General features: G+C 59.8%; 48 protein-coding genes. 32 read left to right on the forward strand and 16 right to left on the reverse strand.

Features of this window, described 5'->3' with window-relative positions:
* From GGQ90_RS23935 to GGQ90_RS24045, 23 genes are all read left to right on the forward strand, one after another.
* Positions 1–708 (forward strand): serine/threonine protein phosphatase (locus GGQ90_RS23935; protein WP_188084189.1); only part of this gene is annotated, 708 nt, incomplete at its 5' end.
* A 34-nt stretch (positions 709–742) separates the two neighbouring features.
* Positions 743–1051, forward strand: a complete 309-nt coding sequence (locus tag GGQ90_RS23940) for a hypothetical protein (RefSeq protein WP_236711414.1) — start codon at positions 743–745, stop codon at positions 1049–1051.
* A 576-nt stretch (positions 1052–1627) separates the two neighbouring features.
* Positions 1628–1945 (forward strand): hypothetical protein, encoded by a 318-nt coding sequence (locus tag GGQ90_RS23945; RefSeq protein ID WP_059153587.1) that lies wholly within the window; start codon positions 1628–1630, stop codon positions 1943–1945.
* Between the two features lie 66 nt (positions 1946–2011).
* Positions 2012–3835: a glutamine--fructose-6-phosphate transaminase (isomerizing) gene (glmS, locus tag GGQ90_RS23950; RefSeq protein ID WP_188084190.1), complete on the forward strand. Its 1824-nt coding sequence runs from the start codon at positions 2012–2014 to the stop codon at positions 3833–3835.
* 68 nt (positions 3836–3903) lie between these two features.
* The gene (locus tag GGQ90_RS23955; protein WP_246428414.1) at positions 3904–5826 is read left to right on the forward strand and encodes a polysaccharide biosynthesis protein; all 1923 of its coding nucleotides are present in this window, start codon (positions 3904–3906) and stop codon (positions 5824–5826) included.
* 71 nt (positions 5827–5897) lie between these two features.
* Positions 5898–7061, forward strand: coding sequence for a non-hydrolyzing UDP-N-acetylglucosamine 2-epimerase (gene wecB, locus GGQ90_RS23960; protein WP_188084192.1), 1164 nt, complete (start codon positions 5898–5900; stop codon positions 7059–7061).
* On the forward strand, positions 7058–8359 hold the full coding sequence (gene wecC / locus GGQ90_RS23965) for a UDP-N-acetyl-D-mannosamine dehydrogenase (protein WP_188084193.1): 1302 nt from the start codon (positions 7058–7060) through the stop codon (positions 8357–8359). The genes wecB and wecC overlap by 4 nt, the downstream gene beginning before the upstream one ends.
* Before the next feature lie 11 nt (positions 8360–8370).
* Positions 8371–9621: a hypothetical protein gene (locus tag GGQ90_RS23970; RefSeq protein WP_188084194.1), complete on the forward strand. Its 1251-nt coding sequence runs from the start codon at positions 8371–8373 to the stop codon at positions 9619–9621.
* Between the two features lie 2 nt (positions 9622–9623).
* Positions 9624–10712 (forward strand): glycosyltransferase, encoded by a 1089-nt coding sequence (locus GGQ90_RS23975; protein WP_188084195.1) that lies wholly within the window; start codon positions 9624–9626, stop codon positions 10710–10712.
* The gene (locus GGQ90_RS23980) at positions 10709–12025 is read left to right on the forward strand and encodes a hypothetical protein (RefSeq protein WP_188084196.1); all 1317 of its coding nucleotides are present in this window, start codon (positions 10709–10711) and stop codon (positions 12023–12025) included. Before GGQ90_RS23975 ends, GGQ90_RS23980 begins: the two co-directional genes overlap by 4 nt.
* Before the next feature lie 65 nt (positions 12026–12090).
* Complete coding sequence (locus tag GGQ90_RS23985) at positions 12091–12387, forward strand: hypothetical protein (protein ID WP_188084197.1); 297 nt, start codon at positions 12091–12093, stop codon at positions 12385–12387.
* On the forward strand, positions 12384–12581 hold the full coding sequence (locus tag GGQ90_RS29450; RefSeq protein WP_281391459.1) for a DapH/DapD/GlmU-related protein: 198 nt from the start codon (positions 12384–12386) through the stop codon (positions 12579–12581). Before GGQ90_RS23985 ends, GGQ90_RS29450 begins: the two co-directional genes overlap by 4 nt.
* Before the next feature lie 483 nt (positions 12582–13064).
* Positions 13065–14714, forward strand: coding sequence for a bi-domain-containing oxidoreductase (locus GGQ90_RS23995; protein ID WP_223178423.1), 1650 nt, complete (start codon positions 13065–13067; stop codon positions 14712–14714).
* A 1-nt stretch (position 14715) separates the two neighbouring features.
* A complete protein-coding gene (locus GGQ90_RS24000; protein WP_188084200.1) occupies positions 14716–16530 on the forward strand; it encodes a heparinase II/III family protein in 1815 nt (604 codons plus the stop codon).
* A 1-nt stretch (position 16531) separates the two neighbouring features.
* On the forward strand, positions 16532–17818 hold the full coding sequence (locus GGQ90_RS29890; RefSeq protein ID WP_188084201.1) for a glycosyltransferase: 1287 nt from the start codon (positions 16532–16534) through the stop codon (positions 17816–17818).
* Between the two features lie 2 nt (positions 17819–17820).
* Positions 17821–18420 carry a sugar transferase gene (locus tag GGQ90_RS24010; protein ID WP_188084202.1) on the forward strand — a complete coding sequence of 200 codons (600 nt, stop codon included), beginning with the start codon at positions 17821–17823 and terminating at the stop codon, positions 18418–18420.
* Positions 18417–19049 carry a NeuD/PglB/VioB family sugar acetyltransferase gene (locus GGQ90_RS24015; protein WP_188084203.1) on the forward strand — a complete coding sequence of 211 codons (633 nt, stop codon included), beginning with the start codon at positions 18417–18419 and terminating at the stop codon, positions 19047–19049. Before GGQ90_RS24010 ends, GGQ90_RS24015 begins: the two co-directional genes overlap by 4 nt.
* 1 nt (position 19050) lies before the next feature.
* Complete coding sequence (locus GGQ90_RS24020) at positions 19051–20295, forward strand: DegT/DnrJ/EryC1/StrS family aminotransferase (RefSeq protein ID WP_188084204.1); 1245 nt, start codon at positions 19051–19053, stop codon at positions 20293–20295.
* 2 nt (positions 20296–20297) lie between these two features.
* Positions 20298–21638 (forward strand): O-antigen ligase family protein, encoded by a 1341-nt coding sequence (locus tag GGQ90_RS24025; protein WP_188084205.1) that lies wholly within the window; start codon positions 20298–20300, stop codon positions 21636–21638.
* A 69-nt stretch (positions 21639–21707) separates the two neighbouring features.
* The gene (locus tag GGQ90_RS24030; RefSeq protein ID WP_188084206.1) at positions 21708–22418 is read left to right on the forward strand and encodes a polysaccharide biosynthesis/export family protein; all 711 of its coding nucleotides are present in this window, start codon (positions 21708–21710) and stop codon (positions 22416–22418) included.
* A gap of 46 nt (positions 22419–22464) precedes the next feature.
* A complete protein-coding gene (locus GGQ90_RS24035; RefSeq protein WP_188084215.1) occupies positions 22465–24636 on the forward strand; it encodes a GumC family protein in 2172 nt (723 codons plus the stop codon).
* Complete coding sequence (locus tag GGQ90_RS24040; protein ID WP_188084207.1) at positions 24636–25892, forward strand: tetratricopeptide repeat protein; 1257 nt, start codon at positions 24636–24638, stop codon at positions 25890–25892. The genes GGQ90_RS24035 and GGQ90_RS24040 overlap by 1 nt, the downstream gene beginning before the upstream one ends.
* Entirely contained in the window at positions 25889–26200 is a 312-nt protein-coding gene (locus GGQ90_RS24045) for a hypothetical protein (protein WP_188084208.1), read from the forward strand. The genes GGQ90_RS24040 and GGQ90_RS24045 overlap by 4 nt, the downstream gene beginning before the upstream one ends.
* Before the next feature lie 21 nt (positions 26201–26221).
* On the opposite strand, the gene glmM is transcribed toward GGQ90_RS24045, so the two are convergent.
* A complete protein-coding gene (gene glmM, locus GGQ90_RS24050; protein ID WP_188084209.1) occupies positions 26222–27562 on the reverse strand; it encodes a phosphoglucosamine mutase in 1341 nt (446 codons plus the stop codon).
* Between the two features lie 93 nt (positions 27563–27655).
* Here glmM and GGQ90_RS29895 point away from each other — a divergent pair, with 93 nt between their 5' ends.
* The 3 genes from GGQ90_RS29895 (at position 27656) to GGQ90_RS29465 (ending at position 28476) form a co-directional block, all read left to right on the forward strand.
* On the forward strand, positions 27656–27943 hold the full coding sequence (locus tag GGQ90_RS29895) for a transposase (RefSeq protein ID WP_343054061.1): 288 nt from the start codon (positions 27656–27658) through the stop codon (positions 27941–27943).
* On the forward strand, positions 27880–28131 hold the full coding sequence (locus GGQ90_RS29460) for a hypothetical protein (RefSeq protein WP_246428422.1): 252 nt from the start codon (positions 27880–27882) through the stop codon (positions 28129–28131). Before GGQ90_RS29895 ends, GGQ90_RS29460 begins: the two co-directional genes overlap by 64 nt.
* Before the next feature lie 69 nt (positions 28132–28200).
* Complete coding sequence (locus GGQ90_RS29465; RefSeq protein WP_246428416.1) at positions 28201–28476, forward strand: transposase; 276 nt, start codon at positions 28201–28203, stop codon at positions 28474–28476.
* Positions 28477–28520: 44 nt separating this feature from the next.
* Here GGQ90_RS29465 and GGQ90_RS24060 read toward each other — a convergent pair whose 3' ends face one another.
* From GGQ90_RS24060 to GGQ90_RS24075, 4 genes are all read right to left on the reverse strand, one after another.
* Entirely contained in the window at positions 28521–29093 is a 573-nt protein-coding gene (locus GGQ90_RS24060) for a recombinase family protein (RefSeq protein WP_188084210.1), read from the reverse strand.
* A 445-nt stretch (positions 29094–29538) separates the two neighbouring features.
* Complete coding sequence (locus GGQ90_RS24065) at positions 29539–29850, reverse strand: WGR domain-containing protein (protein ID WP_343054062.1); 312 nt, start codon at positions 29848–29850, stop codon at positions 29539–29541.
* Between the two features lie 217 nt (positions 29851–30067).
* Positions 30068–30550 (reverse strand): Ros/MucR family transcriptional regulator, encoded by a 483-nt coding sequence (locus GGQ90_RS24070; protein WP_184205128.1) that lies wholly within the window; start codon positions 30548–30550, stop codon positions 30068–30070.
* A 90-nt stretch (positions 30551–30640) separates the two neighbouring features.
* A protein-coding gene (locus tag GGQ90_RS24075; RefSeq protein ID WP_184205126.1) for an IS3 family transposase occupies positions 30641–31812 on the reverse strand; the annotation gives its coding sequence in 2 pieces (ribosomal slippage) (positions 30641–31560 and positions 31560–31812; 1173 coding nt in all).
* A 92-nt stretch (positions 31813–31904) separates the two neighbouring features.
* On the opposite strand from GGQ90_RS24075, the gene GGQ90_RS24080 reads away from it, so the two are divergent.
* Complete coding sequence (locus GGQ90_RS24080) at positions 31905–32132, forward strand: hypothetical protein (RefSeq protein ID WP_184205123.1); 228 nt, start codon at positions 31905–31907, stop codon at positions 32130–32132.
* Positions 32133–32197: 65 nt separating this feature from the next.
* Here GGQ90_RS24080 and GGQ90_RS24085 read toward each other — a convergent pair whose 3' ends face one another.
* From GGQ90_RS24085 to GGQ90_RS24100, 4 genes are all read right to left on the reverse strand, one after another.
* Positions 32198–32914 (reverse strand): DUF6118 family protein, encoded by a 717-nt coding sequence (locus tag GGQ90_RS24085; RefSeq protein ID WP_184205132.1) that lies wholly within the window; start codon positions 32912–32914, stop codon positions 32198–32200.
* Positions 32915–32924: 10 nt separating this feature from the next.
* Positions 32925–35780: a Ti-type conjugative transfer relaxase TraA gene (gene traA / locus GGQ90_RS24090; RefSeq protein ID WP_246428417.1), complete on the reverse strand. Its 2856-nt coding sequence runs from the start codon at positions 35778–35780 to the stop codon at positions 32925–32927.
* Between the two features lie 357 nt (positions 35781–36137).
* Positions 36138–37253 (reverse strand): IS110 family RNA-guided transposase, encoded by a 1116-nt coding sequence (locus GGQ90_RS24095; protein ID WP_122049992.1) that lies wholly within the window; start codon positions 37251–37253, stop codon positions 36138–36140.
* 76 nt (positions 37254–37329) lie between these two features.
* Positions 37330–40299: a Tn3 family transposase gene (locus GGQ90_RS24100; protein ID WP_188084211.1), complete on the reverse strand. Its 2970-nt coding sequence runs from the start codon at positions 40297–40299 to the stop codon at positions 37330–37332.
* 69 nt (positions 40300–40368) lie between these two features.
* Here GGQ90_RS24100 and GGQ90_RS24105 point away from each other — a divergent pair, with 69 nt between their 5' ends.
* The 3 genes from GGQ90_RS24105 (at position 40369) to GGQ90_RS24115 (ending at position 43388) form a co-directional block, all read left to right on the forward strand.
* Positions 40369–41070, forward strand: a complete 702-nt coding sequence (locus GGQ90_RS24105) for a recombinase family protein (RefSeq protein ID WP_372587600.1) — start codon at positions 40369–40371, stop codon at positions 41068–41070.
* Complete coding sequence (locus tag GGQ90_RS24110) at positions 41067–42188, forward strand: hypothetical protein (protein WP_188084212.1); 1122 nt, start codon at positions 41067–41069, stop codon at positions 42186–42188. The genes GGQ90_RS24105 and GGQ90_RS24110 overlap by 4 nt, the downstream gene beginning before the upstream one ends.
* An 84-nt stretch (positions 42189–42272) precedes the next feature.
* The gene (locus GGQ90_RS24115; protein ID WP_188084213.1) at positions 42273–43388 is read left to right on the forward strand and encodes an IS110 family RNA-guided transposase; all 1116 of its coding nucleotides are present in this window, start codon (positions 42273–42275) and stop codon (positions 43386–43388) included.
* A gap of 346 nt (positions 43389–43734) precedes the next feature.
* Here GGQ90_RS24115 and GGQ90_RS24120 read toward each other — a convergent pair whose 3' ends face one another.
* The 7 genes from GGQ90_RS24120 to GGQ90_RS24150 all read right to left on the reverse strand — a co-directional run bounded on the left by GGQ90_RS24120 (position 43735) and on the right by GGQ90_RS24150 (position 49998).
* Positions 43735–44307: an ArdC family protein gene (locus GGQ90_RS24120; RefSeq protein ID WP_246428418.1), complete on the reverse strand. Its 573-nt coding sequence runs from the start codon at positions 44305–44307 to the stop codon at positions 43735–43737.
* Positions 44308–44687: 380 nt separating this feature from the next.
* Positions 44688–46463 (reverse strand): ParB/RepB/Spo0J family partition protein, encoded by a 1776-nt coding sequence (locus tag GGQ90_RS24125; RefSeq protein ID WP_188084214.1) that lies wholly within the window; start codon positions 46461–46463, stop codon positions 44688–44690.
* Positions 46464–46745: 282 nt separating this feature from the next.
* Entirely contained in the window at positions 46746–47066 is a 321-nt protein-coding gene (locus GGQ90_RS24130; protein ID WP_020819818.1) for a hypothetical protein, read from the reverse strand.
* A gap of 116 nt (positions 47067–47182) precedes the next feature.
* On the reverse strand, positions 47183–47773 hold the full coding sequence (locus GGQ90_RS24135; protein ID WP_020819817.1) for a thermonuclease family protein: 591 nt from the start codon (positions 47771–47773) through the stop codon (positions 47183–47185).
* Positions 47767–48648 carry a DUF7146 domain-containing protein gene (locus tag GGQ90_RS24140; protein WP_020819816.1) on the reverse strand — a complete coding sequence of 294 codons (882 nt, stop codon included), beginning with the start codon at positions 48646–48648 and terminating at the stop codon, positions 47767–47769. The genes GGQ90_RS24135 and GGQ90_RS24140 overlap by 7 nt, the downstream gene beginning before the upstream one ends.
* A gap of 111 nt (positions 48649–48759) precedes the next feature.
* The gene (locus GGQ90_RS24145) at positions 48760–49542 is read right to left on the reverse strand and encodes a hypothetical protein (RefSeq protein WP_020819815.1); all 783 of its coding nucleotides are present in this window, start codon (positions 49540–49542) and stop codon (positions 48760–48762) included.
* Between the two features lie 303 nt (positions 49543–49845).
* Positions 49846–49998 (reverse strand): hypothetical protein, encoded by a 153-nt coding sequence (locus GGQ90_RS24150; protein ID WP_006949649.1) that lies wholly within the window; start codon positions 49996–49998, stop codon positions 49846–49848.
* A 255-nt stretch (positions 49999–50253) separates the two neighbouring features.
* On the opposite strand from GGQ90_RS24150, the gene GGQ90_RS24155 reads away from it, so the two are divergent.
* Positions 50254–50562 carry a hypothetical protein gene (locus GGQ90_RS24155; RefSeq protein WP_020819813.1) on the forward strand — a complete coding sequence of 103 codons (309 nt, stop codon included), beginning with the start codon at positions 50254–50256 and terminating at the stop codon, positions 50560–50562.
* Positions 50563–50959: 397 nt separating this feature from the next.
* Positions 50960–51625: a lytic transglycosylase domain-containing protein gene (locus GGQ90_RS24160; RefSeq protein WP_020819812.1), complete on the forward strand. Its 666-nt coding sequence runs from the start codon at positions 50960–50962 to the stop codon at positions 51623–51625.
* Positions 51626–51840 lie beyond the last annotated feature (215 nt).

Raw genomic sequence — 51840 nt, forward strand, 5'->3', positions numbered from 1 at the left:
TATATCCCGCTCTTCCATACGCAGCTCCTCGCGGCGCTGCCGATAATCTCACATCTCGACCCTCAGCTCCACTGCGTCTGCTATCGGATGCGTACGATTAACCGCGGGCCACAGTCAGCCCAGGTCATCGACCGGCTAATTGCGTTAAAGGCAGAACGCCCTGAGACGCGCTTCCTGCTCGGCAATCACGAGGAGGCTTTCCTGACCGCCTTGGATGGTCACCGCGATGCCCTCCGATTTTTTGATCGTATCGGCGGGTCGGAGACGATCCTGAACTATGGCATCGCGCCGCACGCATATGAAGCAGCCGACTTCAGCGAGCTTGCTACGATGCTGCAAGCCGCCGTTCCATCCGCCCACCGAGCCTTCCTCGAAGGCTTCGAAGATATGATTGTCGAGGGTAACTATGTGTTTGTCCATGCCGGCGTCCGCCCGGGCATACCGCTTGAAAAGCAAAGAGCGAACGATCTGCGTTGGATCCGCGACGACTTCTTGCGCGCACCTGGCAATAAAAATAGACCCATCATTCCTGGTATGTTGATCATCCATGGGCATACCATCTTTGAGAAGATAGTCGAGCACCCCGGTCGAATTGGATTGGATACAGGCGCTTATCGCTCGGGCATACTGACCGCGATGGGATTTGAGGGCGGCGAGCGGTGGATCCTACAACAAAGCTGTCAACAGCCGCAACATAAGGGTGCATGACGAGTTCAGACAACAAGTGGATGCAGGAATTGGCTTGCACGACCACACGGTCAGTGATATTTTAAAAAAAATTTCCTCGAAAGGGATAATCGATATGGGCTTCCGCGTCCTCCTTGCCGGCGTAATGACATCGTCTCTGATAGCCGCGCCGGCTATGGCAAATTCCGCTTCATCACTTTCCGTCGCCAAGGCGGCAAATGTGAAGGCTGTGACCTCGTCCAAGAAATCGAGCAAGCTGCTGGAGGGGGGGCCCCTAATCGCCCTCTTGGGAGGCGCTGCGATTGTTGCTGGTGCTATCGTGATCGTGGCTGACGATAACGATAGCAAGCCAGATAGCAATTGATGTCGTGAAATAAGGCCTTAAATTATCGCCGGATTGAGTGCATTCCCAAGGCAACTACAGCCAAGCGAGTAGCGCATCGGCATTATATAGATAGGCGAATGCCAAAGAATCGGGATTACCGATTCAACTGACCTAATCAGCCAGATTAGCCACTAGCCATAATCTTAGCTTTCAGGCCTTATCTAGCCTGAGTCGGCGCAGGCGACATGTCCGGTTCTGCCGGTTCATGTTCCAATATAGACGGCGTTTCAGGGACGTCGGGAACTAATTCTATAGGCACATACGCCCATCCATCAAACAGCATAGGCTTGCTGCTCACGATGCGGCGCAATTCTCCATCCTGAAATATCATTGGAAGCCTCACCCCTAAGGTTGCCATCCCCCTATACTATGAAGCGATGCGGCGTGAAACCGAGAATTCGGCAGTTCATCCGATTTAGCATCCTCTGGATGAAAGCTTTGAGGACTACAATCCACATGAGTGACCCCTATGTCACTCAGGCCATTCCTGCGTCCAGATAGTCTTTTGGTAGAAGTTTGTCATATTCTTGAGCGAGGCAGTACCTCTCACCAAAAATGAACATTCCCGAATTCTACCACGAGATCACTCTATGGATCAGCCGCACAACGGGCTTATCCGACCCCATTTTGCATATACATGCCGGATTGGTGGTGCTGTTGACGGCACGCCTTATTTGCGCTCGGTCGCTAGGAACGTTTATTCCTTTTTTCTTCGTGATTCTGGCTGAGGCGACCAATGAGATTCTCGACTATATGGCCTATGGCTGGCGCCAAGCGGACACATATCTGGATATCGCCAATACTTTATTCTGGCCCCTCGTGATCAGCTTGGTTGTCCGTCTGCGACCGGTGCCGAGGCGGGATCATCGGTAAGGCAGATAACTTGCTTTACAAAGCCTGTTATGATTAAGACGCGCTCGCATTTAGGGGGCCGTTTTCATGTGCGGAATAGTTGGGATTGTAGGCCATAAGGATGTCGCAGCTCGGCTGCTGGATGGTCTTAAGCGCCTAGAATATCGAGGGTACGACTCCGCCGGTATTGCCACTTGCGGTGACGGAACGATCGAGCGGCGGCGGGCCTCCGGGAAACTGAACAATCTGGCCAATGAACTCCAGGTCGCCCCTCTGCTTGGAGCCGTTGGAATCGCGCATACACGTTGGGCCACCCATGGAGGCCCAACCATCAACAATGCTCATCCCCATGCCACTGCTGAGGTCGCTGTCGTTCACAATGGCATAATCGAGAATTTCAAGCCGCTCCGGGATATGCTCATCGCCCGCGGTCGCATCTTTACAAGTGAGACCGATACTGAAGTCGTGGCGCATCTGATCAGCGAGAAGGTGGAAGCCGGGGCCGATCCCATAGATGCAGTACGAGAGATGCTCCCTCAACTCCGCGGCGCCTTTGCTCTGGCGATCCTGTTTCGTGATCGGCCTGATTTATTAATCGGAGCACGACTTGGTTCTCCGCTGGTCGTAGGAATCGGGGAAGGGGAAAGCTATCTGGGCTCAGACGCGCTTGCACTCGCTTCACTGACCCAGCGTGTTATCTATCTGGAGGAAGGCGATTGGGTCATCTGCTCACGCGATGACGTGCGGATCTTTGATCAGGATAATCAGCCAACCCAGCGCCCGGTCACCCTGTCGGGTGTCGACGGTGAGCTGATTTCAAAGGGCAACCATCGCCATTATATGATCAAGGAGATCTATGAGCAGCCCATCGTCGTTGCTCAGACCCTGCGATCCTATCTGCGGCGTATCGACGAGACGCTGACGCTACCTATCCCAGATTTCGACCTCTCCCAGATAAAGCGCGTAACAATCGTAGCCTGCGGCACCAGCTTTTATGCAGGGATGGTTGCGAAATATTGGTTCGAGCAGTTTGCACGCGTACCGGTCGATCTCGATGTCGCATCCGAATTCCGTTATCGCGCCCCGGTGATCGAGCCGGGCGGGCTGGCGCTTTTTATCAGTCAGTCAGGCGAAACTGCGGACACTCTTGCAGCACTGCGCCATGCCCGCGAAGAGGGGCAGAAAATTGCCGTCGTGGTCAATGTGCCCACCAGCAGCATGGCGCGCGAGGCCCATCTGCTTCTGCCGACCCATGCCGGTCCTGAAATCGGTGTGGCTTCGACCAAGGCCTTTACCTGCCAGCTGGCGGTGCTCGCCGCGCTTGCTGCCAATCTGGCACGTGCCAAGGGGCGCTTGTCGGACGAGGACGAGCATTCAGTCGTCAAGCATCTTGCCGAAGCCCCGGCTGCGCTCAATGCAGCCCTTGCCTATGAGGACACGATCAAGGCCGTCGCCACCGAAATCGCGATGGCACGCGACGTGTTGTATCTGGGCCGCGGGACCAACTATCCGCTGGCGCTCGAAGGTGCTTTGAAGCTCAAGGAAATTAGTTATATCCACGCCGAAGGCTATGCGGCTGGTGAAATGAAGCACGGCCCCATCGCCCTGATCGACGAGACCGTACCGGTCATCGTCATCGCACCTTCGGGTCCGCTCTTTGAAAAGACCGTCAGCAACATGCAGGAAGTGCAGGCGCGCGGCGGCAAGGTGGTGTTGATCAGCGACTATGACGGGATCCAGGAAGCAGGTGCCGGTTGTCTCGCGACCATCACCATGCCAAAGGTTCATCCGTTAATCGCCCCTCTGGTCTACAGCGTGCCGGTGCAGTTGCTGGCCTATCATGTGGCTGTCACAAAAGGCACCGATGTAGATCAGCCACGCAACCTGGCGAAATCGGTCACGGTCGAGTGATGGCCGCGCTCGGGTGTTCGGGCAGAAACCATAGCAGCGCCGTACGATAATCAAGGATGCTTAAGGCAATGACGAGGGAAACGCGCAACGCCCTTCTTAGCGCACTGGAGTCACTGACCAGCCTGCCGCGTTCCGTACGTAGATGGCTGGTTTTTGGCTTTGACGGGCTGCTTTGCCTCGTCGCGGCCTGGATCGCTCTAGCCCTGCGCCTGGGAGAATGGCCGGACAATCTGCGCGCATTGCTGATCCTGACGGCGACCACGCTCTTTTTCTGGGCGGTGATCGCTTGGCCAGCCGGGGTCTATCGCAACCTCATCCGCTTCTCCGGCGCCCGCGCATCGGGTAGGCTGTTCTACGCCTGCGCATTCCTGATGGTTCCGCTGACGATCATCTTCGGCTTCATCCAGATAGGCGGCGTGCCCCGCACAATCGCCATTCTTCACCCGATCATCTTTTTCTTGGCAATGATCTTCCTGCGCCTCAGCATGCGCTTCGTCGTCAGCGATTTTCTGCATCTCGCGCGGGGCAAGACCGAGGAGCGGCGGCGACTGCTCATCTATGGCGCGGGGCGCGGCGGCCAGCAGCTGGCGAACTCCCTGCGGCAGGAGCCGCATCTGGTGCTTATCGGCTATATCGACGATGACGAGCGCCTCAGCAACCAGCAGCTCGATGGCGTCACCGTCTGGCATTCCTCCATCCTCGATCGCGTCCTGGAAGAACGGCGGGTGGATGAGGTCATCCTCGCGATCCCGAGCGCGCTGCGCGTGCGCCGACGCGAAATCGTGACCGCGCTGCAAGCCCGCAAGATCCATGTGCGCATGCTGCCGGGCATCGGCCAGTTGATCGATGGGCATTTCGCCGTCAACGACATTCGCGACGTGCAGGTCGAGGATCTGCTCGGCCGCGACGCCGTGGCGCCCAATGAATTGCTGATGGGTCGTTCGCTGCTTGCCAAGAATGTGATGGTGACGGGCGCGGGCGGCTCTATCGGCAGCGAGCTTTGCCGCCAGATCATCCGCTCGCGCCCCAAGCGGCTGATCCTTGTCGAGCAGTCGGAATATTTCCTGTACGCGATCGAGAGCGAACTGCGTCAGTTAGCCTTGGCGGAAGGCTATGATGTCGAGCTCGTCCCAGAGTTGGCTGATGTCGCCGACCGTTACTCGGTTTTTCGCATCTTCCGCCGCTGGCAACCCGAGACCGTCTATCACGCCGCTGCCTACAAGCATGTGCCACTGGTCGAGAGCAATCCGATTGCTGGCATGCGCAATAATATCTTCAGCACCCTCTACTGCGCGCTCGCCGCCGAGGCGGTGGGCGTCAGACGCTTCATCCTGGTGAGCACCGACAAGGCGGTGCGCCCGACCAATGTCATGGGCGCGTCCAAACGGGTTTGCGAACTCATCCTGCAAGCGCGCGCGCAGGAGCAGGACAGGACGCTCTTCACCATGGTCCGTTTCGGCAATGTGCTGGGATCGAGCGGCTCGGTCGTTCCCTTGTTCAAGACGCAGATCGCTGCAGGCGGCCCGGTGACGATCACGCACAGGGACGTCACCCGCTACTTCATGACCATCCCGGAAGCCTCGCAGCTCGTGATCCAGGCGGGCGGCATGGCCGAGGGCGGCGAAGTCTTCGTCCTTGATATGGGGCAACCAGTACTCATCCGAGATCTGGCGGAAACGATGGTGAAGCTTTCAGGCCTGTCGGTGCGAGACGAGGCGGCGCCAGAGGGCGACATCGAAATTGTCGAAGTCGGATTGCGGCCCGGCGAGAAGCTTTATGAAGAGCTGCTGATCGGCGACAATCCGGCGCCGACCATGCATTCACGCATCATGCAGGCGCGCGAAGCGGTGCATCCTTGGAATTCATTGTCGGATATCCTGGATGATCTGAAAGATTATCTAAAACAAGGCGATGTTCCAGAAGCACTGAGCATTTTACTGAGGCTTGTGCCTGAATATTCGCCCAAAGTTCTTTTGGAAATGGCAAACTAAAGTAATATCCATAATCTATTATGGCCACATAGTGATTATTTGGTTTTAATCATTAAATAGGACGGTTATTTATGAAAATAAAGGTTATGCTTGTTTTCGGCACGCGTCCTGAAGCCATTAAAATGGCTCCTCTTGCCCTTATGCTTACTCATGATGAACGTTTTGACTGTCGGATATGCGTTACAGGGCAGCATCGCCAGATGCTGGACCAGGTTCTCAATATTTTCGATCTCAAGGCGTCTTACGATCTTGAGATCATGCGGCCGAAGCAGGATCTCAGCGATATAACCAGCGCGGTTTTACTGGGAATGCGTGAGGTCTTCCAGCAGTTCCAGCCGGACATGGTGCTTGTCCATGGCGATACCGCCACGACCTTCTCAGCAAGCCTTGCTGCTTATTATCACCAAATCCCGATCGGCCATGTCGAAGCTGGTCTTCGGACGCATAATCTTTACTCGCCTTGGCCCGAAGAAGCCAATCGAAAGCTTACCGGCGCATTGACCGCACTGCATTTCGCGCCGACGCCATCGTCTGAAGCCAATCTACTTCGCGAGGGCGTGGATCAGAGCAATATCCTGGTGACGGGCAACACCGTTATCGATGCGCTTTTACAGGTCGTCGACAGGTTGAAGACTGACGAGCTCCTTGTGCGCGAGGTTCAGGCGCAGCTGCCGCAGTTCGACAATGACCGCCGCATGATGTTGGTGACAGGCCATCGGCGCGAAAGTTTCGGTGGAGGCTTTGAACGCATATGCCAGGCGCTGGCGAAGATCGCTGCCGATTTCCCGGACGTCGACATCGTCTACCCAGTTCACCTCAACCCGCAGGTGCAGGAGCCGGTCAACCGGCTGCTGGTAGATATCCCAAACATCCACTTGATCGCGCCGCAGGAATATTTGCCCTTCGTTTATCTGATGGATCGCGCGCATATCTTGCTGACCGATTCCGGCGGCGTACAGGAAGAAGCGCCATCCTTAGGCAAGCCCGTCCTCGTCATGCGCGACACGACCGAGCGTCCCGAGGCCGTTGAGGCCGGGACCGTCAAGCTCGTCGGCACCGATACGCAATTGATTGTACAGGAAGTCACCCGTCTTCTAACAGATGAAGAAGAATATACGCGGATGAGCTTTGCCCATAACCCCTATGGCGACGGCGCTGCGTGTAAGCGCATCGCCGATGCCTTGGCCGATTGGGCCGAACGACATTTTCAGAACAAGGATAGCGAGGCAGCATGACCAGCCCCACCATTTCCGTCATCGGCCTGGGCTATATCGGCTTGCCGACAGCCGCCATGTTCGCGTCGCGCAAGGTCAAGGTGATCGGCGTCGACGTCAACGTGAAAGCGGTGGAGACGATCAATCGCGGCGAAATTCATATTGTCGAGCCTGACCTCGACATCGCGGTCCATGCGGCCGTCACTGAGGGCTTCCTGCACGCCACTACCACGCCTGAGCCGGCGGACGCCTTTCTGATCGCGGTGCCGACACCGTTCCGGGGCGACGATCATGATCCTGATCTTAGCTACATCGAAGCAGCGGCCCGCGCGATCGCGCCTGTCCTTCAGGCCGGCAATCTGGTCGTTCTGGAATCGACATCTCCCGTCGGTGCGACGGAACAGCTTGCCGAGTGGCTGGCGGCCGCGCGTCCGGACCTGAGCTTTCCGCAGGCAGCCGGCGAAGCGTCAGATATCCGCGTCGCGCATTGCCCCGAGCGTGTTCTGCCCGGCAAGGTCATGCAGGAGCTCATTCATAACGACCGCGTGATCGGTGGCATGACGCCCAAATGCTCGGCCGCCGCAGTCGCGCTCTACAAGATTTTCGTCGATGGCGAATGTGTGGTTACGAACGCCCGTACGGCCGAGATGGCCAAACTGACCGAAAACAGCTTCCGCGACGTCAACATCGCCTTTGCCAACGAGCTGTCAATCATCTGCGACAAGCTGGATATCGACGTATGGGAACTCATCGCGCTGGCCAATCGCCACCCTCGGGTCAACATCCTGCAACCTGGGCCAGGCGTCGGCGGGCACTGCATCGCGGTTGACCCGTGGTTCATCGTATCGAAGACCCCGGAAGAGGCGCGCCTGATCCGCACCGCGCGTGAGGTGAATGATAGCAAACCGCACTGGGTGCTGGACAAGGTCAAGGAGGCTGTCGCGCGGCATCTGGACGCGAACCCCGGACAGAGCGAAGCGGACGTGACGATCGCCTGTTACGGGCTGGCGTTCAAGCCGGATATCGATGACCTTCGGGAGAGCCCGGCGGTGGAGATCGTAAAGGCGTTGGCCGAAACGCATCCGGGGCAGGTGCTTGCTGTCGAACCGAATATCACGACGCTGCCGCCTAAGTTAGTGAAGGCTGCATTGGTGAGCGTTGGCGATGCTGCCCACGCACAAGTGCATGTAATGTTGGTCGATCACCGCGAGTTTAAGGACGCCGCCGTGCCTACAAAATCTGTTGTAGATGTTCGCGGTGTGTGGCCTCGGCCACCAGCGGTGCCACGACAAAACGCTGACCTAGCATTGCAATGCTGACTGGCAGCTAAATGCCAAACATATCCGTTACTGCGCTTTATAGAATTGCTCTTCCGGCCTTCATTCGGGGGTTGGCCGTAGCTATGTCGCTTGGCGCGGTTTTGCTTTCATATCATGTCCTGCCAGCCACGGAATTTACTGAGCTTAACCTGATTTTGTTCTGCGTTGCTGCAGGGTCTTCGCTCGCAGCCCCTATCAACAGGAATTTCTGGCTCGAAGATCCAGAGCGCGCATTTGCCCCGGCGTCGGCGTCTTCTATGGTGCTGACATGGGGCGCCGTATTGATTGGCTATGCCGTTCCACATATTCTGGGCTATCGTGACATTGGGTCAATAACCGCATCTTTTGCGGCAATATTATATGTTTTTTCCAAAAGTTCGGAACGATTTCTTTATTCATTAACGCTTTCGAGATCCAACATTAATCAGGCTCTTTTTATAATGTTGGTTTTTTCTTTTTCAGAAATACTGTCTCTTGCGTTCATGTATGTCATGACATTGGAGAGCGTAGGCTATCGCCTGGCCTTGCCCGCTCTTATTTTTATCTGTTTCATTGGATTTACGCGCTTTCGGACTTCCATCCGTCAGACACTCATTACACTTCGAACACCGCGTAATGTGCTGGCGGATATCTACACCCTTACGGTGCGCGCGCCGGGACCATCCGTCCTGCTGCTGACCGCTGCCATGACCGCTGCGGGTATGATCGACCGTCTGTTTGTGGCCTATGGGAATATATTCGATGCCCGTTTAGGGGCAGATTATCTGCTGGCTCTATCATATGCGATCGCGTTACAGACCGTCCTAAACATACTATTCGATATCGCACGGCGGCATATCTTCTTTCAGGATCAATGGCAGCCTAGGGCAAAGGCCTATTCTACCGCCATCTTAGGTATGTTGCTGGGCACCTGCCTTGTGGCCATTGCCTTTTACCCGCTTTTCACAGCTTTCAAGATTATACCGTCCACCATTGCATGGATAACATGGGCGGCAATGGCTTTAAGATCGACGGCATTGCTAGCCGGTTATATCTGCTTCGTGGATATGTTCCAAAAGGGCAATACCATGCCCGCACTGACGGTTGCCATATCTATCCTCGCGTCCGTCATATTGTTCTTTGTGTTCCTTGGCACTGGCGTGAGCCTTGTCGTGTCGTCTTCCGTCATGGCAGCGGCATTGCTCGTCGTACTGCTGACCCTTTGTATTCGACTGCCGCTGGCGATCAAAAAACAGGCAGCATTGTGCACGGTAGGAGACTAAAAATGGGAGATGAACGGCTATTGGAAGCCACTCCAGGGACCTGCGGATTGTGGGTCTACGGCGCAATACCGCCAGAGCCTGCAGGCGGAGTTTCCACGTTCGTAGAGCGGCTAGTGCATACGAAATCGATTAACGTGGAGGGAGTTATTGACCCTTATTTCGGCAAGAAAAATAAGGTCGATGTGAGACATGTCGTCGCTAAAAGTTCAAAATTAAAAGATAGATTTATAGTATTTCTGCAACTTCTCACGGTCCGCGATCGACAGTTGCTAATTAATGCTTCGAATCCACATGCTATTATTTATTTATATCCTTTCCTCTTAGGCAGAAAACGCGAAACATTTCTTATTTTGCATCACGGTAATCTGAGAATTAAAGGAGTTTTAGAATGGATATTTCGGAAAGCAATAGACCAGTATTCATTCGTGGGATGCTTAAGTGAAGATCAACGGAATTTCTACATTTCAAAAAAAATTATAGATGATAAATTGATACTAGTTAATAATTATATACCTGCCATTAAACAAGAATCTATTATTTCCAGTACGAAATTAGATCAGGTTATAAATTGGATAAATAAAGGACAAGGAAGTATCGTTATATCTTCTGGATATGCGCATGAATTTTACCATCATGACTGGCTGCTAGATGCACTTAATGATAGCTCAGATTTCGAAGACGTGCGTTATATAGTCTGCTGCTATGGGCCGATGACACCCTTCCTCGATACATTGCGTGCAAAAGCAAGCGGCTTGAAACAGGCATTGGTGATCCATGGATTAAATCCTGCTGAGTTTGATTATGTATTGGAGCTTGCAGACGTCTATGTCCGAGCTTCTGACGTGGACAGTTTTGGGATCGCGGCGTGGGACGCAGCGGCGAAGGGCGCGGCGGTAGTTGCCTCAAATGTTTGTGAGCGTCCGCCAGAGGCCATTGTTCACCCGAAGGGGAATAGACGAGCGTTCCTTGCATCGCTTCGCGCAGCCTTGGCTTTACATCCTAGAGAGCAGAAAGAAATCAAAGGTGTAAAAAACAGGGTCAACATCGAATCATTCTTAAAATTAAAATATTTTAACGAGACAAAAAAGTGACCTTTTTTGCATTTATCTTAATCGCTTTTAACGCATCTCTATGTGTTTATTTGTTTATTGAAAAATGCAAGAATAATTCTGCTTCTCAATTCTTTTATTTAAGTCTAATTGGCCTTGTATTCTTTCCAAGCTTGTTCGACCTCGATCAGGGATATTATTCATTTCACCCGTTTGCATCGCCGATATATTTATCGGCAGAATTAATGCAGTCAGTACAAACTAAAATACTTTTTATGATGATCTCATTTTTAATATTCGAAAAATTATGTGATATTTCACTAGGTATATATTCTATAGATTTACCATATACCGTAACGAATAAAAACGCTTATAACTACATATTAATAATGTTATGTATAATAGTATTATTTGGCGGGCTATATTTTGGATTTTCTTCGCTTGCAACAACTGATATGGAACAGTTGAGGGGCGGGGCAATCGGAAAGTTTTCTCTTTTAATTATATACACTCAAATTGTTCTTATAGGAATGCCGGCATTCTATTTTCTTAGGTTCAATAGGCCCTATATAGCTATTATATGTGCTGCAACTTTTTTGTTTACCTACCTTCTATTAGGTGGATCTAGACAAATAATTGTATTTTCAATTGCAATTTTTGTTAGTTTAATTCTTTATAAATCAGGAAAAAGCAAGTATGTAATATTAATATTATTATTTACAGTAGGATTTTCATCTATTGATTTCGTTTTGCAATTATTTAAGCTATTGCGAAACCTCCCTTCAATGGACGCGCGACTAGATTTTGCGATGCAACTCATAGCTGGCAAAATCCCATGGTCGGCATTGACTGCCGATCAACTAGGTTCAGAATCAAATGTTCGTTATGTCATGTATGGATTTCTCTCCGAAAGTCCTCCATCTGATTTTGGAAAATTTTCCTATTTTGGAAGGTCTCTATTATTTTGGCTTCCGTCGTCGTTAGACTTCTTGGGAATAAAACCGGCTGATTTTGAAGCCACAATGTTTGCTGAAGCCATGGGAAATCGCAGCGGGACGATGCATGCTACGTTCTTTGGATCAGCATATGCCGATACTGGAATATATTCTTTTATTTGGATTGGATGGTTTGTCGCAATTTTCAGAGCTTTGGACTGGTGGTTGAATAAAATACCCATATATCAAAGATCTTTCGTTTGGGGATCTTGTATATATTTTTCATTTATGGTTGCAAGAGGATCATTTTACGCGCCGTTAGTCGTTATGACTGTAGCTTTGCTAGTCGCACAGTTCTTAATATATTTAGATCGACACAATACTGGGGCCAAAATTTCTGCTGGGGGAAGCCGTGCTTAACCTTTTGGGAAGCGCTACCAAGATCTTGGTCGGGTTCGCGACATTTTCCGCGGCTTTGTGGTCCGGTGGTTGATTATCTTTCAGGGGGACAATGCGGGCGAGGACTGCGTGTCGAAAGTGGCCTAAGGATCAGGCAGGGCTTTCATGCGGGCGTTCGCATCGGCGCAGGTGTCTACATCGGCAAAGATACGACCGTTGATAGTCCGGCCGGCAGCGTGCTTTCCATCGCTGACGATGTGACGCTAACGCAGGGTGTTTTTATCAGTGTGGCTCAATTTGTCGGGATCGGTAAGGGAAGCATGATCGGTGAATACTGCTCGATCCGCGATTGCAACACGGCATGGACCTTAGCAGCCCCATGAAGCATCAGCCGCTGATACTAGCATCTGTCGAGGTGGGCGGAGATGTGTGGATCGGGCGCGGCTGCGCCATTCTGGCAGGGGTTACTATTGGGGATGGAGCTGTAATAGGCGCGAACGCTGTCGTCACCCGCAATGTTGATCAATGCGCCATCGTTGGGGGTATCCCCGCTAAACTTATTCGTTTCAGGAATTAGTCAGTGAAACAAGTCCTTCAAGACCTCTCGGCAGGCAGAACCGAGCTCGTTGATTGCCCCGCGCCAGCAGCTCGGCGCGGGCAGCTGCTCATCGACACGGCCGTATCGCTTATCTCCGCCGGGACGGAGCGTATGCTGGTCGATTTCGGCCGCGCCAGCCTTGTCGCCAAGGCGCGGCAGCAGCCGGAAAAGGTCGCCCAGGTTCTGGACAAGGTGCGCACGGACGGGCTGCTGACCACGATGGAGGCGGTTCGCTCGAAACTGGGGCAACCTATCCCCCTTGGCTATTGCAATGTCGGCATCGTGCGCGAAGCCGGGACCGGGGTGAATGGTTTTCAGCCCAGCGACCGGGTCGTCTCCAACGGGCCGCACGCCGATGTGGTGTCGGTTCCTGTCAATCTGTGCGCGCGCATCCCGGACGAGGTCAGCGATGAGGCGGCGGCCTTCACGGTCGTCGCTGCCATCGGCCTGCAGGGCATCCGTTTGGCAGGCCCGACGCTCGGCGAAGCCTTTGTCGTGACCGGCGCGGGGCTGATCGGCCTGCTCACCATCCAGCTGCTGCGCGCGCAGGGGTGCCGCGTGCTCGCGATCGACTTTGACGAGGCCAAGCTTGCCATCGCGCGCGGCTTTGGCGCGGACACATGCAATCCAGCCAGGGGCGAAGACCCGATCGCAGCGGGCATTGCCTTTAGCCGCGGCACGGGCGTGGACGGCGTCATCATCACCGCCTCGACGAAATCCTCCGACCCCGTGACGCAGGCGGCGCGCATGTGCCGCAAACGCGGCCGCATCGTGCTGGTCGGGGTGACCGGGCTGGACCTCAATCGCGCCGATTTCTATGAAAAGGAATTGTCCTTTCAGGTGTCCTGTTCATACGGGCCGGGCCGCTACGATCCAGCCTATGAGGATCAGGGACAGGATTACCCCATCGGCTTCGTCCGCTGGACCGAGCAGCGCAACTTCGAGGCCGTGCTGGATCTGATGGCCAGCGGCCAGATGGATGTCCGCCCGCTTATCTCGCATCGCTTCCCCTTCGAGGACGCGCCGGCCGCTTATGAAAGACTTGCCGGCGACAAGGGCTCTCTGGGCATCCTGCTGGGGTATCAGCATGCCGTTGAGGAGCGGCACAAGCGCACGGTGGAGTTGCACCCCACGGTAACGACTATCGCCCCTTCCGCGCCCGTCGTCGGCTTCATCGGCGCAGGCAATTATGCCGGACGCATGCTCATCCCCGCTTTCCGAAAAGCCGGGGCGACCTTGCACAGCATCGCATCTGCGGGCGGCGTCAGCGGCGTCGTACAGGGCAAACGGCTCGGTTTCACAAATGCCACGTCCGACACGGCCGGCTTGCTCAACGAGCCTGCCATCAACACTGTCGCCATCGCCACGCGCCACGACAGCCATGCTAAATTGACGATCGACGCCCTCCATGCCGGGAAGCATGTCTTTGTCGAAAAGCCGCTGGCGCTCAATTTGGAGGAACTGGAGGCTGTCAAGGAGGCTCATGCGGCGGCAAATCGGCTGGTGATGGTAGGCTTCAATCGCCGATTTGCGCCGCTAGTACAGGCGATGAAGCGGCAACTTGACCCGGTGCGCGAACCCAAATCGATCATCATGGTCATGAACGCAGGCGCTATTCCAGCAGATCATTGGACGCAGGACCAAGCAACTGGTGGTGGCCGCATCATCGGGGAAGCGTGCCATCATATCGACCTGATGCGCTTTCTGGTCGGCGCACCGATCGTCTCGATGTCCGCTCGCAAGATGGGGGACAATCACGCCGTCGAAATTACCGAAGACAAGGCCGTGCTCACGCTCGGCTTTGCAGACGGTTCGTTCGGCACCATCCATTACCTTGCCAACGGCGGCGCTTCCTTCCCTAAGGAACGGGTGGAAATATTCACTGCGGGTCGTACGCTACAACTCGATAATTTCCTGCGGTTGCGCGGCTATAATTGGCGCGGCTTCCGCAATCAGAAGTCTTGGCGGCAGGACAAGGGGCAGGAAGCCTGCGCCGCCGCCTTCCTTTCTGCCATCAGCAACGGGGGGCCAGCGCCCATTCCATTCGACGAATTGGAGGAAGTCGCCCGCATAACCATCGAAGCAGCGGATATGCTACGCGCGCAGCGATAGAATGAAGCACTGGACATCCCTGAAAACGTTAGCGGCACTCGGCCCCGCCTCTATCGCGCGCGTCGGCCTCTATCGTCTAGGCCTGAAATCGGGACGGCATCCGGTGCAGCGGATTGTCGCCGATGTGCCGGCCGGGCCGTTGTTCGCTACACCGCAGGCCCGCCCTGGTCTACCGCCGCCTAACAGGCGCTGGACAGATCGCCTGTGGTGGTTCGGCTGGTTCAGCATGGAGCGGTCCGAAGGTACGCCTGATTGGCACCTCAATCCCTTTACCAATGCGCGAGGCGATCAGACGCGCCCCTGGTGGACGATCCCCGACTTTGCGGGTTCCGGGGATATCAAGGGCGTGTGGGAATTATCGCGCTTCGGGTGGCTCGCCTCCTGCGCGACTCAAGCGGCCCATGGCGATACCAAGGCCCTTGCAACGATCAATCAATGGCTGCAATCCTGGCTACAGGACAATCCGCCCTATCTTGGCGTCAACTGGAAATGCGGGCAGGAAGCTGCATTGCGGGTCATCCACCTCATGGCAGCCGCACTTGTCCTCGATCAGGATCGTACGCCGCAACCAATGCTCGCTGCAACGATCGCGTTACATTTGAAACGTATCGCGCCGACTATGTCCTATGCGATCGGGCAGGATAATAATCATGGCACATCGGAAGCTGCCGCCATGTTCATCGGAGGCAGCTTTCTGTCCGCGCTGGGCTGGCGCGAAGCTCGGACATGGGCCAGAACGGGGCGCCGCTGGCTGGAGAATAGGGCACGTCATCTGATCGCGCCTGATGGCAGTTTCAGCCAATATTCGATCGTCTATCACCGCCTGATGCTCGACACTTTCTCTTTTGTCGAAGTGTGGCGGCGGCGGCATGACCTCGCTCCTTTCTCTGCGACAATGCGCAATCGCTTGGATGCGGCGACGGCATGGCTCGATGCGATGGTCGATCGCACTTCCGGCGATACGCCCAATCTAGGGGCCAATGACGGAGCCCATATCCTGCCGCTCACTGAGACGGATTATCGCGACTTCCGTCCTTCCTTGCAATTAGCGTCCGTGTTGTTCCGGGGGCAGCGCGCAATGAAAGATACCGGATCGTGGGATGACCAACTCCATTGGCTGGGCCTTTCATCGGCCATCGAGCTCGCGCCGGAGCCAGTGAGCACCAGTTTCGACAATGGTGGGTTTCATGTGCTGCGCAATGATCGGGCAACGGCCTGTCTGCGCTACCCCCGGTTCCGTTTCCGCCCCAGTCAGTCCGATTTGCTGCACTTGGATCTTTGGGCCGACGGACGTAACCTGCTGCGCGACGCGGGAAGTTTCAGCTATAATGCGGCACCCGATATCAGCGCTTATTTTGCGGGAACGGCTGCGCATAACAGCATCGAATTTAATGGCCGTGACCAAATGCCCCGGCTTAGCCGCTTCCTGTTCGGCGCTTGGCCAAAAGCGCGCGAGGTACGCTCGATCCGTAATCCCGACAATCGCTGCGCCGCCGCCTTTACCGACGATCGGGGTATGTTCCACCATCGGGACGTGTCACTTCAGCCGGATGGCTTCACCTGTGTCGATACGATCTCAGGGCCGTTCGATAACGCGATCTTGCGCTGGCGCCTTTTGCCCGGTCTCTATCAGCTGGAAGGCCATCATCTGATTGGGGCGCATTTACAGCTGTCGATAAGCTGCGACGATCCCAATTTCACTATGCACCTGACCACGGGCGCAGAGTCCCGTTATTATTTGCATCAGGCGGAAATCCCAGTTCTAGAGATTAGGTTGAAGCGCCCTTGCCGGATCGACACAACAGGTAAATTCTAACGTGCATATTTTATATTTTCATCAGCATTTCTCGACGCCAGATGGTGCCGCTGGCACCCGCTCCTATGAGATGGCGCGCCGTTTGCTGCGCGAAGGCCATAGCGTTACGATGGTCTGCGGTTCCTATGCCCAAGGCAAAACGGGATTGACCACCCCGTTTGGCAAAGGCTTTCGCCGCGGCTTTGTCGATGGCATCGATGTCATCGAATTTGACCTGCAATATGCCAATGAAGATAGCTTTGCGCGACGGTCAGGCGTTTTCATCAAGTTTGCGCTCGCATCCATTCGCCTGGCATTTTCCGAAAAATATGATGTGCTATTTGCCACCACCACGCCCCTTACTGCCGGCATTCCCGGTATTTTCGCTAAATGGCTAAGGGGTAAGCCTTTCGTGTTCGAGGTGCGCGATCTGTGGCCCGAATTACCCCGCGCGATGGGTGTCATCACAAATCCGTTCGTGCTCAAGGCCATGTCGGTTTTGGAATGGGCCTCCTATCGCTCGGCGACGCGTTGCATCGGCCTGTCGCCAGGCATCGTCGATGGCATTGCGCGCCGGGGCGTGGATCGGTCACGCATCGCGATGATTGCCAACGGATGCGATGTCGACCTTTTCGCCGGCACGTCGTCTGACACAAAAGAGGATTTTCGGCGCGATCTCGCTATTCCGGACGATCAGCTTCTGGCGGTCTATTGCGGCACGCATGGACTGGCGAATGGACTGGACGCGGTCATCGACGCGGGGATCGAACTCCGCAATCGCGGCCGAGATGACATTTTGCTGATCCTCGTCGGCAAAGGTCAGAAAAAAGCGCAGTTGATGGAACGGGCAAAGGCAGAAAATCTTAACAATGTCCGCTTTCTCGATCCCATTTCCAAAACACGCTTGACCGGTCTCCTAGCTCAAGCGGACCTTGGCTTGCAGATCTTACGGAATATTCCCGAATTTGCATATGGGACGTCGCCGAATAAATTTTTCGATTACCTGTCTGCAGGACTTCCAGTCCTCAACAACTATCCAGGCTGGCTCGCCGACATGATAGGCGAGCAGAAGCTGGGCTTCGCCATAGAAGCCGATTCTCCAGCGGCATTTGCCGATGCGCTGGAAAAAGCAGCTAATGATCGTGCTGCCTTGAAGCAGATGGGGCAAAGAGCGAAAACATTCGCATGCGGGCCAATGAACCGTGAGCATCTTTCAAAACAGTGGGTCGACTGGGTTACGGAAGGTGTTGTTCATAGCCGTGAGAGACATGCTTCCGCGCCGCCACCCGCCATATCGGTAGGAAGCTGATAATGAAGCGCCTGCTGGATATGATGATTGCGGCGACCGCGCTGATCCTGCTGTCGCCGCTGCTGGTCATAGTGGCACTTTTGGTTCGCTTGAATCTTGGTGCGCCCATCCTGTTTCGCCAGCTTCGCCCCGGCCTTCACGGCAGGCCATTTCAGATGCTCAAATTCCGCACTATGCGCGATGCCTATGATCGCGACGGCGTTCCCCTTGCCGACGCGGACCGCATAACCGGCTTTGGCCGCTTTCTCCGTTCGACCAGCCTGGATGAACTCCCTGGCCTCTGGAGCGTGCTCAAGGGCGATATGAGCCTGGTCGGGCCACGCCCTCTTCTGATGGAATATCTGCCGCTTTACAGCCCGCAGCAGGCGCGACGGCACGAAGTGCGGCCCGGGATCACTGGCTGGGCGCAGGTGAACGGCCGCAACGCGCTTTCCTGGGATAGGAAGTTCGCGCTCGACCTTTGGTATGTCGAACATCGCTCCTTCATGCTCGATTTGAAGATCCTGTTACTCACAGTGCGTAAAGTGCTCGTGCGTGATGGCATCAGCGCCGCTGGGGAAGCAACGATGCCGAAATTTACCGGGAGCGAAACCAGGCTGTGACGCGCCTCATCGGCATATATGGCGCCGGCGGATGCGGCCGCGGGATCATGCCGCTCGCGCGGGCCATGCCGCTTGCCGAAGACGCTCGGCTTGTCTTCATCGACGATGGCGCAGCGCAAAGCCATATCAACGGCCATGCCGTCATGTCCTTCGCTCGCTTCAAGGAAGAGGAAGCGGACGACAAGCATGTCGCTTTGGCCGTTGCGGGATCGGCGGTTCGCGCGGAAATGGCGCGAAAATGCGATGAAGCCGGCTTGCCGCTGCTGTCCGTCTGGGCAAAGGACGCTATCGTGATGGACGATGTCGAGATCGCCGAAGGCGCGCTCGTCTCGCCCTATGTTACCTTTACGTCCAATATCAAAGTCGGCCGCTGCTTCCATGCCAATCTCTATTCCTATGTCGAGCATGATTGCGTGATCGGCGATTATGTCACCTTCGCGCCGGGGGTGCGCTGCAACGGCAATATTCGGATAGGCGATCGCGCCTATATCGGCTCGGGCGCGGTCATCCGCCAAAATCTGACGATCGGCGCGGACGCCGTCGTCGGCATGGGCGCGATCGTAACCAAGGATGTTCCTCCAGGCGTAACCGTGGTCGGCAACCCCGCCCGCATTCTCGAGAAAAACTGACATGCTCAACACCTCCTTCGCGCCCTGGCCAAGTTTCACGCAGGAAGAGGCGGATGCCGTTTCCGCCGTCCTGCTCTCCAACCGCGTCAACTATTGGACCGGCGAGGAATGCCGCGCCTTTGAGCGGGAGTTCGCCGTCTGGGCGGAGAGCAACCATGCCATTGCCGTCGCCAACGGCACAGTTGCGCTCGATCTCGCATTGCAGGGGCTCGGCATCGGCAGCGCCAACGGCGGCAGCGCCGACGATGAGGTGATCGTGACGCCACGCACCTTCATCGCGTCGATCTCCTGCGTCGCCAATGCCGGCGCCAAGCCGGTTTTCGCCGATGTCGAGCGCGCCAGCGGCAATATCTCCGCTGAAACGATCTCAGCGGTCGTTACGCCACGCACCAAGGCGATCGTCGCGGTCCACCTCGCGGGCTGGCCCTGTGACATGGACCCGATCATGGACCTCGCCGCCGCGCGCGGTATCAAGGTGATCGAGGATTGTGCGCAGGCGCATGGCACGCGCTACAAGGGACGCAGCATCGGGTCGATCGGCCATGTCAGCGCCTGGTCCTTCTGCCAGGACAAGATCATGACCACCGGCGGCGAAGGCGGCATGGTGACGTGCAACGATCGCGATCTCTGGTCGCGCATGTGGTCGTTCAAGGATCATGGCAAGAGCTGGGACGCGGTCTATGAACGCGCGCACCCGCCGGGCTTCCGCTGGCTGCATGAAAGCATCGGCACCAACTGGCGGATGCTCGAAATGCAGGCGGCGATCGGCCGCATCCAGCTTCGCCGCATGGCGGAGTGGACGCGTGCGCGGACGGCCAATGCGACGATCCTTCAGGATGCGCTGACGCCCTTTGCAGGACGTGATGGGATCATCCGCTTGGGCGGCCCGCTTGGCCAGGACGCGAGTTGGCCGGAAGGGTCGGTCCACGCCTTCTACAAATATTATGTCTATGTCCGGCCGGAAAATCTGGCTTCCGGCTGGTCGCGGGATCAGATCGTCACCGAAATCGGCAAGCGGGGTATCCCCTGTTTCCAAGGCTCCTGCTCCGAAGTCTATCTGGAAAAGGCATTTGACGGCACCGGCTGGCGTCCCGAGGCATCTTTGCCGGTCGCGCGCGAACTGGGCGAGACAAGCCTCATGTTCCTTGTCCACCCCACGCTCTCTGCCGACGATATGACGCGCGCTTCGCAAGCGATAGGCGATGTGTTGAAGGAAGCCGTGCGCGCGGAAGAAACACTGCCCTGAAAATGCCTATCCGGTCTGCCCTTCCGTCCTATCGCCTGAGCCCTGCGCTCCTGCTCTTCCTGCTACTGCTTGGCACATTATGGGTCGCAGGCGGCGCTTCTCATGCCGATGTCACGGGTCAAGTCGTTACCCGCACCGCGACGTGGCTGATATTGGTGCTGGCGATCCTGTGCGGCGTGCGGCCCATGGGCAGAAGCACGGGGCCGATTTTCTGGCTGCTGCTGGCGACAGTGCTGCTCGTCCTGCTGCAGCTTGCGCCCTTGCCCCCCAGCCTCTGGGCGGCACTGCCGGGCCGGGAATTTCTGCTGAGCGCGCCCTTAAGCCAGGAAACATGGCGTCCCTGGTCTCTCGCGCCCTCCACGACGATCAACGCCGCTTCGTCCCTGATCGTGCCGGTTGTCACCCTTTATCTCGTCAGCGCGATGCCGCAGGAGGAGAGGGCATGGCTTCCGGCGATCATGCTCGGGGCCATATTCCTCTCGATGCTGGTCGGGCTGCTCCAGTTCTCCGGCTTCATGATCGACAATCCGTTCATCAATGACACAAGGGGCAGCGTCGGCGGTACATTCGCCAATCGTAATCATTTCGCGCTATTCCTAGCCATGGGCTGCCTGATCGCGCCTGTATGGGCTTTTGCCGGAAAACAGAACGCAAGGTGGCGCGCGCCGGTCGCACTGGCTCTTATGACGCTCTTCGCGCTCATCATCCTGGCAACCGGATCGCGCGCAGGTATCCTGACCGGCCTGCTGGCACTGGCGCTGGGCCTCGCCTTATGCTGGCATAACGTCCGCCGCGCCTTGCACGGAGCGCCGCGCTGGGTGTTCCCGACGCTGATCGCGGCGATCATCGGCGTCATCGCCCTATTCATCCTGGTCAGCATTGCCGCCGACAGGGCGGAATCCGTCCGCCGCGCGTTCGAGATCAATCCCGGGCAGGATATGCGCACGCGCGGGCTGCCGACGGTACTGTCGATGATCGCCGCCTATTTCCCCGCCGGCGCGGGTTTCGGCGGTTTCGATCCAATATTTCGCCTGCATGAGCCGTTTCAGTTGCTCAAGCCGACCTATTTCAATCATGCCCATAATGATTTTCTGGAGATCGTGCTCGACGGTGGCCTGCCTGCGCTTCTGCTCATGCTCGTTGCAATCGGATGGTATGGAATGGCGAGCATGAGGGCCTGGCGGGGAAGTGGGCGACACTCTGTCCTGCCCAAATTAGGGTCGGCCATATTATTTCTCGTCTTTGTCGCAAGCGCCTTCGACTATCCGGCGCGCACGCCGATGATGATGGCGATGATCGTCATTGCTGGCTTATGGCTCTGCCCAATAAGACAGCGTCCATGAGGGCCGACTTTACCTGATCGCGATCAGCATCTAAGGCGAAAGTCTCTTCAGCGGGAAGATGTGGAGCGCATGCGCAAAATTCTTGTTTCGATCATCATCGCTGCCGGCCTTGCCGGCTGCGCAGGCACGCCGCCCCCACAGTCCAGCGCGCAACTGACCGTTATCCCCGACAGCCAAGGCCTACCCGCGCCTAATCGCAGCGATCTGGCGGCCTCTGACCGGCCCGCGCTGATCGGTCCGCTTGACACGATCAACGTCGATATCTTCAACGTGCCAGAGCTCAGCCGCGAAATGCAGGTGGACGCAAGCGGACGCATTTCCATGCCGCTGGTGGGCACCGTCGATGCCCGTAACAAGACTGCGGATGAGCTGGCGCGCGCGATCGAAGCTTCGCTGCAGGGGCGTTATGTCCGTAACCCGCAAGTAACCGTCAATATCAAAAGCTCGGTCAGTCAGGTCGTGACGGTCGATGGCGAAGTCAAGGAACCGGGACTTTATCCGGTCACCAACCAGATGACGCTGATGCGCGTCATTGCCTCGGCCAAGGGCCTGTCGGAATTTGCCAAGCAGGAGCAGGTCGTCATCCTGCGCACCGTCGACAATCAAAGGATGGCCGGCCTGTATGACATCGCCGCGATCCGTCAGGGCGCCTATGCCGACCCGGCGGTTTATGCCAATGATGTCGTCATCATCGGAGATTCTCCGCAGCGCCGTCTTTTCCGGGATGTCGTTTCTTTAGCACCTCTCATCGCGGCACCCCTCGTCGCGGTCCTGCGCTGAGGCCTGCAATTATATGACTAATATCGCTTTGAACCCGGGCAACCCCATGGTCCCGGCAGCCCTGTTGCAGGCGCAATCGGAAAATAGCAGCCCGCCCATATTGCGCCAATATCTGCGCATCGCCATGCGCTGGCGCTATGTGATCCTCGGCGCGGTCGCGGTCTGTTTCCTGATCGGCTTGATCGCGACCTTGCTGATGACGCCGCAATATACGGCATCCTCGACGATCGAGATTTCGCGCGAGGCGGACAAGGTCACGGATCTTCAAGGGGTCGAGCGCGAGGCTGGCATTGCCGACCAGGAATTCTACCAGACGCAATATGGCTTGCTGGAATCGCGGGCGCTTTCCGAGCGGGTGGCGACGCAGCTCAAGCTGAAGGAATCCCAGAATTTCTTCGAAATGTTCGGTTTCGAGAGCGATGATCCGGCCTTTGCCCTTGCCAATGGTCGTTACCCCGCATCGGGCCGTGCCACGCGGCAGCGTGTTGCCGGCGAAATATTGCGCGAGCATCTAAGCATCAGCCCCACGCGCATGTCGCGTCTGGTCGAAATCAAATTCACGAGCCCCGATCCTGCCTTTTCGGCCAAGGTTGCCAACACATGGGCCGAGAATTTCATCCAGACCAATCTGGAACGCAAGATCCAGGCGACCTCCTATGGCCGCGATCTTCTCCAGAAACAGTTGGGGCAGTTAAAGCAACGCCTAGATGAATCGCAGCGGCAGCTGGTCAATTACGCCTCTTCCGCCAAGATCATCAATCTGCCCGCGCAATCGGGCAACGGCCAATCCAGTTCGGAGCGTTCGATCGTCGTCGACGATCTGGCCGCGCTCAATGCGTCACTGGCGCAAGCGACAGCGAGCCGTATCGAAGCCCAGGCGCGTTATCAGCAAAGCGGGCGGGCGGGTGCATCAGCCGAAGCCTTGAGCAATTCAGCGATCAATAGCCTGCGCCAGCGCCGTGCAGAACTGGCGGCGGAATATAGGCGGCTGATGACGCAGTTCGAGCCTGGCTATCCCGCCGCGCAGGCTATTCAAGCGCAAATTACTCAGCTGGACCGCAGCATCGCCAGCGAGGAAGGCCGCGTGACTTCATCACTTCTCGCCGATTATCGTCGAACAGAGGAGCAGGAAAAAGCACTCCAGGCCAAGGTCGAGCAGCTAAAGGGCGATTATCTCGACCTCCGCCGCCGCAGCATCCAATATAATATCTATCAGCAGGAAGTGGATACCAACCAGGCGCTCTATGATGGCCTGCTTCAGCGCTTCAAGGAAATCGGCGTCGCGGGCGGCGTCGGCGTCAACAATATTTCGATCGTTGATCCGGCTCAAGCTCCTAAATTGCCTTCAAGCCCCAAATTGCTGATCAATCTTGCCATCGCCATTCTGGCGGGCCTTGGGATCGGCGCTGCGCTGGCCTTTGGCCTCGAGCAGATCGACGAAGGGATCACCGACCCGGCAGAAGTCAAGCGCGAGCTTGGCCTGCCGCTGCTCGGCTCAATCCCCAAGATCGACGAGGCGCCCAAGGACATCCTGCTCGACCGCAAGTCCGACTTGGTCGACGCCTATCTCACGGTGCAGACGAACCTTGCCTTCTCCACCGAGCATGGCGTGCCGCGCTCCTTCTCCGTCACCTCGACACGGCCGAGCGAAGGCAAGTCGACCACCTGTCTCGCCCTCGCCACGACGCTGGCGCGCGGTGGCAAGCGCGTCATCCTCATCGATGGCGACATGCGCGATCCCTCGATCCATCATCTGGGCGGGGTCCGGCATGATCGGGGTCTCAGCAACTATCTGACCGGCGAAGACAATATCGACGCCCTGACCTTCCCGATGGAGGATCTGGGCTTCACCGCGATGTCGGCAGGGCCGCTGCCGCCCAATGCCGCGGAATTGCTGACCGGCAGCCGCCTCTCGCAGCTGATAGCGCAGCTGCTTGAGACCTACGATCATGTCGTCATCGATTCTCCGCCGATCATGGGTCTTGCCGACGCACCCCTTATCGCTGCCAAGGTCGAGGGCGTCATCTATGCCGTCGAATCCCATGGCATCCGCACCAACCTGGTGAAGGAGGCGCTCGGCCGTCTCATCACCGCCAATGTCCGGATCATCGGCTGCGTACTTACCAAGTTCGATGCCAAGAAGGCCCATTATGGCTATGGCTATGGCTATGAATATGGCTATCGCTACGGCCGCAAGGCGGAGCCTGACGTCGTCTGATGAAGGATAGAGGCTCCCGGCAGCGGCGCTCGCCGCTTGAATGGGGCGTTCGCCTCGTTCTGGCCGGGGCGGTCGGCTGGATCGGCTATCTCTCGGTCATGCAGTCGGTGGCGTTGGTGCTGCCCGACAGCCGGATCGAGGAGGCTCATGCGCTAGCGCCCAATAATGGGCGCATCGCCGGCCGCCTGTCGCAGACGCTTTATCGCCCCAGCGCAAGCGAAGCCGACCGGGCACGCGCAGTTACCATCGCACGCGACGCGCTGCAGCATGATCCGACAGCCGTTGAAGCGGTAGCAACGCTGGCTGTCGATGCGTTTATACGCGGCGATCAGACTGAAGGGGAGCGCCTGCTCGGCTATTCGCAGAAACTGTCACGGCGGGATCTGCGCACGCAGTTGATGGCGATCGAACTAGCCGTGGCGCGCGACGACATTCCCGACGCGCTTCGACATTATGATATCGCGCTTCGCACCAAAAAAAATGCGCGCGACCTGCTTTTTCCAGTTCTGACCTCGGCGCTAACCGACCCAGCGATCCGCGCAGAACTGGTCAGAACTCTTGCTGGGCATCCCAGTTGGGGCAGTAGCTTCATCAATCGTGCCGCGCGGAGCGATGCCGACCCGGCAGCAAGCGCAGCCTTCTTCCGCGCCCTGCAGAAGGCCCGTTTTCCAGTGCCCGACACCGCCGGCGTAGCGCTCATCAACAGGCTGCTGGTAGCCAAACTGTTCGATGATGCCTGGACCTATTATGAAGCCGCCCGCCCCGGCAGCGATCGGCGCCAGTCGCGCGATCCTACTTTCAAAAGCCCGATCGACGCGCGTAGCGCGTTCGATTGGATCGCGGTCAACAGCATCGGCATTTCAACGGCCATCCTGCCTGATCCGGCGGACGGCCTGTTCGACTTTACCGTTTCAATGGGCAACGGTGGCACGCTGCTTCAGCAGCTGCAGATACTACCGCAAGGCGATTATGTGCTGGAAGGGCGCAGCATCGGGATCGAACAGCCTGCACGCTCACGCCCCTATTGGGTCCTGCGTTGCCAAGCAGGCGGCGAGATTGCACGGGTCGAAATACCCAATTCATCGCAGGCTGGCGGCCGGTTCCAGGGAAATGTTAGCATCCCCGCCACCTGCCAGGTGCAGATGCTGGCGCTGGTCGCGCGCTCCTCATATGAGATCGGCGGCGTTTCGGGGCAGATCGATCGCATCCTGATCCGCCCAGCGCGTGCGCCCGGGCCAGTAAGGACAGCCTCATGAGACTTTGCAAGTTAGGCCTCGGCGCATCGGCCGCATTGCTGCTTATGGCTTCCTCCACGGAAGCTCAAGAAGCAACCCGGCCGGGACAGGTGGCGGAATCGGCCGCAGGACAAGTGGGCCAGCGCCAGACCGCTGGTAACAGCCAAGCCAATATCGAACCCACGGGCCGCCTGAACAATCGTATTCCGAACCGGGTGCAGAACCGTATCCGCAACCGAATCGACCGCTTCTATGATCCGACCGCCAATACGACCTCGCCCTTCGAAGTTGCAGCAGAGCAAAGCACCCGTGGTCAGCCCCCTCGTTGAGGAGCCCGTGATAAATTGCGCTCAGCTTGCTGCCCTTTCCACCGCCGTGCAGATGCGGTCGACCACGTCGCGCACCTGTTCCTCACGATCGCCCTCTGCCATGACCCGGATCACCGGCTCGGTGCCGGAGGGGCGAATGACGAGGCGACCACAGCCATCCAGTTCCGCCTCCGCTTGAGCGATGACGCGCTGAACGTCGGCATGATCCAACGGCTTGCCGCCGGTAAAACGCACATTTTTGAGCAATTGAGGCACCGGGTCAAACTGGTGCAGCACCTCGCTCGCTGGCTTGCCCGTGCGTATGAGGGCGGCCAGAACCTGCAAGGCAGCAACCGTGCCGTCTCCGGTGGTGGCATAGTCTGACAAGATCATATGTCCTGATTGTTCGCCGCCTACGTTAAAACCGCCCGTGCGCATCCGTTCAAGAACATAGCGATCGCCCACCTTGGTGCGTTCGAGCGCGATGCCCTGATCTCCCAGGAAGCGCTCAAGGCCAAGGTTCGACATTACCGTCGCCACCAACCCACCGCCACGCAGCGTTCCCGCTCGCGCCCAATTTGCCGCGATCAGTGCCATGATCTGATCGCCGTCGACGACCTGTCCTTTTTCATCCACAACAATCAGCCGGTCGGCGTCCCCATCGAGTGCGATGCCAATGTCCGCGCCGGCGGACAAAACGGTTTCCTGCAGCAACAGCGGCGCTGTCGAGCCACAGCCGTCATTGATATTGGTGCCGTTCGGCCCTACCCCGATCGCAATCACCGTAGCCCCCAATTCCCACAAGGTGGACGGTGCGACCTGATAAGCGGCGCCATTGGCACAGTCGACGACGATCTTGAGCCCGTCGAGCCGCAGGTCAGCTGGAAAACTCGCTTTTACCGCATGAATATAGCGGCCGCGCGCATCTTCAATGCGGCGAGCGCGGCCAATATCCTTCGAGGCGGCAAGCGGAATGTCCTGCCCCAGCAATGCCTCGATTTTGAGCTCATCCTCATCAGACAGCTTGTAGCCGTCGGGCCCAAATAGCTTGATACCGTTGTCGAAATAGGGATTGTGGCTGGCAGAAATCATAACGCCCAAGTCCGCGCGCATCGAATGGGCGAGTAAGGCAACGGCAGGCGTTGGAATGGGGCCAAACTGGACCACGTCCATGCCGACCGCGGTGAAACCTGCGACCAGCGCATTTTCGATCATATAGCCTGACAGTCGCGTATCTTTGCCGATCACAACACGATGGCGATGGTCACCCCGTAGGAAATGGGTGCCAGCGGCCATGCCCACTTTCATTGCCAGCTCCGCCGTCATGAACCGTTGGTTGGTTCGCCCACGAATGCCGTCGGTTCCAAAATATTGCCTGCTCATGCGCGTCCCTACATATGGAAAATGGTATTGTCCTCAAACATTTAAATATCTCTATCACACTCAAACTACACGAACAGGTGCTGTGCAAGGTATGTGCCTAGGCGGCGTGAACGAATTGGTTGGCGCGGTGGGAGAGGGTTGATTCAAGGCTGCCTTTTGGAGGCGGCGTTGAGCAGGGGTGACCTGAGCGAAACAGAATGGCGTGTTTTGAAAGGGTTGCTGCCGATTGAAGCGGCGAACCGGGGACGAGGCCGGCGTCCGGAGCAGAACCGCTCGATCATCAACGGGATACTCTGGCGGCTTCGCTGCTGGGCTCCATGGCGCGACGTACCGCCCAAGTATGGCCACTGGAACACGATCTACCGCCGGTTCCGGCGGTGACGCTGGCCGAGATCATGGCGGACAGCGGCCATTACAGCATCGACAGCACCACGGTTCGTGCCCACGTCTCGGCAGCGGGCGGAAAGGGGGGACTCATCGACGAGCTCTTGGCCGCTCGCGGGGCGGGTTCACCAGTAAGCTTCACTGCCTGGCTGATGCCCTCGGGCGACCGCTTGCGTTCCATCTGACGGGCGGGGAAGCAGCCGATTGCAAGCCTATGACGCGTTGATCGACTTGCCAAACGTGCTCCCAATGCCTTGCTCGCGGACAAGGGATACGACTCTGATGCGATCCGTTCCGATCTCGCCCATCGGCAAATCGCGGCCGTCATACCCGGGCGCTCAAACCGGCGCGTAAAGATCGAACATGACAGGGCGCTCTATAAGCAGCGCAATCGCATCGAGCGAATGTTCGGCCATTTGAAGGTCAACCGAGCCATCGCCACCCGCTACGATCAACTCGCCGTCAGCTTCATGAGCATGGTCCACATCGCCACCGCCAGATACTGGCTCAAATTCGTCCACGCCGCCTAAGACATCATGCGATTTTAATGCACGATGCTTGAAGATGAGCGGGGTTACAGGGCAGCAGAGGATATCGATCTCAAATACTGGTAAAGTGTTTCCCTGCTGATACCCATATCGCGTGCGATGCCGGCTTTCTGCTCACCGCAGGCTACTCGCTGCACGAGTTCTGATACTTTTTCATCCGACAGCGCCTTCTTACGCCCTCGATATGCGCCTCGCTGTTTTGCAAGTGCTATACCTTCGCGCTGCCGCTCGCGGATAAGGGCACGTTCGAACTCGGCGAAGGCGCCCATGACCGACAGCATGAGATTGGCCATAGGCGAATCCTCACCGGTGAAGCACAGGCTCTCTTTGACGAATTCGATCCGAATGCCGCGCTTGGTGAGGGACTGGACCAGCTTGCGCAGGTCGTCGAGATTGCGCGCAAGGCGGTCCATGCTGTGCACGACCACTGTGTCACCTTCCCGAATGAATGACAGCATGGTTTCAAGCTGGGGCCTGTTGACGTCTTTACCCGAAGCCTTGTCGGTGAAGACTTTGTCCAGGGCGGCCCCTTCCAGCTGACGATTGACATTCTGGTCGAACGCACTGACCCGAACATAACCGATCCGCTGCCCCTTCATCGTCCACTCCTAGCCAATCTGTCAGGTTGGAATCTATAAGATTATGCCACGAGTGTCAAGAAATGTTATTAGGCACTCTTATCTGACGTAGTTATCGCCAGATGCCTGACGTCAATCTAGACTATACCCTATATTGACAATTATAGACTTGTGGCCCGAGCAAGGCTGTCAAGTGCTGGTCGATGGTTTCTAGTATCAATTTACGTCGAGGTAGCCCCCGTCATCAACGTAAGCATTCGGGAAGGCGCAGTTCGGGCGGCTTGGCATTGACCTGCTTGTTTCTTATTCATGCTTGCTGTCTCGGCCTGATCTGATAGGCGGCTGGAGAGGCTGGCTGTCATGACAAACACCGGCCTTTGACCCCGGTGCGCCCACGATCCGTTCCGGGGTCAACTTTCCGCTTTCGAAGTAGGTATGACTTTAACTCAGTTGATAGCGTTGGCAGTCAGCTAGCGGGCCGATAGGCCACCCCGATTCGCCGTTCGGCGCCAGCGCGGCGGACCAGGAGACGACGGACGAGGCGCCACGCCTCCCCCTCCTGCTCGAACGCCAGGCTGCGCGACTGTCCCGCAGTGCCGATGCGACCCCAGCGCCATTCGACGACTATCCATCCAAAAAGGTCACGCCGCAGTTCGATATGCCAGTGGCGGCGGATGTTGCGCGACGGATCACAAGCCTGGAGCACGAGCGCACCGCCATCAAGTGACAAACAGGCGTCAAGAAGCGTTCGGGTGGACTCCATGAAAGACAATTTCACGCGACCGCGACACACAGTCCAATGCGAAATATGAATCAAATCCCACACACAGAGTCAGGCTTTCGATCATGGCATGCCAACCACGAGCGCGTCACGCCGCTGCCGCCATGCTCATGATCCGTCGGCTGGCCCGATCAGCGTGATTTTCGAAATCGATTCTTAAACGATATGGGACGGCATCGTGCCGCCCCAGGATAAGGAATGGTTGCCGGCTAGATCAGACGGCTTCCGTCTCCGCCACGGCCTTGCGCCTCTTAGCAGCCGACACTTTGGCTGGCGCGCCATCAATACCCGGGCGTGACTTGCGCCCCAAGCCGATCTTGTACGCCAGCTCCTTGCGCTTCTGCGCGTAGTTGGGCGCTACCATCGGATACTCGGCCGGGAGGCCCCACTTGGCCCGATACTCGTCAGGCGTCATCTTGTAGGTCGTCATCAGATACCGTTTGAGCATCTTAAGTTTCTTCCCGTCCTCCAGGCAGACGATATAGTCCGGCTTGATTGAGGCGCGGACGGTGACGGCAGGTTCCTGCTTGGCCGCCGGAGACTCCTTTGGCGCGCCCAAGCCGGACAGGGCGGAGTGCACGTTGGCGATTAGCGCGGGAAGATCACTCACGCTGACAGAGTTGTTCGATACGTGTGCCGACACGATGTCGGTGGTGAGAGTGATGAGGGTGTCGTGCGCGACCGCAGTTTCTGACATTATACAATTCCCAACAATATGGTATTAAAAAGATCCAGCAGTCGTGCTGGTTTCCACCTGACGTGACCCCCAGCTTTCCCCCAGCTGGGATTAGAGCCGAGCGGTTGTTTTGCGCATCAGCGCGGTTGAAGCAATGGGCTGCGTAGCGGAGCCCGTAGGGCGTAGCGAAGCAGGCCATTGCTTATCCAGTTCAGCGGCGAACGCCGCCGGTGTTGCGTAACCGAGAGACGAGCCTGGTCGCTCCCGATTGTAGTCTTCGACCCAGGCCGCGATCTCGACACGGGCATGGGCCATACTCAAGAACAGCGTCTCGTTGAGCAGTTCGTCGCGCATGCGACCATTGAAGCTCTCGACATAGCCATTCTGCATCGGCCTTCCGGGCGCGATGTAATGCCACTCCACGCCGACCTCGCCGCACCATGCCAGCACAGCGTTGCTGGTGAGCTCGGTGCCATTGTCGCTGACGATCATGCTTGGCTTGCCGCGCTGTTCGATCAGTGCGGTCAGCTCGCGAACGACACGGCGACCAGAGATCGAGGTGTCCGGCACCGCTGCCAGGCACTCCCGGGTCACGTCATCGACCACGTTGAGCACCCGGAACCGTCTTCCCGAAGCCATCTGGTCGTGAACAAAGTCCAGGCTCCAGCGCTGGTTCGGCAGCGCCAGAACCGGAGCAGGTGCCCTTGTGCCAACAGCACGCCTGCGGCTACGTCGTCGCCTGACCGCCAAGCCTTCCTCACGGTAGAGCCTCTGGGTCTTCTTGCGGTTGATCATGATCCCCTCCCGGCGCAGCAGGATATGCAGACGCCGATAGCCGAACCGGCGACGCTGGTTGGCCAGCTCGCGCAGCTTCTCCCTAAGTTCTGCATCGTTATCTCGCTTCGAACGGTAACGCACGCTCTTGCGATCGGCATCGATGACACGGCACGCCCGCCGCTCGCTCATCCCATGGCACGCCTGGAGATGAGCAACAGCTTCTCGCTGCGCGGCGGGCGTCAAAACTTTTTTGCCAGAAGATCCTTCAACGCGGCCTGATCCAGCATCGCATCGGCAAGCAAACGCTTGAGCTTCGCGTTCTCGCTCTCGAGCTCCTTCAGTCGGCGGGCATCGGACACCTCCAGCCCGCCATACTTCGACTTCCAGTTGTAGATCGTCGCTTCCGACACTCCGTGTCGACGGGCCAGGTCAGCGGTCTTCGCACCCGCCTCAGCCTCCTTCAGCACTCCGATGATCTGCTCTTCTGAAAACCTCGTTCTCTTCATCTCGTCCGTCCTTCTACTAGGGCCGGACTCTAATCCAACTTGGAGGAAAATCAGGGGGTCACGTCAATGACTATGAGCGCAAGCGTTGGCCGGTGGACAAGCTGGAGCCGGTGGAAGCGATTGAGGCGGCGATGGAAGCGGAAGGCCGCACACGCGCCGATCTGGCGGCCCTGATCGGCCAATCCCGCGCGACGGAGGTTCTGGCCCGCAAGCGGGCGCTGACACTCCACATGATCCGCACAACCGGCGGGCATGGCATGTCCCTGCATCGGTTTTGGTCCGCGAATATCAACTGTCTCGTTGAGAGGCTGGCGCGGTGACGGTCACTGGCCGGCGGTGATCCGGCGCGCTGATCCCGCTCGATGTCAAAAAACTCGACAGATCTTCATCTCGTCACCTCCGGCTTCACCTCGATCGTGCAGCGCACCACCTTCTTGGCTTTGGTGGCGGACGTGCGGCACGCCTCGATCGCCTCGCGGTTGCCATCGGCGAGCGGATTGGCCGCGACGATTATCTCCCAGCCCGCCGGTGAGGCGCGCTCCATCAAATGCGTGCCGGCATCCCATAGCGTCGGTTCGGCAAGCGTCCGCGTCGCCATATGTTCGGGCCATTGCCAGTTCACCGGCATCCTGCGCGAGATCGGCCCCGCCAGCCAGGCATAGAGCAAAATCCCCAGCACCACGCCGCCGATGCCGAATAGATAGAGCCATCGGTTCTGCTCGTCGCCGCGCCGCGCCGACGCCACCAGGCCGGACAGGTCGCGCGCCGCCCCGTCCAGCGTCGAGTTGGCGCTCTGCACCAGGTTACGCAGCTCGCCCGTCGCGCTCGCCACCGAAGCGTTTACACGCTCTCCCATCGTCTCCGGCGTGAGTTTCATCGCGGGGCTTTTCGCTATCGCATCGACCCGCTGGGTGAGAGCCAGCAATATCTTCTCGGTGTTGGCGAGCGTCGGCTGATAGTCTGGAATGTCGATGGACTCACGCGCGCGGGCCAGTCCCTCGACCGCAAGGCGCACCAGCGCCACCTCGCCGCGCAACTGCTCGAACGCCGCTTGCGGATCGTCGCCGGCCTCGCCGTTGTCGCGATAATTATCCTCGTCCATCATCCTCTCCTTACCGGCTCATGCCGCGCCCCATGCCTATCCCCAAATCCCGCGCCAGCTCGCGGCCAAGATCGCCGCTGTCCATGCCGCGTCCCCGGCCTATGCCGATCTCAAGCCCCAGCTCGCGGGTGCGATTACGCAGGACCGATTCCACCTGGGGATCGCGCTCAAGGCTTTTCGCCATGCCCGCCATTTCCTTGCCCGTGCGCTCCCGGCCCGCCATGTCACCGGCTTGGGTGAGGCGGTCGCGCTCCTGTTTCAGCCCCTGCCAGCGTTCCACGAACCTTGTCGCGCGCAAGTTCGGATCGGCCCGCACGCGCGCCTCCTGGGCCATCGCGTCGAGCATCGGCCCGCTGCGCCCCGCCGCCGCCTCGCGCAGCAAGGCGGGGTCGCGCTGCATCGCCGCCGACAGGTCGCGCGAGGCTCCCGGCCTGATCTGCTCAAGCGCCTGTGTCGCGCGCTCGAGCGCGACCTTCTGATGCTCAAGGACCGGAGCGCCCGACGCCCGCGCCTGCAACACCGCCTCGGCCGAACGCGAGGCCCGCTCGACCGCGCGGGCATAGTCGCGGCCCTGGCCGCGATCGGCAGGCACCGGCGCGCGCTCCGCGCCCTTCAGCGGCGCGGCCGACAGCTTCAGCCCGTCGAACATGCCGCGCCTCGGGGCCGCCTTCTCGCGCTCGCCTGCCGGCGTCGGCTCCGGCGCTGGGCGCTGCGGGGCAGGCCGGAAGCCGTCGAACATGCCCCGCCGCGGTTGCCGCTCGGCCGCGGCTTGTCCCGCGCCAGCGCTGCGGTCGCCGGCATCGCGAACCGTGCGTGGATCTTCGCCCATCTGGCGCATGGTTTCCGCGCGAGGGCCAAGGATCTCCACCGGCGAGCGTTCCGCCCGTTCCGGCAATCGGATCTCGCCCGACAAGCCGCGCCGGTCGGCGAAAGCCCGCGCCTCCGCGTCGCGGTCGCGGACCATCGGATAATCCGACGCCATATCCTTCGCCCGCTCGCGCGACAGGGTGCGGACAAGCCGGCGCTGATCGGCGAAGTCGTCGCGGCCGTAATGGAGCTGCACCCCGTCGCGATGCCGCGACAGCGCCACATAGGCCGAATGACGGTCCATGCCGGGGGTGGCGAGGACGTGCGCCCGATCGACCGTCACCCCCTGCGATTTATGGATCGTCGCCGCATAGCCATGATCGACATGGGCATAGTCCTTGAGGTCGAACGCCACCTGTCGGCCATCATCGAGCCGCACGGCCAGGCGCTCGGCGCTGACCTGCTCGACCTTGCCTAGCGTGCCGTTCTTCACGCCAAGGCCGCGCTCGTTTTTGAGGAACATGATGCGGTCGCCGCTCGCGAAGTCGCGCGCGCCCCGCTCGACCGACAGGCGCACGTCCGCGCCCAGCTCGCCGGCGTCGCGCAGCCGATCGCGCGCGGCCAGGTTCAAATCGCGCACCTCGGCATTGGTATGGGTGAGGATGATGCGGGTCTGATCCGGCGCGGCGGTGCACTGCGCGTCCCAGCGGTCCACCAGCTCGCTACGGGCCTGCTCGCGCGTCTCGGCCGCCTCGACCATGCCATGCCGCTCATAGGCATGGATGGCCTCGCCGGTGCGGCCAGTCGCCAGCGCCTTCGTGGCCTCGCGCTGCCAATCCTCATGCTGCCGCCGTATCTCGGTGATCTCGGCCCAGCCATGCCGCTCCGTCACCGATCGGAACGCCGCGCCGGCCTCGATCGCCTGCAACTGCTCCGGGTCGCCGACAAGAACGACCTTGGCCCCTGCCCTATCCGCCGCCGACAACACGCGCTCCATCTGGCGCGTGCCGATCATGCCGGCCTCGTCTATCACCAGCACGTCGCGATTGGTCAGCAGCTCGCGGCCCTGGTCCCACTGATATTCAAGGCTCGCGATCGTCCGCGAGGGGATAGCCGATCCACCTTCCAGATTCTCGGCCGCGATCCCCGACAGCGCCGCGCCGCGCACCTGATAGCCCTGATGCTCCCACGCCTCGCGCGCCACTCCCAGCATCGCCGATTTGCCGGTGCCGGCATAGCCGACCACGGACGCCAGCCCATCCTTGCCGGTGATATGCTCCAACGCCCCGCGCTGCTCGGCCGACAGGGAAAGGCCCCTGCCCTCGGCCGCCTCCAACGCGCGCGCTCGGGTAGCCTCGGCGACGCCATGCCGCGCCATACCGGCGAGGCTGTCAGCCGACCGTTCCAACCGCTGTTCCGTCGCGATCATGTCGCGCGAGGTAAAGCGGTCCTCGCCGCGTCCATCCTTCCCCAGCGCCACCAGTTCCGGCGAGGTCCGCACCGCGCTCATAGCCTGGTCGAACTGATCCTTGCCGTCGCTGTGCCGATGGACGAACATCGCCAGGTCGCGCGTGGTGAACGTCGCCTGCCCGCGCGTGATGCCGTCGAGCGCGATCGACGGGTTGGCGATGATCTTCTCGCCATTCTCGCGTGCGATCCGGGCATGGTCCTCGACCCGCTCCGCCTCAAGCCCCTGTTCGGGCATACGCGATGCCGCCGGCCCGATCTTGTGCTGCGGCTCCAGGTCGATCCCCTGCGCCTCCAGGGTGCGATGATCTATGCGGGCATCAATATCCAACTCGGCAAGCGCCAAGTTGACATGGTTCGCCCATGCCTCGCGCCACCCCTCCAACAGCTCGGTGCGGTTCCACTCGCGGACCTTCTTCCCGAACCCCTCCCCGTCCACCTCGCGCATCGACAACATGACATGCGCGTGGGGCTTGGGCATCCCGTCCTTGCCCATGTCCCAATGCACGTTCATGTCCGCGACCATACCGCGCTCGACAAACTGCTTTTCGACAAATTCGCGGGCGAGCGCGACGCCCTGCGCCTGATTCATTTCGCGCGGAATGGGGGCCGGTGAGAGAATGTTCGAAAACGTACGCTCTCATGACTGCCATCCGAGACGCTGGCCGAGTTTACTCCTTCGCTGGCCGCGAGACCAGCGGTCGCATTGACCTTGGCGGGTGTGCCGCGGGCGCCTGATCGACGACGATTGATCACGCTCTCATCCGCGGGTTGGTTACCGCACTACCCGTATCCGTCGCTGGGCCTATCCTCCGTCTAAGTTCGGGCGTCGGACGAACCTGCCCCACCGTACACCGTGGATTGCCCATCACAGTCGGGTGCCCGCGGCACGCCGGCCAAGGCTATGCAGATGGTGCGCTGGCGCCTCCTCTCACTGCTGGTTGGAAGATCAAGTGGCGACCGCCGGTGGTACGCGTCGGGCGATGTCCCAAGCATAGCCGACCAGTTCACGCGCGATCGCGGTGGTTACCTTGGGCTGGGGCTTGCCTGCGGCCGCGAGGCGACGGTAGCGCTGGCAGAGACGAACCTGCGCCTTCCATCCAATCGCCTGGATCTCTTCGGGCAAGTCGATGACGCGCTCACGATAGCGGCGTTCCTCGCGAGCGGGCAGTCGATACGACCAGCCAGCCTCGATCAGCATGGTGCGTGCCTGCGCGTTACCCGCGCGCGTGATCCGACCACGCTTGGTCCGGGCACCGCTAGAATGCTCGGACGGCACCAAGCCGACATAGGCCATCAACTGCTTGGGATTGTCGAAGCGGGTCAGATCACCGACCTCGGCGACCAGCGTCGCGGCGCTGACCAGCCTGATGCCGCGCAGGACCTGAAGATTGCGGACCAGCGGCGCGAAACGCCATGCATCTACCGCGTCGCCCAGCGCCGCCTCGAGCCGTCCAACCCGCGCCTGCGCCTCGAGCACCCGCTTCTGCATCTCCTCAAATGCCAGCTGCTGATGGGGGAAGTCGAACCGCTGTTCGGACAACCACCGCCAGTACATCTTCGTCCAGGCCGCCTTGCCGCCGAAACGACGATCGTGCCGCAGCAAGAAGCTGCGCACGGTCTGTTTGGCCCCGGTGGCATCTTCCTGTGCGCTGCGTCGGGCGCGGATCAGATCACGCACCGCCTCGTGCGCTTCGTCCGGAACCCAGATCGCGGTAAGCTCGCCAGCACGCAACAGTCGGGCCAGCGTCATTGCGTCACGCCGGTCGGTCTTCACATGATCGCCCGGCCGTCGTGGCATCATCGAGGGGGCGATGACGATACAAGCCTGCCCAAGTTTCGTCAGCAGCCGGTGCAGGCCATAGCCGCAAGGGCCAGCCTCGTAGCAGACGCTCAACCTCACGCCCGGCGCCGTCAGCCGCTTGACCAGCTTTCTGACCGCGTCGTCCTCGTTGGCGACCGTGCCAACAAAACGCACCTCGCCTCCGCGCTCTCCATCGGCAACCGCGACCGCGATGGTTTCCTTATGCACGTCCAGACCGACGTATTTCACTGCTTCCGTCATGACTCGCCTCCAGTGCTGACAAATCCATCGTCAGCATCTCAGATTTGAGCCCCCGCGGCTCCGGCAGTCATGGGGTCTAAGCATCCCGACCGTTCCGATGGAGGCGGAGCGGCCTGAACCGCTCGCGGGGCTTGTCCATCTCGCTCCACAGATAGTCGCCAGTGAGGCCGATATGCTCCCAGCCCAATGGCGCGACATGGGCAAGCAGTTCGTCCAGCACCTCGACACCGCTGGCGCGCAAATGCCGGACGGCGCGGTCGAGATAGACGGTGTTCCAGAGCGTGACGGCCGCGGTGAGCAGGGTCAGGCCAGAGGCACGATGGCGCTGGTTCTCGAAGGTGCGGTCGCGCAGTTCGCCGAGGCGGTTGAAGAAGATGGCGCGGGCGAGCGCGTTGCGGGCCTCACCCTTGTTGAGGATGCTGCCGGTGCGACGCCGCTGTTCGGGATCGTCGAACCAGTCGAGCATGAACAGTGTGCGCTCAATCCGCCCGATCTCACGCAGCGCGCGGGCGACGGGGTTTTGACGCGGGAAACCCGCCAGCTTGCGCAGCATGACCGAGGCACTGACGGTGCCGGCGCGGATCGAGGCGGCGAGCCGCAGCGTCTCGTCCCAATCCTCTTCGATCGCGCGAACGTTGACCGGGCCCGCGACAAGTTGGCGCAGCGTCGGCCAAGGATCGAGCGACGACAGGCTATACAGGCGGCGTTCGTTGAGGTCGCGAATACGCGGTGCGAAGCGGAAGCCGAGCAGATGGCACAAGCCGAAGACATGATCGACCGCCCCGGCGGTATCGGTCGCATGTTCGCGGATCACCAGTTCACTCTCATGATCGAGCAGGCCGTCGAGGACATGCGCGGCCTCGCCAGCATTGGCGGCTATGACCTTGGTATGGAACGGCGTGAAGCGGTCGGTGACGTGGGTGTAGAACAGCACGCCGGGTTCGCTGCCGTAGCGGGCGTTGCGATCGGCGCGCGCCTCGCCCTGACCGCCGGCGCGGAAGAACTGCCCGTCCGAGGACGATGTGTCGCCCGGTCCCCAGACCTGGGCGAGCGGATGCGCGGTGTGGCAGTCTACGATCGCCGCCAGCGCCGACAGGTACGTTTCATCGCGCACATGCCATTCCGCAGTCCAGCGCAGGCGTGACAATGTCAGCCCACGCGAGCTTTCCGCCATGCGCCCGAGGCCGAGATTGGTCGCATCGGCGAGGATCGACCCCATCAGCGCGGACTGGTCAGAGGCCGGCTCGCCACTGCGGGCATGAACGAAACGGTCGGCAAAGCCCGACCACGCGGCGACCTCAACCAGCAGGTCCGTAATGCGGACACGCGGCAGCATCGCGTAGAGCCGGGCCTTCAGCGCCTCGGCATCGTCGGACGGAGATCGCCGGATCGGCGAGATCAACAACTGCCCGCGCTCGATCGTTACGTCGACCAGTTCGCCGGCCGCGGCTGCGCGCTCCACCTCGGTCATGCGCTGGGTCAGCATCGCGCGCCGTTCCTCATACCATTGAGAAAAACGGGACGGCACGGCGAGGCGCAGATCGCTATCGGTGCGCATCGTCTCAAAGGCGGGCACCGGCAGCAGGTAATCGTCCAGCGTGCGATAGGCGCGGCTGCCATCTACCCAGATGCTGCCTGATCCGAGCCGTTCGCGCAGGTGGACGATCACCGCGATCTCATAGGCGCGGCGGTCGATTGTCCCTTCGGCCGGCTGCACGACCTTGTGCCAGCGTGGCTTGATGAAGCTGGTCGGCACACGCTTCGGCAGGACCGATCGGCCGTCGCGGTACATCGTTCGCAGCGCCTCGATCGCGCCGAGCAGCGGATCGCCCGATCTCGCGGTCCGGAAGGTGAAGGCGGCGAGGAAGGTCGGGGCGAACCGCCGCACGGCAGGGTAGCGTTCGACCACTTCCTCCAGACCGTCATCGGCCGCACGCGTCAGATCCTCGGCGAAGCGGATGCTGCGTTCGAGCTGATCCCAGCCCACCCGGTCATCGATCGTGCGAAAGGCGTCGCGTCCGCTCGCGCGTGCATCGACCAGCAAGCGGCCGAGCCGGACATGAAAGCGCGCCGTGTCTTTCAGCATCCGTGCCTGCCCGAGCAGCCGGTCGGACCGGGTACGGTCGGCGCGGCGGAACAGCGCCCCCACCATCTTCTCGACCATGACCAAGGCGGCATCGGTCAGCGCCGCCTCCATCTCGATCATGGAGGCGACCAGCATCGCGAGTCGGCGCGGGCGTTCGAGACGCCGGAGGTGTTGCGCAGTGACGATGCCGGCGGTCCGGGCGATGACGGCATAGCGGGCGGCATGGATACGTCGTGCCCGATCGGTTGCGATCCCGATGCCGCGCACCGCGTCGAGCCGTTCGACGATCCCCTTCAGGTTCGACGCCGATGGCGCTTCCGGCCATTCGCGTAGCCATCCCAGACGGGTGCGACCATTGTCATCGGATGCGATCAGGCGTTCGAGTGCCGCTTCCTGATCGGCCGAGCAATCGCGGATCAGTCCGGCATGGGCGGCCTTGCGTGCATGGGCCCGCACGATGAGGGCGAGCCGTTCCAGCGTCGATGCCGCAGGCAGAACAATCCGGTCGAGCCGCAGGCGATTGACCATGCCGGCGACGATCGCCTCGCCCCGATCGGTCGAGGTGGCGATCTCTGATCCCAGTGCCAGCGTCGATCGTACGTCGATCCGGTCAAAGGCGCGCAGACCAAGATGCGCTTCGATCTCGGCGCGATGCTCGCGCAGCGTCGTCGCACGGGCAGAATAGTCGGCGAAGTCGTCGATCCGGCAACCGATCTGGTCGGCGAGCAGCGACAGCATGAGGGCGGGCACTGCTTCACTCGGCAGCAGCGCACGCCCCGGATGACGCAGGTAGCAGAGCTGCACGGCATAGCCGAGCCGGTTCGCTCTGCGCCGACGACGCGCTACCTGCGCGAGGTCATCGGGGCCGAGAGTGAAGAGCCGCTCGATCGTCGCGCTGTCAGAAGGCGGATCGAAGATCACAGCGCGCTGCGCAGGCGATAATATTGTTCTGGACGGCATCGGCTTCCTGTTTGTCACGCAACAGGGATGTGGCCCTGTTCATGGAGCATAGACGAGGAGACGGGTTATGTGACATTATGCAGATTGATCGACGGGCAATGCCGCTCCGTCACGCAGACGGACGTATATGTGACAACGCAGCTCGGTTACGCGCGAGTGTCCAAGGCGGATGGCAGCCAGGTTCACGACCTTCAGCACGACGCGCTGGTCGCGGCCGGCGTCGATCCCGAGCATATCTATGAGGATGCCGCGTCGGGCCGGCTCGACAAGCGGCCGGGGCTGGATGCCTGCCTGAAGGCACTGCGCCGTGATGACACGCTGGTCATATGGAAGCTCGACCGCCTCGGTCGCGACCTGCGCCACCTCGTTAACACAGTCGGCGACCTGACCAAGCGTGGCATCGGCCTCAAGGTGCTGGCCGGCGAAGGCGCGTCGATCGACACCACCACCGCCAACGGTCGGTTGATCTTTGCGATTTTTGCCGGCCTCGCCGAGTTTGAGCGCGAGTTGATCGTCGAGCGCACCCGCGCCGGTCTGGAATCGGCACGTGCGCGCGGCCGACATGGCGGTCGCCCGTTCAAGATGACGCCCGCCAAACTGCGGCTTGCCCAGGCGGCTATGGGCAAACCCGAAACCAAGGTCGCCGAGCTGTGCGCCGAGCTGGGCATCACGCGTCAGACGCTCTACCGGCATGTTACGCCGAACGGAGAGATCAGGACGGACGGACAGAAGCTTCTCGCTCGAAAAGCGCGCCCATCGATCAAGGCATGACGAATTTGAACAATCTCACGTTCGTATTCATCGGAGGGGAGCATCAGGTCCTGCATCTCGCGCCGGTCGCCGCAGAACTTAGCCTGAGCCATCCGGATATCACGGTCCGCTGCATCTGCGCCGACGACCGCACCGCCGCCGCCTTGCGCGCAGTGGCTGCGGCGATGAGAGCCAGCACGATGACCGTGACGCAGATCGCCTGGCCTTGGGCGGGCAGGATTGCAGCGCGCATAACGGGCAGCCGCTCGGCGGCGAAGGGGCCCCTGCTGGCGCGGATCCGATGGCAGGCCCGCAAGACCCAGGCCATCATCGTTCCCGAGCGCACCTCTGCGGCGTTGCGATGGCTCGGATGGAAGCGTCCGCTGGTACATTTCCGCCACGGCGCTGGCGACCGTGCACCATCCTCCGAAGCCAAGCAGAGAGCCTTCGATGCCATCTTCGTTCCCGGACAGAAAGACATCGAGCGTGCCGTCGCGCAAGGCCTCGGCCATAAGAAGCTTTCGGCCGTCAGCTATGTAAAGATGGATTACCTGCAGGCTTTGCCCGCCAGACCGCGATTGTTCGACAATGATCGCCCGACCGTCTTCTACAACCCCCATTTCGATCCCGCGCTATCATCGATCGGCATCGCTCGCGATGTCATCGCCCGTTTCCGCGAACAGGAGCGGTACAACCTGGTCTTCGCTCCTCATGTACGCACATTCGAGAACCTCCATCTGGGCCCGCGAACGCGGTGGCTGGAACTTGCCGTGCCAGAGCACATCGCGGTCGATCTGGATTCTCCCAAGCTGTTCGACATGAGCTATGCGCGGGCCGCCGACATCTATCTGGGCGACATGTCGAGCCAGCTTTACGAATTCCTCGCTAAGCCGCGGCCCGTCGCTTTCGTGAATGCGCATGGCGCTAACTGGCAGGACGATCCAAGGTACGCTGGTTGGCATCTGGGAGAGGTCGCATCAGGTGCTGACGATGTGCTTGCTGCAGTAGATCGAGCCTTCGAACGGCATCCCGACATGATCCAAAGACAGGCGAAAGCGACAGCGTTCGCGTTCGGCCGCTACGATGGCGCAATCAAACGGGCCTCATACCAACTGCTCCACACCCTGCAATCGCTCTGATCCCTTAGACCCCATGACTGCCGGAGCTTTGGAGGCTCGAATCTGAGATGCTGACGATGGATCTGTCAGCAACGGAGATGAGTCATGACGGAGGCAGTAAAATACGTTGGTCTGGACGTTCATAAGGAAACCATCGCGGTCGCGGTTGCCGACGGGGAGCGCGGAGGCGAGGTGCGTTTCGTCGGCACGGTCGCCAATGACGACGATGCGATCAGGAAACTGGTCAAACGGCTGATAGGGCCGGGCGTGACATTGAACGTCTGCTACGAGGCTGGCCCTTGCGGCTATGGGCTCCATCGGCTGCTGACGAAACTGGGACAGAGCTCCATCGTCATCGCCCCCTCGATGATGCCGCGGCGTCCAGGCGACCACGTGAAAACGGACCGGCGTGACGCGATGACGCTGGCGCGGCTGCTACGCGCCGGCGAACTCACCGCCATCTGGGTGCCAGACGAGGCGCACGAGGCGGTACGCGACCTCATTCGCGCCCGGCGCAGCGCACAGGAGGATGCCATTGGGGCCAAGCAGACTGTGCGAAGCTTCTTGCTTCGGCATGATCGTCGTTTTGGCGGCAAGGCGGCCTGGACGAAGATGTACTGGCGGTGGTTGTCCGAACAGCGGTTCGATTTTCCTCATCAGCAACTGGCATTCCAGGAGATGCAGAAGCGGGTGCTGGAAGCGCAGGCGCGGGTTGGAAGGCTGGAGGCGGCGCTGGCCGAAGCGGTGGATGCATGGTGCTTCGCGCCGCTGGTCCGCAATCTACAGGTCCTGCGCGGCATCAGGCTGGTCAGTGCCGCGACGCTGGTCGCCGAGGTCGGCGATCTCACCCGCTTCGACAATCCCAAGCAGTTGATGGCGTATGTCGGCCTGGTGCCGTCCGAGCACTCCAGCGGTGCCCGGACTAAGCGGGGCCGGATCACCCGCGCGGGCAACGCGCAGGCACGCACCATGCTGATCGAGGCTGGCTGGTCGTATCGACTGCCTGCTCGCGAGGAGCGACGCTACCGTGAGCGGGTCATCGACTTGCCCGAAGACATCCAGGCGATCGGGTGGAAGGCACAGGTTCGCCTGTGTCAGCGCTACCGTCGCCTGGCAGCCACCGGCAAACCGCAGCCGAAGGTGACCACTGCGATCGCGCGTGAACTGGTCGGCTATGCCTGGGACATTGCACGTCGGGTGTCACCGGCCGTGGCTGGCTGATCCACGCACAACGATCACGAGAGGAGGCGCCAGCGCACCAACTGCATAGCCTTGGCCGGCGTGCCGCGGGCACCCGACTGTGATGGGCAATCCACGGTGTACGGTGGGGCAGGTTCGTCCGACGCCCGAACTTAGACGGAGGATAGGCCCAGCGACGGATACGGGTAGTGCGGTAACCAACCCGCGGATGAGAGCGTGATCAATCGTCGTCGATCAGGCGTCCGCGGCACACCCGCCAAGGTCAATGCGAACGCTGGTCTTGCGGTCAGCGAAGGAGTAAACTCGGCCAGCGTCTCGGATGGCAGTCATGAGAGCGTACGTTTTCGAACATTCTCTCACCGGACCCCTAGTAGTCGTCGGCGGAATGGAACGCTTCAAAAGCGGGCATTTGGATATAGTCGTCGCGGGTGTGGTAATAGGCTTGCGATCCGCCGATGCGAACGGTTGCGTCGATGCGAGAGAACATCACTTCAAGCTCAACGTCGCGGGTTTCGGGATTGGTGATGATCGGGGCGGGCGCGGGATATTTGCCGTCCAGTCCTTCGACCTGATCGGCATTGAAAACCGTGTATCGTTTCAAGAACGGAATGGCGCGCTCGTTGTCCGTCTCGGAGTCTTTCACGACAAGCTTGTTGGCATAGACAATGGTGGTTCCCTTGCTGCCCTTCCTGACATTGCCGCCCAGCTCCAACGCCTGTTTGAAGGTCAGCCAATAGGGCGAGGCGAAGCCCTGACGCATAGCGCTGGCCCAAAGGCTGAGGACGTTGATCCCACGATAGGCGACCCCATTGTGCCGGAGCGGAATGGTCGGCCCACCGCTCCACGGCTTCACCCACGGCTTGGTGCCCGCTTCCAGCATCGCAAGAATGTCGTCGGTGACGGCCTGATAAATGTCGATCCGGTTCGTTTCCTTAGCCATTTTTCACTCCTTTAGGCGAAGCCGCTGCCTGCGGCCTGCGGCTCTGACCCGCTGGCGAAGCGCGGGATGGGGAGGGGGAAGCAAAATCGATGGGAGTGGTGCGGGCGGCACGGCTAGGGAGGCTCCGGCGCTCGCGCGCGCCGGAACTGGCCGAACTTGGCGTGCAACCCGGTCCTGTCGATTATGCTTCGGGAACGAAAGGGCGGGTGCCCTTGGTGTTCCCCCGGTGGCAGCTGCCACCACCGGCAACGCGCGGCCCTGGCCGCTCATTATACGCGGCCGATTTTACCGGCTGCGTTCTGTAAAATGGGTGCGGTGGCAGCTGCCACCGCCCCGCAAGTTTGCGGGGAGCGCGGGAGTGAAGCGCGCTCCCCATGCCGTCATGCCGCTTGGCTTTCGCTATCAGCGGCATCGGGCAAGGCAGAGGGTCGAAGGGCGGGGGGCAGGATGCGCCGCCCCGCAAGGCGCTCGTTGACCGTCACGGCAAGATCAGAGCGCTTCATGGTCTGGCAATTCTCTGCGGCGTCGTTGCCGCAACCTTCGGCCAGCAGCTTCAAGAGCGTGGCCTTGCTAAGCTGGTCATAGAATACCTGATTGGGTTCCCACTTGTCGGCCATGTCGATCTGCGCGGCCCCGACGATCTGCGCCAGCTGGCGGTCGCGGTCGCTATGGAACGAAAGGCTCGTGATCTGCGAGGCCACGCAGTAGGCCAGCAGCCGCAATTTCGCTTCGCTGTCCATCTGGCGCATGTCGTCCAGCGTGGGTGTCTCGGCCAAGCGGGCAAGATCGGCCCCCGCGATTTCGTCAATGTCGGCAATCGTGGAATGGCCCATGATCGCCTCGTCAACATGGAAGCGGTTCTTCTCGGCGGTGATTTCGGCGGCTTGTTGCCACGAATAGGAGTTGCCGCGAACCTGCCCCAATAGGCCCGTCAAGAGCACGTCCAGCGCCAGCTCCGGGTCGCTGGCAAGGGCTTCCCGAACCGCCATCGTGCGGATGCCGCCCAGCTGATCCATGACCTTCTGCGAGTAGTCGGGCCGGGGAGGCTTGGGGCCATCGGCGGCGGTGCCCTTGGCGCTGCGCGTGAACGCAACCTGTTCGATACCGTCATGCCCGATGAAGACGATAAGCGAGTGCTCGGCCTTCTGCTCGGCGGTGAAGACGCGGCAAGCCGATACGATAGCGTCCTGCTTGCGGGTCAGGGCGCGCAACTCGTCGTCATAGTCGTGCTCGTCCTCGTCCACCTCGCTTTCCCGCTTGGCGATTGCCGCCTCGATCTCGACCAGCTGCGCGGTTTCTTCCTCGGTCGGATGGCGCTCGCCAGCGGGTTCCAGATGGCCGCGCATCCAGTAGGAATCAGGCCGGTAGAGCTGCCCTTCTGCATCGCGCCAGCCATCTTCGCGCGCCGCCTTGGCGATGGCGTCGAGCCGATCTTGCACAAGGTCCATGACAAGGCCCGCATCATCGCAATAGCGACGTTCTCCGAAAAGATCGGTGGTGAAGGTGCCGCCTGCGGCGCAATAGGCTTCCTCGCCTACAATGCGAAAATGCTTGTCGGTATCGGCAACCTTCTCCTGGGTGAGCATGGCGCGGATTTGGTGGGCGTTGTCGCCGGTGCGCTTGAAAACCTCAAGCTGGCGGTCCTGATCGTCTGTCAGCGCGAAAGCCTGCGCCGCGCCCATGCCGATTTCGTCTTTCTGGAAGGCTTTGAGAATGGTCGGGTGCAGCGCCGCCAGCTTCAACACGCGGCGGACATAGGCGGGGGAGACGCCGAACGATGCTGCAACATCGTCAACGTCTTTGCCGCTGTCGATGATCGCCCGATAGGCGGCGATGGCATCGGCGGGGTGCATGTCCTCACGCTGCGCGTTCTCGGCAAGAGAGATTTCCAGCGCCTCGTCCTTGCTGCGGATTTCAACGGGAACCTCGAAAGTGCCGGGGATGGTCTTTGCCTTCTGCAACAGCTTCAAGGCCCGGTAGCGCCGCCCTCCAGCGCAAATCTTGATCTTGCCGTCCTCATCATAGCCGATCAGGTTTTGCAGCACGCCCCGCGCCTGAATGTCGGCTGCGAGGGCTTCGATTTCCTTGGGCTTCACCTTCCGCACGTTGAGGTCGGAAAGCGCCAGCTTGTTCAGTTGGATGGTCTGGATGGTCATTTTTCACTCCTTTAGGCGAAGCCGCTGCCTGCGGCCTGCGGCTCTGACCCGCTGGCGAAGCGCGGGATGGGGAGGGGGAAGCAAAATCGATGGGAGTGGTGCGGGCGGCGCGTCTAGGGAGGCCCCGGCGCGCGCGAGCGCGCCGGAACTGGCCGAACTTGTCGAGCAACCCGGTCCTGTCGATTATGCTTCGGGAACGAAAGGGCGGGTGCCCTTGGTGTTCCCCCCCGGTGGCAGCTGCCACCACCGGCAAGGCGCGGCCCAGGGCCGCACATTTAGCGGCTAGAGAATGGCGAGAGCGAGAACCGCAACGATTGATCCGCACAATGCGGACAAGAGCATCAGGCGTGTCGTCGCGGCATTGATCGCGATCGCAGCGCCGGCACAGGCCCATAGCAGCGCAATCGTGGGTCCAGCGCGGTAGATAAGGAAGCCGATATAGCTGTTCGGCAGGAGCCGCGGATAATCGACGATCAGGCGTGCAACGATACCGCCGCCTGCGAGAATGAGCGCGGCGATCAGCCATGCCGCGATTGCCTCGACGCGCGGCGATGCACTGTGCCTGGGCGCGGCCTGCATCGTCGTTCGCATCGCATCATTCATGCTAATCTTCCCTTATAGCCCTGACCGTCACCCGAATGGGCGGAGACGGCTTTGCTGGCTCCGTGGAGCCGCGCGGCGCAGCCGTGGGGTGGAATAGGGCAGGTTCCCGGCTCCGATCATTTGCACTTGTTCGGCAACTGGCCCCTCTCGATCGCCAGATTCCTCATCGCCTCGTAATCGACACCCCAAAGGCCTCGCCGCTCGTCGGCTGCATCTTTCATGAAACGGGCATAGGCCAGCCCTGAATGTTGCCTGTAATCAACGGCATATCCATGGCGCACCATCGTTGCCGAAACAGATGCCCCATTCGACCGAAACCGGCACGACAGGTTAGACCGGCCCCAGCTTGTCCGCCGCGTGTTGCATATCGGCTCGATCGTCAGCTTTTCGTCCTGAAAATCGCTCGTGCAATCCATGCCGCCATTTTGCTTCACCAGCTCTTCCAAATAGAGCTGCGCTGCGATCTTGGGCACATTGCCCTTACCGTCCTCATCCGGCGCATCGATTCCCGACAACCGCACCCGCTTTTTATCGAGCGTTTCGAGCGTATCGCCGTCGATAATGCGCGGGTTCTCGACGTGGATCGAAACTGGCTCGCTATTCCTTGCTTGCATCTGATTGAACAGCGCACCGAAGGCGAAAACAGAGAGAATTGGCAACGCGATTTGCTGATTTCGCGGCCATTTTTTGAAACCTCGGATCAGCACCTGGCTCTCTCCTGAAGAATGTCGTTCCAGTCCATCGGCGCCGGGGCCGGCGGGAGGATGATTTTCAGTTCGCGGTCGTTGGCGGTGAGATGGTCGCGCGCGTCCTCTATGGCCTGTGCAGCTTCCTGGCCGTGTTGCGAGTAGATGACGATTTTGCGGATGCGTTCCGGAATCGCGATCAGGCCATAGCGGCGAATGCCGCCAGCGCCCCACACCTTGAATTTTCCGTCACTAAGCTGGGTGACGGAAACGGCTTCCTCGAAGCCTTCCGCGAGGCGCAGAACATCGCCGGTTGGCTGGCCGCCGATCCGCATCGCGGCGTGTCGGACCAGGCCGAGTGTCAACTTCGCCTCGCGCAACGCCGCATGGTAGCGTTTCTCGCCCGTTGCTGGATCGAGCAAGATCCGCTGCACGGCGATTATGCCTTCGTCGGCCTCGAACGGCACGAGAAGGGCAGGATGCTCTTCGCGGGCGTCGGGCGGGCCAACGATGCAACGCGGAGCAAAGCGGACCTTGAGGCCGACCGGGTCGATCGCGCGCGAACGCAGGTAGCGTTCAGCCGCGGTGCCTGCGATCGGCACGGCGGAATCCCATAGGTGCAGGGCGAGCTTCCGGCGCGACGGTTCGGGCGCGCGATCGACCGTCTCGCCGCTGGTGTGACGATTGATTTTGCGGCTGTTGAGCGCGGACCATACGGCTTCCTGGCTGCAACCGGCCCAACATTTGAACAGGACGGCCTTCTTGCCGGGGGTGACTTGGAGCGACGGATTGCGGTCGTTGTGGGCTGGGCAGCAAACCATGCCATATGAGCCGCGCCAGTGGCCGCCCATATCCGCTACGATCTGACGTGCGCGTGCTTCGACGTCCATCTGCATCGAACTTCTTTCGTCAACGGTATCCCGACATTGGGATTTATACACATTTCACGGAGGCGGGCAAACGGTCGGGATATATGCCAATATCGCGCATGGCCCGACTAGGGCCATTCAATATAAATATCTCCGCCGGGTATCTTCACTTGCGAATGACTCACGTTCTTTGGCCTCAATCGCTTCGCCCAAGCTGGCGAGAATATCGGCCAGCTCGCGCTTGTCCCGCTCTTCGCGGGTTAGCTCCCATAGGGGCAGCTGATCCCTCATGCGCTCCATGTCGCGCGCCGCCTCGATCTGGCGATACTGTTCGCAAGCGGGGGCTGGGTCAGCCGCGATGCCGCGACGGCGGCGAGCGGCGAAGATTTTGGAGAGGAAGGCGGGGAAGAGGAAGCGATAGGCGTTCGTGGCCTGCTTGATGCGCGGGCCAGCGCCTTGCGCTTCGTGATCGGGAACCGGCTCGTAGCGCCGGAACCAGTCGATAATGCGCGCCTCTTTGAGGCGCGAAAGCGCCTGAACGACGCAATTTTTGCTGAGGCCGGTTCCCTCCATGATGGTGTGAAGGCTGGGGAACAACGCGCCGGTGCTATAGTCGATGACGCGGGCCAGGAACTCGATAATCTGGATGCCGGCCTGTCCGATCGCACCGTTACGAATGCGCGGCGTGGTTGTCCGCCGCTGCGCGAGCGTCTGCCGCTCGTAGAGCTTTGCGGCTTCGATCATCTCGCGCATCTGGCGAGCATTGCGGATCGGCGTGTAGGCCTTCGCCCGCTTCTCGTGGCCTACGGCGATGCTGCCGGCCCAGACTTTGACGCGCGGTTTTTCGGCACGCGCTAGCAAGGCGCGGTCGATCGTGGCGAGGCCAGTGCTACGCAGCACGGCGCCTATGGAAGTGGTCATGCGGACCTCCCTTCGTCGGTCCCGCGAGGCCAAGCGCCATCGCTCCCGAAAGCACGCTTTCGAGATTGACTTTCGCTGCCGCACCACCGATAAAGGGAGCCAAGTTAGACGCGCTCACCTTCGGTGGCACAAACAGCCCTCGCTCAGCCAAGCGAGGGTTTTTTGTTGCCCTGTCGCCTCGGGGAGCCACCCCGCACGCAACAGATGAATCGCCGACTCCAAGGCGGAATCAGCGCGTCATAACTGGCTCAAGTTTAAGGGGTTGGCAAGAATAAGCGTGCGCGCACGCTTATAACGCGCTCGTCACGCCAACTTGCGGTAGTGGCGCAGATAGTCGGGATATTCGATCCCGCGTGCTTTCAAGAGATTAATCGTCGCCTCTTCGACCAGGGCGGCAACGGACGTTTGTTCGCGCTCAGCAAGGTTTTTGATCTCTGCCGCCAGCTCGGGTTTCACCGACGCTGCGAGATTGCGCGTGTTCGCGCGGCTCGGCCGACGCCGGGGCAAGGGAACCGGGAGAAGGGGGTCTTCCTGTCTTTTCGGGCGAGCCATAGGTCTAAAACACAAGAGGTTGATGTGGTGCCGGAATAAGCGTGTTGACACGCTTAATGGCTGTAATGTGGTTGCACGGCAAGAGAGGACAAGCCGGGTTGCCCTCGCCGTCAAAGCGAGGATAGACATATCCTTATCGGTAAAAGGGAATAAATCACGATGCCGCATAGCGACGATTGGCAGTATGATCCGATCCTGGAACGCGAACTAACCACCCGCCGCCCCGCTGGGGGAATGATCCAAGCGGTCGAGATTGCGCAGTTGCCGTCGAGTGAATGGATCATCAACGTTAAAGTATCGTGGCATGGCGATAAGTGGCTGAATGTCTGCCTATTCGAGCAACCGACGCTTAAAACATACAAGCGACTGTCAAGTGCCGTGCGGCATGTCGTGCTCGATTACGGATATGAGGATGACCATATCCGATTGGTCCCCGACAAACAATGCAGCAACAAATTGGCGTTTTAGGCTTCCCTTTCCCCCTCATCGTGATATGTGCATAAATCTCGATGACGAGGGAGAAAGCGATGAAAGCTTTTAATTTCGCGCTCGCGGCCGCCTTGGTGGGGGCTGCGGTGCAATCGACCCCCGCTGTAGCGTCGGATAATACTTGGGCATGTGAGGTTGTTCTGTGCATCTCCAACCCGGGTGGTCCGACGCAATATCCAGCCTGTGTTCCACCGATAACGAAACTGTGGCGGGTGCTGGCTCTCGGCGGCAGCTTCCCGACATGCACGGGCGGGGGTATCGCCAAGACAAAATACAAGAAGCCGGATGATGGGAGGCCTGGTCGCTTGACGGTCACTTGGACTGACGGGCGGCAACAGACCTACTATCAGCCGCGCAACTGACCGGGAGCGGGAACGTGTTCCTCGAAACCGGAGCCGTTCTTTCGCTGGCGGCGCAATGCGCCCCAGCAGTAGCACCGCATACGATCGCCGCGATCGTGGATGCGGAATCTTCGAACTATGTGTTTGCGATCAACGTCAACGGCGTGGCCAGTCAGCCGCGCCGTCCGCGTAATGAGGCTGAGGCCATCGCAACCGCGCGCTCCTATGTGGCTCGCGGCTACAGCGTGGATCTCGGCCTCGGCCAAATCAATTCACGCAACATGGGCTGGCTCGGCCTGACGTGGGACACTGTTTTCAAGCAGTGCGCCAATGTCGAAGCGGCAGGGCGGGTGCTCCTGTCCAATTTCCGTTCGGCCAAGACGGGGCGCACCCCGCAAGAGGCCCTTCGGGTCGCACTCAGCATGTATAACACAGGCTCTCAATCGAGAGGTTTCCGCAACGGCTATGTCGCCCGCGTGGAGAACGCAGGTCGCCGCGTCAGCGGTCGGCCTGCGACCGCAATCCCGACTGTCATCGTAGGCGATCAGCCCGCCAGCGCCGCCGTGAGCGACACTGGCGCCGGTCGTGTGCCGGTGGAGCTGGCGGAAATCGCAGCGGAGAACATGGAGGCGGCTCCACCGCCTCCACCGCCTGCGTGGGATGTTTTCGGCCGCGCCCAACACGCGCGGATTGGTTCGTAAGGCGAAGATAGGAGTTGTCGAATGTTTCGTATCTGGAAGATCAAGGCTGAATCCCGGCTCGATGCGCTGCTCGCGCGTCTCAAGCCCTCGCCGCTCATGGCGCGCGCGCTGCCCCTGTCGGGGGGTTGAGTAGCAACGGAACAGAAAACCTACATAAGGCGCACCTTCAGGCATCGTCGATACCCACTGCACCGGGGTCGCGTAGCGGCCGAAGT

This window comes from Sphingobium scionense (genome assembly GCF_014197035.1).
GTDB classification, from domain to species: Bacteria; Pseudomonadota; Alphaproteobacteria; order Sphingomonadales; family Sphingomonadaceae; genus Sphingobium; species Sphingobium scionense.

Bases quoted from the DNA above. Each gene is read 5' to 3' on its own strand.
- GGQ90_RS24060 (WP_188084210.1), bottom strand. From the start codon at position 29,093: ATGAAGGGGCAGCGGATCGGTTATGTTCGGGTCAGTGCGTTCGACCAG.
- glmM (WP_188084209.1), bottom strand. From the start codon at position 27,562: ATGAGCAGGCAATATTTTGGAACCGACGGCATTCGTGGGCGAACCAAC.
- GGQ90_RS24140 (WP_020819816.1), bottom strand. From the start codon at position 48,648: ATGCAGATGGACGTCGAAGCACGCGCACGTCAGATCGTAGCGGATATG.
- GGQ90_RS24155 (WP_020819813.1), top strand. From the start codon at position 50,254: ATGCCGCATAGCGACGATTGGCAGTATGATCCGATCCTGGAACGCGAA.
- GGQ90_RS29460 (WP_246428422.1), top strand. From the start codon at position 27,880: ATGGCGCGACGTACCGCCCAAGTATGGCCACTGGAACACGATCTACCG.
- GGQ90_RS24130 (WP_020819818.1), bottom strand. From the start codon at position 47,066: ATGAATGATGCGATGCGAACGACGATGCAGGCCGCGCCCAGGCACAGT.
- GGQ90_RS24035 (WP_188084215.1), top strand. From the start codon at position 22,465: ATGGTCCCGGCAGCCCTGTTGCAGGCGCAATCGGAAAATAGCAGCCCG.
- traA (WP_246428417.1), bottom strand. From the start codon at position 35,780: ATGAATCAGGCGCAGGGCGTCGCGCTCGCCCGCGAATTTGTCGAAAAG.
- GGQ90_RS24025 (WP_188084205.1), top strand. From the start codon at position 20,298: ATGCCTATCCGGTCTGCCCTTCCGTCCTATCGCCTGAGCCCTGCGCTC.
- GGQ90_RS24100 (WP_188084211.1), bottom strand. From the start codon at position 40,299: ATGCCGTCCAGAACAATATTATCGCCTGCGCAGCGCGCTGTGATCTTC.
- GGQ90_RS24085 (WP_184205132.1), bottom strand. From the start codon at position 32,914: ATGGACGAGGATAATTATCGCGACAACGGCGAGGCCGGCGACGATCCG.
- GGQ90_RS23970 (WP_188084194.1), top strand. From the start codon at position 8,371: ATGCCAAACATATCCGTTACTGCGCTTTATAGAATTGCTCTTCCGGCC.
- GGQ90_RS24095 (WP_122049992.1), bottom strand. From the start codon at position 37,253: ATGACGGAAGCAGTGAAATACGTCGGTCTGGACGTGCATAAGGAAACC.
- GGQ90_RS29450 (WP_281391459.1), top strand. From the start codon at position 12,384: ATGAAGCATCAGCCGCTGATACTAGCATCTGTCGAGGTGGGCGGAGAT.
- glmS (WP_188084190.1), top strand. From the start codon at position 2,012: ATGTGCGGAATAGTTGGGATTGTAGGCCATAAGGATGTCGCAGCTCGG.
- GGQ90_RS24145 (WP_020819815.1), bottom strand. From the start codon at position 49,542: ATGACCACTTCCATAGGCGCCGTGCTGCGTAGCACTGGCCTCGCCACG.
- GGQ90_RS23955 (WP_246428414.1), top strand. From the start codon at position 3,904: ATGACGAGGGAAACGCGCAACGCCCTTCTTAGCGCACTGGAGTCACTG.
- GGQ90_RS23945 (WP_059153587.1), top strand. From the start codon at position 1,628: ATGAACATTCCCGAATTCTACCACGAGATCACTCTATGGATCAGCCGC.
- GGQ90_RS24110 (WP_188084212.1), top strand. From the start codon at position 41,067: ATGACGAATTTGAACAATCTCACGTTCGTATTCATCGGAGGGGAGCAT.
- GGQ90_RS24120 (WP_246428418.1), bottom strand. From the start codon at position 44,307: ATGGCTAAGGAAACGAACCGGATCGACATTTATCAGGCCGTCACCGAC.
- GGQ90_RS24045 (WP_188084208.1), top strand. From the start codon at position 25,889: ATGAGACTTTGCAAGTTAGGCCTCGGCGCATCGGCCGCATTGCTGCTT.
- GGQ90_RS24115 (WP_188084213.1), top strand. From the start codon at position 42,273: ATGACGGAGGCAGTAAAATACGTTGGTCTGGACGTTCATAAGGAAACC.
- GGQ90_RS24070 (WP_184205128.1), bottom strand. From the start codon at position 30,550: ATGTCAGAAACTGCGGTCGCGCACGACACCCTCATCACTCTCACCACC.
- GGQ90_RS24010 (WP_188084202.1), top strand. From the start codon at position 17,821: ATGAAGCGCCTGCTGGATATGATGATTGCGGCGACCGCGCTGATCCTG.
- GGQ90_RS24020 (WP_188084204.1), top strand. From the start codon at position 19,051: ATGCTCAACACCTCCTTCGCGCCCTGGCCAAGTTTCACGCAGGAAGAG.
- GGQ90_RS23975 (WP_188084195.1), top strand. From the start codon at position 9,624: ATGGGAGATGAACGGCTATTGGAAGCCACTCCAGGGACCTGCGGATTG.
- GGQ90_RS24040 (WP_188084207.1), top strand. From the start codon at position 24,636: ATGAAGGATAGAGGCTCCCGGCAGCGGCGCTCGCCGCTTGAATGGGGC.
- wecB (WP_188084192.1), top strand. From the start codon at position 5,898: ATGAAAATAAAGGTTATGCTTGTTTTCGGCACGCGTCCTGAAGCCATT.
- GGQ90_RS24000 (WP_188084200.1), top strand. From the start codon at position 14,716: ATGAAGCACTGGACATCCCTGAAAACGTTAGCGGCACTCGGCCCCGCC.
- GGQ90_RS24125 (WP_188084214.1), bottom strand. From the start codon at position 46,463: ATGACCATCCAGACCATCCAACTGAACAAGCTGGCGCTTTCCGACCTC.
- wecC (WP_188084193.1), top strand. From the start codon at position 7,058: ATGACCAGCCCCACCATTTCCGTCATCGGCCTGGGCTATATCGGCTTG.
- GGQ90_RS24030 (WP_188084206.1), top strand. From the start codon at position 21,708: ATGCGCAAAATTCTTGTTTCGATCATCATCGCTGCCGGCCTTGCCGGC.